Annotated in this window: 46 protein-coding genes and 6 tRNA genes (2 of these 52 cut by a window edge); 21 read left to right on the forward strand and 31 right to left on the reverse strand. The window is 43.0% G+C overall.

The annotated features are described in order from the left end of the window. On the reverse strand, nucleotides 1-69 hold the 5' portion of the coding sequence (locus NL645_RS03235; protein WP_253651182.1) for a TonB-dependent receptor. 2,103 nt of this gene lie to the left of the window's left edge; only the first 69 of its 2,172 coding nucleotides appear in the window; it begins with the start codon at nucleotides 67-69; its stop codon lies off the left edge, out of view. 89 nt (nucleotides 70-158) lie between these two features. Beyond that, a complete protein-coding gene (locus NL645_RS03240) occupies nucleotides 159-896 on the reverse strand; it encodes a siderophore ferric iron reductase (RefSeq protein WP_253651183.1) in 738 nt (245 codons plus the stop codon). A gap of 420 nt (nucleotides 897-1,316) precedes the next feature. Between NL645_RS03240 and NL645_RS03245 the strand changes: the two genes are divergently transcribed. Beyond that, nucleotides 1,317-2,648 carry an anaerobic C4-dicarboxylate transporter gene (locus tag NL645_RS03245; RefSeq protein ID WP_005394592.1) on the forward strand — a complete coding sequence of 444 codons (1,332 nt, stop codon included), beginning with the start codon at nucleotides 1,317-1,319 and terminating at the stop codon, nucleotides 2,646-2,648. A gap of 88 nt (nucleotides 2,649-2,736) precedes the next feature. On the opposite strand, the gene NL645_RS03250 is transcribed toward NL645_RS03245, so the two are convergent. Then, complete coding sequence (locus NL645_RS03250; RefSeq protein WP_167427532.1) at nucleotides 2,737-3,225, reverse strand: NYN domain-containing protein; 489 nt, start codon at nucleotides 3,223-3,225, stop codon at nucleotides 2,737-2,739. A 117-nt stretch (nucleotides 3,226-3,342) separates the two neighbouring features. On the opposite strand from NL645_RS03250, the gene NL645_RS03255 reads away from it, so the two are divergent. Continuing rightward, complete coding sequence (locus NL645_RS03255) at nucleotides 3,343-3,783, forward strand: DUF4174 domain-containing protein (protein WP_253651184.1); 441 nt, start codon at nucleotides 3,343-3,345, stop codon at nucleotides 3,781-3,783. A 16-nt stretch (nucleotides 3,784-3,799) separates the two neighbouring features. Here NL645_RS03255 and cobA read toward each other — a convergent pair whose 3' ends face one another. The 4 genes from cobA to nirB form a co-directional block, all read right to left on the reverse strand. Continuing rightward, nucleotides 3,800-4,558: a uroporphyrinogen-III C-methyltransferase gene (cobA, locus tag NL645_RS03260; RefSeq protein WP_253651185.1), complete on the reverse strand. Its 759-nt coding sequence runs from the start codon at nucleotides 4,556-4,558 to the stop codon at nucleotides 3,800-3,802. A gap of 173 nt (nucleotides 4,559-4,731) precedes the next feature. Next, on the reverse strand, nucleotides 4,732-5,580 hold the full coding sequence (locus NL645_RS03265) for a formate/nitrite transporter family protein (protein WP_253651186.1): 849 nt from the start codon (nucleotides 5,578-5,580) through the stop codon (nucleotides 4,732-4,734). Between the two features lie 202 nt (nucleotides 5,581-5,782). Then, nucleotides 5,783-6,106, reverse strand: a complete 324-nt coding sequence (nirD, locus tag NL645_RS03270; protein WP_253651187.1) for a nitrite reductase small subunit NirD — start codon at nucleotides 6,104-6,106, stop codon at nucleotides 5,783-5,785. A gap of 13 nt (nucleotides 6,107-6,119) precedes the next feature. Further along, on the reverse strand, nucleotides 6,120-8,684 hold the full coding sequence (nirB, locus tag NL645_RS03275) for a nitrite reductase large subunit NirB (protein ID WP_253651188.1): 2,565 nt from the start codon (nucleotides 8,682-8,684) through the stop codon (nucleotides 6,120-6,122). Between the two features lie 529 nt (nucleotides 8,685-9,213). Here nirB and rnk point away from each other — a divergent pair. From rnk to NL645_RS03290, 3 genes are all read left to right on the forward strand, one after another. Then, nucleotides 9,214-9,621: a nucleoside diphosphate kinase regulator gene (gene rnk / locus NL645_RS03280; RefSeq protein WP_253651189.1), complete on the forward strand. Its 408-nt coding sequence runs from the start codon at nucleotides 9,214-9,216 to the stop codon at nucleotides 9,619-9,621. 238 nt (nucleotides 9,622-9,859) lie between these two features. After that, nucleotides 9,860-10,813 (forward strand): sensor domain-containing diguanylate cyclase, encoded by a 954-nt coding sequence (locus NL645_RS03285; RefSeq protein ID WP_253651422.1) that lies wholly within the window; start codon nucleotides 9,860-9,862, stop codon nucleotides 10,811-10,813. A 482-nt stretch (nucleotides 10,814-11,295) separates the two neighbouring features. Continuing rightward, nucleotides 11,296-13,080 carry an Ig-like domain-containing protein gene (locus NL645_RS03290; protein WP_253651190.1) on the forward strand — a complete coding sequence of 595 codons (1,785 nt, stop codon included), beginning with the start codon at nucleotides 11,296-11,298 and terminating at the stop codon, nucleotides 13,078-13,080. A gap of 63 nt (nucleotides 13,081-13,143) precedes the next feature. On the opposite strand, the gene NL645_RS03295 is transcribed toward NL645_RS03290, so the two are convergent. Next, complete coding sequence (locus NL645_RS03295; RefSeq protein ID WP_046875389.1) at nucleotides 13,144-14,739, reverse strand: hypothetical protein; 1,596 nt, start codon at nucleotides 14,737-14,739, stop codon at nucleotides 13,144-13,146. A gap of 680 nt (nucleotides 14,740-15,419) precedes the next feature. Between NL645_RS03295 and NL645_RS03300 the strand changes: the two genes are divergently transcribed. Beyond that, complete coding sequence (locus tag NL645_RS03300; protein WP_041853064.1) at nucleotides 15,420-16,706, forward strand: hypothetical protein; 1,287 nt, start codon at nucleotides 15,420-15,422, stop codon at nucleotides 16,704-16,706. 72 nt (nucleotides 16,707-16,778) lie between these two features. Here the strand turns inward: NL645_RS03300 and NL645_RS03305 are convergent, their stop codons facing one another. The 3 genes from NL645_RS03305 to NL645_RS03315 form a co-directional block, all read right to left on the reverse strand. Beyond that, nucleotides 16,779-18,461, reverse strand: a complete 1,683-nt coding sequence (locus NL645_RS03305) for an Ig-like domain-containing protein (protein WP_012842218.1) — start codon at nucleotides 18,459-18,461, stop codon at nucleotides 16,779-16,781. A 981-nt stretch (nucleotides 18,462-19,442) separates the two neighbouring features. Next, nucleotides 19,443-19,516: transfer RNA gene (locus NL645_RS03310), tRNA-Cys, on the reverse strand. A 36-nt stretch (nucleotides 19,517-19,552) separates the two neighbouring features. After that, a tRNA-Leu gene (locus NL645_RS03315) sits at nucleotides 19,553-19,639 on the reverse strand. A gap of 301 nt (nucleotides 19,640-19,940) precedes the next feature. Between NL645_RS03315 and NL645_RS03320 the strand changes: the two genes are divergently transcribed. Both NL645_RS03320 and NL645_RS03325 read left to right on the forward strand, forming a co-directional pair. After that, nucleotides 19,941-20,870, forward strand: a complete 930-nt coding sequence (locus NL645_RS03320) for a CHAD domain-containing protein (protein ID WP_253651191.1) — start codon at nucleotides 19,941-19,943, stop codon at nucleotides 20,868-20,870. Between the two features lie 68 nt (nucleotides 20,871-20,938). Further along, on the forward strand, nucleotides 20,939-21,727 hold the full coding sequence (locus tag NL645_RS03325) for a lipase (protein WP_253651192.1): 789 nt from the start codon (nucleotides 20,939-20,941) through the stop codon (nucleotides 21,725-21,727). A 74-nt stretch (nucleotides 21,728-21,801) separates the two neighbouring features. On the opposite strand, the gene NL645_RS03330 is transcribed toward NL645_RS03325, so the two are convergent. The 4 genes from NL645_RS03330 to NL645_RS03345 form a co-directional block, all read right to left on the reverse strand. Beyond that, a complete protein-coding gene (locus NL645_RS03330) occupies nucleotides 21,802-22,056 on the reverse strand; it encodes a hypothetical protein (RefSeq protein ID WP_012842214.1) in 255 nt (84 codons plus the stop codon). A 130-nt stretch (nucleotides 22,057-22,186) separates the two neighbouring features. Then, entirely contained in the window at nucleotides 22,187-23,710 is a 1,524-nt protein-coding gene (gene amyS / locus NL645_RS03335) for an alpha-amylase (protein WP_253651193.1), read from the reverse strand. Between the two features lie 308 nt (nucleotides 23,711-24,018). Beyond that, nucleotides 24,019-24,092: transfer RNA gene (locus NL645_RS03340), tRNA-Cys, on the reverse strand. 37 nt (nucleotides 24,093-24,129) lie between these two features. Then, nucleotides 24,130-24,216, reverse strand: a tRNA-Leu gene (locus tag NL645_RS03345). 552 nt (nucleotides 24,217-24,768) lie between these two features. Here NL645_RS03345 and NL645_RS03350 point away from each other — a divergent pair. The 4 genes from NL645_RS03350 to NL645_RS03365 all read left to right on the forward strand — a co-directional run bounded on the left by NL645_RS03350 (nucleotide 24,769) and on the right by NL645_RS03365 (nucleotide 29,173). Then, nucleotides 24,769-26,400 carry a methyl-accepting chemotaxis protein gene (locus NL645_RS03350; RefSeq protein ID WP_012842212.1) on the forward strand — a complete coding sequence of 544 codons (1,632 nt, stop codon included), beginning with the start codon at nucleotides 24,769-24,771 and terminating at the stop codon, nucleotides 26,398-26,400. A 189-nt stretch (nucleotides 26,401-26,589) separates the two neighbouring features. Continuing rightward, nucleotides 26,590-27,819 (forward strand): alanine racemase, encoded by a 1,230-nt coding sequence (gene alr / locus NL645_RS03355; RefSeq protein WP_134645707.1) that lies wholly within the window; start codon nucleotides 26,590-26,592, stop codon nucleotides 27,817-27,819. 317 nt (nucleotides 27,820-28,136) lie between these two features. Further along, nucleotides 28,137-28,868 carry an AzlC family ABC transporter permease gene (locus tag NL645_RS03360; RefSeq protein WP_167427542.1) on the forward strand — a complete coding sequence of 244 codons (732 nt, stop codon included), beginning with the start codon at nucleotides 28,137-28,139 and terminating at the stop codon, nucleotides 28,866-28,868. Next, entirely contained in the window at nucleotides 28,865-29,173 is a 309-nt protein-coding gene (locus tag NL645_RS03365) for an AzlD family protein (protein ID WP_012842209.1), read from the forward strand. The genes NL645_RS03360 and NL645_RS03365 overlap by 4 nt, the downstream gene beginning before the upstream one ends. 81 nt (nucleotides 29,174-29,254) lie before the next feature. On the opposite strand, the gene NL645_RS03370 is transcribed toward NL645_RS03365, so the two are convergent. Further along, nucleotides 29,255-30,172 (reverse strand): LysR family transcriptional regulator, encoded by a 918-nt coding sequence (locus NL645_RS03370; protein WP_253651194.1) that lies wholly within the window; start codon nucleotides 30,170-30,172, stop codon nucleotides 29,255-29,257. 112 nt (nucleotides 30,173-30,284) lie between these two features. Between NL645_RS03370 and NL645_RS03375 the strand changes: the two genes are divergently transcribed. Genes NL645_RS03375 through NL645_RS03385 form a run of 3 tightly spaced genes read left to right on the forward strand, consistent with a single transcriptional unit; the run spans nucleotide 30,285 to nucleotide 32,828 of the window. Then, nucleotides 30,285-31,436, forward strand: a complete 1,152-nt coding sequence (locus NL645_RS03375; RefSeq protein ID WP_253651195.1) for an alanine racemase — start codon at nucleotides 30,285-30,287, stop codon at nucleotides 31,434-31,436. Between the two features lie 2 nt (nucleotides 31,437-31,438). Beyond that, complete coding sequence (locus tag NL645_RS03380; RefSeq protein ID WP_104973731.1) at nucleotides 31,439-32,362, forward strand: ornithine cyclodeaminase family protein; 924 nt, start codon at nucleotides 31,439-31,441, stop codon at nucleotides 32,360-32,362. Further along, a complete protein-coding gene (locus NL645_RS03385) occupies nucleotides 32,355-32,828 on the forward strand; it encodes a GNAT family N-acetyltransferase (protein ID WP_046875380.1) in 474 nt (157 codons plus the stop codon). The genes NL645_RS03380 and NL645_RS03385 overlap by 8 nt, the downstream gene beginning before the upstream one ends. Before the next feature lie 60 nt (nucleotides 32,829-32,888). Here the strand turns inward: NL645_RS03385 and dld are convergent, their stop codons facing one another. The 6 genes from dld to NL645_RS03415 form a co-directional block, all read right to left on the reverse strand. Further along, complete coding sequence (gene dld / locus NL645_RS03390) at nucleotides 32,889-34,595, reverse strand: D-lactate dehydrogenase (RefSeq protein WP_109169012.1); 1,707 nt, start codon at nucleotides 34,593-34,595, stop codon at nucleotides 32,889-32,891. A gap of 384 nt (nucleotides 34,596-34,979) precedes the next feature. After that, nucleotides 34,980-35,882, reverse strand: a complete 903-nt coding sequence (locus NL645_RS03395) for a LysR family transcriptional regulator (RefSeq protein WP_104970754.1) — start codon at nucleotides 35,880-35,882, stop codon at nucleotides 34,980-34,982. A gap of 236 nt (nucleotides 35,883-36,118) precedes the next feature. Continuing rightward, nucleotides 36,119-36,194: transfer RNA gene (locus NL645_RS03400), tRNA-Gly, on the reverse strand. A 36-nt stretch (nucleotides 36,195-36,230) separates the two neighbouring features. Next, nucleotides 36,231-36,304 (reverse strand) — tRNA-Cys (locus NL645_RS03405). Between the two features lie 206 nt (nucleotides 36,305-36,510). Further along, nucleotides 36,511-37,965, reverse strand: a complete 1,455-nt coding sequence (viaA, locus tag NL645_RS03410; RefSeq protein ID WP_012842207.1) for an ATPase RavA stimulator ViaA — start codon at nucleotides 37,963-37,965, stop codon at nucleotides 36,511-36,513. A gap of 9 nt (nucleotides 37,966-37,974) precedes the next feature. Then, complete coding sequence (locus NL645_RS03415) at nucleotides 37,975-39,636, reverse strand: ATPase RavA domain-containing protein (RefSeq protein WP_237308625.1); 1,662 nt, start codon at nucleotides 39,634-39,636, stop codon at nucleotides 37,975-37,977. A gap of 268 nt (nucleotides 39,637-39,904) precedes the next feature. Here NL645_RS03415 and NL645_RS03420 point away from each other — a divergent pair, with 268 nt between their 5' ends. From NL645_RS03420 to NL645_RS03440, 5 genes are all read left to right on the forward strand, one after another. Beyond that, the gene (locus tag NL645_RS03420) at nucleotides 39,905-40,420 is read left to right on the forward strand and encodes an NUDIX hydrolase (RefSeq protein WP_005396403.1); all 516 of its coding nucleotides are present in this window, start codon (nucleotides 39,905-39,907) and stop codon (nucleotides 40,418-40,420) included. A gap of 22 nt (nucleotides 40,421-40,442) precedes the next feature. After that, entirely contained in the window at nucleotides 40,443-41,447 is a 1,005-nt protein-coding gene (gene ltaE, locus NL645_RS03425) for a low-specificity L-threonine aldolase (protein WP_161446254.1), read from the forward strand. Between the two features lie 79 nt (nucleotides 41,448-41,526). After that, nucleotides 41,527-41,847 carry a cytochrome c gene (locus NL645_RS03430; RefSeq protein ID WP_005396401.1) on the forward strand — a complete coding sequence of 107 codons (321 nt, stop codon included), beginning with the start codon at nucleotides 41,527-41,529 and terminating at the stop codon, nucleotides 41,845-41,847. A gap of 203 nt (nucleotides 41,848-42,050) precedes the next feature. Further along, nucleotides 42,051-43,583, forward strand: coding sequence for a putative basic amino acid antiporter YfcC (gene yfcC, locus NL645_RS03435; protein ID WP_253651196.1), 1,533 nt, complete (start codon nucleotides 42,051-42,053; stop codon nucleotides 43,581-43,583). Between the two features lie 109 nt (nucleotides 43,584-43,692). Beyond that, nucleotides 43,693-44,688 carry a succinylglutamate desuccinylase/aspartoacylase family protein gene (locus NL645_RS03440; RefSeq protein WP_253651197.1) on the forward strand — a complete coding sequence of 332 codons (996 nt, stop codon included), beginning with the start codon at nucleotides 43,693-43,695 and terminating at the stop codon, nucleotides 44,686-44,688. Between the two features lie 198 nt (nucleotides 44,689-44,886). On the opposite strand, the gene NL645_RS03445 is transcribed toward NL645_RS03440, so the two are convergent. Beyond that, a complete protein-coding gene (locus tag NL645_RS03445) occupies nucleotides 44,887-45,420 on the reverse strand; it encodes a lipocalin family protein (protein WP_253651198.1) in 534 nt (177 codons plus the stop codon). Between the two features lie 313 nt (nucleotides 45,421-45,733). Between NL645_RS03445 and NL645_RS03450 the strand changes: the two genes are divergently transcribed. Further along, the gene (locus NL645_RS03450; protein ID WP_253651199.1) at nucleotides 45,734-46,114 is read left to right on the forward strand and encodes a cystatin domain-containing protein; all 381 of its coding nucleotides are present in this window, start codon (nucleotides 45,734-45,736) and stop codon (nucleotides 46,112-46,114) included. Nucleotides 46,115-46,170: 56 nt separating this feature from the next. Here NL645_RS03450 and NL645_RS03455 read toward each other — a convergent pair whose 3' ends face one another. The 8 genes from NL645_RS03455 to tssG all read right to left on the reverse strand — a co-directional run. Further along, complete coding sequence (locus tag NL645_RS03455; protein WP_253651200.1) at nucleotides 46,171-49,227, reverse strand: AAA family ATPase; 3,057 nt, start codon at nucleotides 49,225-49,227, stop codon at nucleotides 46,171-46,173. Nucleotides 49,228-49,236: 9 nt separating this feature from the next. Further along, entirely contained in the window at nucleotides 49,237-50,370 is a 1,134-nt protein-coding gene (locus NL645_RS03460; protein WP_012842192.1) for an exonuclease SbcCD subunit D, read from the reverse strand. 324 nt (nucleotides 50,371-50,694) lie between these two features. After that, a complete protein-coding gene (locus tag NL645_RS03465) occupies nucleotides 50,695-51,534 on the reverse strand; it encodes a hypothetical protein (RefSeq protein WP_046875363.1) in 840 nt (279 codons plus the stop codon). After that, complete coding sequence (locus NL645_RS03470; protein WP_005375969.1) at nucleotides 51,535-51,825, reverse strand: PAAR domain-containing protein; 291 nt, start codon at nucleotides 51,823-51,825, stop codon at nucleotides 51,535-51,537. An 11-nt stretch (nucleotides 51,826-51,836) separates the two neighbouring features. Next, the gene (tssI, locus tag NL645_RS03475) at nucleotides 51,837-53,672 is read right to left on the reverse strand and encodes a type VI secretion system tip protein TssI/VgrG (protein ID WP_104970760.1); all 1,836 of its coding nucleotides are present in this window, start codon (nucleotides 53,670-53,672) and stop codon (nucleotides 51,837-51,839) included. 48 nt (nucleotides 53,673-53,720) lie between these two features. Further along, a complete protein-coding gene (locus NL645_RS03480) occupies nucleotides 53,721-54,200 on the reverse strand; it encodes a type VI secretion system tube protein Hcp (RefSeq protein ID WP_005375967.1) in 480 nt (159 codons plus the stop codon). Nucleotides 54,201-54,408: 208 nt separating this feature from the next. Beyond that, nucleotides 54,409-56,976, reverse strand: a complete 2,568-nt coding sequence (gene tssH, locus NL645_RS03485) for a type VI secretion system ATPase TssH (RefSeq protein WP_253651201.1) — start codon at nucleotides 56,974-56,976, stop codon at nucleotides 54,409-54,411. A 10-nt stretch (nucleotides 56,977-56,986) separates the two neighbouring features. After that, on the reverse strand, nucleotides 56,987-57,671 hold the 3' portion of the coding sequence (tssG, locus tag NL645_RS03490; protein WP_253651202.1) for a type VI secretion system baseplate subunit TssG. 281 nt of this gene lie beyond the right edge of the window; 685 of the gene's 966 nt are visible here — the last part of the coding sequence; its start codon lies beyond the right edge, outside the window — the gene reads right to left on this strand; it ends in the stop codon at nucleotides 56,987-56,989.

Consider the following 57,671-nt stretch of genomic DNA (forward strand, 5'->3'; position numbering starts at 1 on the left):
TGAGCTAACTGCGTATCCACTGCTCATCGCAAGTACGATGAGATTAAGAGAAAACGTCCTTTTTATCATTGTATTTATCTTTTTGTTGTCAACAAGAGTATGCAATGATACTTATTCTCACTCTCAAATCGAGCACTGTTACATAAGTTAACCAAATGTTAATTAGAATTATGCTTGCTCATAAGCTGTCGATTTTTTTCTAAACGAGGACAATCTTCACAAAGCTTTCTGCCTTCACACTTATAGACCAAACAACAGCTTTTTCTGACCAATTTTAGCGGCTGATCCAGTGATGTTTCATAAAGTGAATGACTATTGTTGGCATCTAAACCCAATGCCTGTAACCACAAGATGGCATGCTCACGCAATGTCGTGTTGGTCATTTGCGGAAAACGCTGTTGAAGACGAATCAAACAAGCCATGATCCCATCCGACATCAATTGATGAGTGAAGCCTGGGCGAATGCGCGTCCATTGACTCATTTCTTGTTGGTAGAAATCGAACAACTCTCGAATTTGACGTCCGGCCTCTTTTATTAATTCTTCTGGCTTACCATGTATATGTGTTTCGTCAGCGAATCGATATCCAGATACAAAACAAGGCTTGAGTTGCTGCGCCATCTCACGAATGTTTGGCAACGTGTGGAAACCGTAAATAGAAATGAACGCAACATAAACAGGCTGCCAACACAACAAATCCCACGTTCTCGTCAACCAATACGCTTTTCCTGCTTCCGGATGAGCCTCAGACAACTGTTGGTAAAGGCCTTGAATGATCGGATTGATATCATTTTCGATATGAATAACTTCTTGCCCTATTTCGCCAATATCACCGTGCAGGTAAGGCGTAATCTCACTCGAAGTTTGAAATAGTTGCGGGAAAAATTGCTCAGACATGATGGTTTATTGTTGGTGTAGTCATTCTGACACCTTTATACCCAAGCACTAATCGCAATGCAAACTATTATCCTTTGTATTTACATAACAAGAGCCTATTCTCATCTGTGGTCTCTGCCTCTATTTTCAAGCTCTTTGCGCCCGTAAGGTCTGGTTACGTATGCGATGAATAGCAACAAACTCTTAAACCTCTTCGCATTTAGCGCTGACATGATCGCAAAAATATACAGCATAAAAACACCCTGATAAAACTGTGTTAACAGTTTCCCTGTGTAGCGTGAGTTATTGCCAATAATTGAATATTGCTGTTTCTTATCCAAAGGAGTGTGAACAACATGAAGTATTTTCTTTCTGAATATCGGGACAATGTAATTAAGTAATTTGGCTATATAGCCCCCTGTTTTGAATAAGGAAATCCACATGTTGTATCTTGAGTTTCTATTTTTGCTCGTGATGCTGTATATCGGCTCACGTTATGGTGGTATAGGCCTTGGGGTCGTATCTGGTATTGGTTTGGTGATTGAAGTCTTCATCTTTAAGATGCCGCCAACCTCCCCTCCTGTCACCGTTATGTTGATCATCTTAGCAGTGGTAACATGTGCATCCATTCTTGAAGCGGCTGGTGGTTTGAAATACATGCTGCAAGTTGCCGAACGTGTGCTTCGTAAAAACCCAAAACGCGTCACCCTCATCGCTCCTTTTGTTACTTACTTTATGACCTTCTTGCTCGGCACAGGTCACGCGGTTTACTCCATCATGCCAATCATTGGCGACGTTGCACTGAAAAACGGCATTCGTCCGGAACGTCCAATGGCAGCCGCTTCCGTCGCTTCGCAAATCGCGATTACGGCCTCTCCAATTTCAGCGGCAGTCGTTTACTACTTGGCACAACTCTCTGATATTCAGCACGAGATCACTCTGCTTTCTATTCTGCTCGTTACTGTACCTGCAACGCTATTCGGTACGTTGCTGATGTCACTTTACAGCCTAAAACGCGGTAAAGAACTGGAAGACGATGAAGAATACCAAGAGCGTTTAAAAGATCCGGTGTGGCGTGAAAAGATCCTCAACACCACTGCAACGTCTCTTGATGAAGTGCTACCAACAAGTGCTCGTAACTCTGTGTTGCTGTTCATCGCGTCTATCTTGGTTATCGTCGTTATCGCGATGTGGCCGGACATTCGTACCATCGTGGATGGCGCGAAACCAATCAGCATGGCCGTTGTGATTCAAATGATGATGCTCTGCTTCGGCGGTATCATTTTGCTTGCAACCAAAACTGACCCACGTGACGTACCAAACGGCGTAGTATTCAAATCAGGTATGGTGGCTGCCATTGCGATCTTCGGTATCGCCTGGATGTCAGATACTTACTTCCAATACGCAATGCCTCAGTTCAAATCTGGCATCGTTGAGATGGTAACCAACTACCCTTGGACGTTCGCGCTTGCGTTGTTCATTGTATCGGTTGTGGTGAACTCTCAAGCAGCAACGGCTCGTATGATGCTGCCTGTTGGTCTTGGCTTGGGTCTGGATCCTGCACTGCTTATCGGCCTAATGCCTGCGGTATACGGTTACTTCTTTATTCCGAACTACCCTTCAGATATCGCGACAGTGAACTTCGATACGTCAGGTACCACTAAGATTGGTAAGTGGTACTTCAACCACTCATTTATGTCGGTAGGTTTGATTGGTGTGATTGGTGCTTGCTGTCTGGGCTACTTGTTAGGACAAATGATCATTCCTTCATAATTAGCCAAATCAACAATAAATTAGAGGCGAGTCATTGTACGTTAGCGTACAGCCTGAATGACTCGCCTTTTCTTTGTCACGTTAGTGATTACAATAAGAAGTCATCATCAACCGCGACAAAGTTATCGGCACAATCAATCAGAGTTTGGGATGTTAGCTTAGGCACACCATAAACAGTCACCGTTTTATTGAAGCGCTGCTGAATTCGTTCCACCAGCAGACTAAAGTCCCCATCTCCAGAAACGAGAATCACTTCCTCAACTTCAGGGGCAATTTCAATCGCATCAAGAGTAATACCGACATCCCAGTCGCCTTTCGAGCTGCCGTCGCGACGCTGAATGTAGGGTTTAAGCATTACCTCGAACCCAACACCGCGTAAAATGTGATGAAACTGACGCTGTTTTGGATCGTTACTCGCGATGGCATAAGCACGAGCACTCACCACCTCTTTCCCTTGCGTCGCAACATACCAAAACTGGTTGTAATCAAAATTACTGCGATACGCTTCGCGACAGGTGTAATACACATTCTGTACATCAACCAAAATGGCGATCTTTTGTTTTCTTTCCGAATTCATCTTTTCTACGCTTGATTTATTTGCTGCCTACCCTAAGTCAGTTTTGGTAAAAGCACAATGAGCCAATTCCACTAAACTTAACGTATAAACGGTATTTGGGTTTCTAGGGGAACTGTCATGGGCGGAAAGTTACTAGTGATACTACTTTCTTGTATCTTGTCATCGACAGCATTCGGTTATCCAGCACATTCAAAGTACTGGCCGCATCGGAGTGTGCTTTACTTCGCTCCAGAAAACGATGAATACGTTAAACAATTCTTACTAGAAACACTCATGAATGAGTGCGAGTTGGAAGACAGAGATGTGGTCACATTAGTCATTACAGAACAAGGCTATACGTCTCCAGCTTGGCTCAAAGAAGAGTTTGATTTGAAAATGCTTGCCAAGCTGTATGAAATTGAAAAAGGCTCACATACCGCAATTTTACTTGGTAAAGATGGTCAAGAGAAATACCGATGGGGCGCAGAAACAGATTGGCCATTTATCAACAATTTGATTGATCAAATGCCAATGCGTAAGCAAGAAATGCAGAGGCAGCAAAGCCCCTGTAAAATATAGTCACTTCTGGGCAGTGTTACTTTGCGAACCAATCCAACTTGTTGTGAAGTTGAGTCACGCTGCCAACCACAATCAATGCTGGGCTCACGGCTTGCTCTGCCATGATCGATAGCTCGTTCAACTTTCCTTGGAACACGCGCTGCTCTGGGCGCGTACCGTTTTCAATAATGGCGCATGACATCTCAGGATCTAACCCATGAGTGATCAGCTTATCCATAATATGGCCGCTTTGCTTCAACCCCATATAGAACACAAGTGTGTTGTTGGATTGCGCTAGTGAATGCCATTCAATTTCGCGACCGTCTTTTTGCACGTGACCAGTGATAAATTGAACGCTTTGTGCATGGTCGCGGTGTGTTAATGGAATACCAGCATAAGCCGTCGCGCCCGCCGCCGCCGTAATACCCGGAACCACTTCGTATTTGATGCCGTATTCTGCAAGCTCTTCTAACTCTTCACCCCCGCGTCCAAAGATGAAAGAATCACCACCTTTTAGGCGCACAACGCGTTTACCTTCTTGTGCTTTTTGTACCAAGATTTGGTTAATTTGATCTTGAGGTACACAGTGAAAGTCCAATTTTTTGCCTACGTAGATCATCTCCGCTGATGCATGCGCCAGTTCAAGAATGTCTTTCGACACCAATCGGTCATACACCACAACTTCAGCCGCTTGAATCGCTTTCAAACCTTTGACTGTCAGCAAGTCTGGATCGCCCGGCCCCGCACCTACTAGAGAAACAAAGCCGCTGTTTAAAGATGAGTTCGCAGTAGTCATATCAACGCCTATCGAAAATTTGGATATAAAGAGTAACACTCACGTTATTAACTTAAGGTTCAAACTGCTCCAAGGAGTTATTACTTTTTATAGCCAAATCAATACAATATCTATTGAAAGTTAAATGAGTTGAGTAGCCCTACCTACCATAGGTAGGGCCAGATAAAAGCAGTTTATTTTGCGATTGCAGGCTCTGCATTTACTTCTTCTTCAGCATTAATAGAGGGCGCTGTTTTCGCATGAGTTAGGTACAGTGGCAGACAAGTCATTACGAGACCACCAACAATGTTACCTAGAATGGTTGGGATAAGGTTGAAGTTCAACCAAGTCGCGATACCAAAATCCGCACCTAGAATCATACCCAGTGGGAATAGGAACATGTTTACCACGGTGTGCTCGAATACTAGCGCGAAGAAGATGAAGATTGGGAACCACATCATCGCTACACGACCAGATACTGAACGTGCTGTCATGTTGCCGATCACGCCTAGGCACACCATTAAGTTACAGAAGATAGCGCGTACAAAACACGTGATCCATCCGTCCATACCCATGTTTTCGAAACCAAGGCTACGGGCAGTCGATACAGCGACAAACTTCTTCGCTACCGCGTTGAGCTCTAGAGAGAAGTTACCGGTTAGAGAGATTGCCACTAGGTAAGCCACAATTAGAGAACCGATAAGGTTACCCAAGCCTACAAGACCCCAACAACGGAAGATACGACCCCAAGTGATACCAGGACGGTTTGCAAACTTAGCCAAAGGAGCAAGACCAAAAACACCTGTGACAAGGTCGTAACCCATCACACTGAGAATCACAAAACCAACAGGGAAAACAAGTGCGCCCACAAGGCCAATTCCCGTTTGCACCATCGCCGTAATCGCGACAACTACCGCTAACGACAAAATAATGCCGGCCATCGTGCCACGAAGCAGAAGGTCGCGCGTGCTTGTATTGGTTTTTGCTTCACCAACGTTGATCATGGTTTGCACGAATTCAGCAGGTTTAAAGTCTGTAGACATGAATGTGTCCTTATTCAAAATTGAAAGTTAAAAGTTGAAGATTGAATAGAGAAAGGCTTCCCGCTGACATCTACTGCTGTCGACATCATCTCGCTTCCCTGTCCCCCGGAAATGATGCTTGGAAAGCCTTTGTCTATTGAATCTATGAAACGGATACCAAAAGGCGAAGAAACATCCCTCCTCCGCAGAGGAGGGATTAAACTTACGCTTGAATCTCGACTTCGCCGTTTGTCACGCGCGCTTTGTACGCTTTCACGTTAAAACGCTCGTCTTCCATACAAGCACCTGTTGTCAGGTTAAAGCGTTGCTTTTTAAGCGGGCTCGCCACCCAAAGCTCTCCTTGATGCTCACAAATCAAACCGCGAGAAAGCACGTTCGATTGGAAGAACGGGTCGGTGTTGCTGATCGCCAGCACTTCTTCTGCTTGTGTTGGGCGGAATACCGCAACTTGCTGACCATCAACCAGTGCACAAACGCCAGTGCCCGGTACGATGTCGTTGATTTGGCAAATCTTTTCAAATGACATGTTCAACCTTCCCTTATGCTTCAGTGATCGCTACGTGTAAGATGTCGCCTTTCGCTTCAGGATGTTTCTCCGTGAAGGTCGCTGGACGATGCTGTTCGCGCTCTTGAACAAACACAACATTGTCATCGCGCTTGTCAGAGTTGATGAAGTGTGCGAAACGAGTCAGTTGTGATTCGTCATTGATGGTCGCAGTCCACTCACACTCGTACTCATCTACAAGCTTCGCTACGTCTGCTTCTAGTTGAGCGTTAATGCCAAGTTTGTCTTCAACAATCACTTCGCGTAGGTAGTCAACGCCACCTTCCATGTTTTCCATCCAAACGGATGTGCGTTGTAATGGCGCAGCTGTGCGAATGTAGAACATCATGAAGCGATCGATGTACTTGATTAGCGTTTCTTTATCTAGGTCACTTGCTAGTAGGTCTGCGTGACGAGGTTTCATGCCGCCGTTACCACATACGTACATGTTCCACCCTGCGTCAGTCGCGATAATACCAAGGTCCTTACCTTGTGCTTCCGCACACTCACGAGTACAGCCAGAAACACCGAACTTCATCTTATGAGGTGTACGAATACCTTTGTAACGGTTCTCGATGTAAGAACCTAGACCAACAGAATCTTGAACGCCGTAACGACACCACGTTGAGCCAACACAGGTCTTCGCCATACGAAGTGCTTTTGCGTACGCTTGACCTGTTTCGAAACCAGCGTCGATAAGCTTGCGCCAGATCTCTGGAAGATCGTCTTTTTGAGCACCAAACAGACCAATACGTTGAGCACCGGTTACTTTGGTGTATAGGTTGTATTCTGCAGCAACGTTCGCTAGCGCACCCAGTGCTTGAGGTGTTACTTCACCACCCGCCATACGTGGGATAACAGAGTAAGTACCGTCTTTTTGGATGTTACCTAGGAAGTTATCGTTTGTGTCGTGCAGCTTAACCAGTTGTGGCTTAAGGATGTGCTCACCCCAGCAAGAAGCTAAGATAGAGCCTGCCAGTGGTTTACAAACTTCACAGCCGTAACCTTTACCGTATTTCTCTAGAAGCTCATCAAACGTTTTGATCTCTTCAATACGGATTAGGTGGAACAGCTCTTGGCGCGAGTAAGCAAAGTGCTCACACACGTCGTTCTTCACTTCGATACCCGATTTAGCAAGCTCTGCATTTAGAACAGAAGTGACTAGAGGAATGCAGCCACCACAGCCTGTGCCAGCGCCAGTCACTGCTTTGATGTCACCCAATGTGTGGTGACCATCAGCAACCGCTTGAGCGATCTTGCCTTTGGTTACGTCGAAACATGAACAGATCACTGCGCTTTCTGGTAGTGCATCCGCACCGAGTGCTGGTTTCTCACCACCTGCGTGTGCAGGAAGGATCAAGGCATCTGGATGCTCTGGTAGGTCGATTTCGTTCAACATCAGTTGAAGCAGATCGCCGTAGTCAGACGTATCACCCACTAATACCGCACCGAGCAGTTTCTTGTTGTCTTCAGAAACGATAAGACGTTTGTAAACTTCTTGCTCTTCGTTTTGATAAACGTAGCTCTTACAACCTTCAGTGCGACCATTCGCATCACCGATAGAGCCCACTTTCACACCAAGCAGTTTTAGCTTCGCAGACATATCAGCGCCTTCGAATTTGCTTTCTGTGTTACCTAGTAGGTGATCAACCGCAACGGTCGCCATCTTGTAACCAGGAGCAACAAGGCCGTAGAACATTTCATTCCAAGACGCACACTCACCAATCGCGTAGATGTTCTCATCAGAAGTCTGGCAGTGGTCGTTGATGGCAACACCGCCACGAGGGCCAAGTTCTAGCTCCATTTGGCGAGCCAGTTTGTCTTGTGGACGAATACCCGCAGAAAATACGATGAAGTCTGTCTCTAACTCAGTGCCGTCAGCAAAACGCATGACGTTACGAGCATTTTTACCTTCTGCTGCAATCTCTAGCGTGTTTTTGCTGGTATGAACGTTCACGCCCATACGCTCGATCTTTTGACGAAGTTGGTTACCACCAGCAAGGTCAAGTTGCTCAGCCATCAGCTTTGGTGCGAACTCAACAACGTGTGTTTCTACACCCAATGCTTTTAGTGCGCCTGCTGCTTCAAGACCGAGTAGACCACCACCGATAACCACGCCGGATTTACTGTTCTTCGCACACGCTTCGATCGCTTTAAGATCTTCGATAGTACGGTAAACAAAACAGTCTTTGCTTTCATGACCTTTGATAGGCGGGACAAATGGGAATGAGCCTGTAGCAAGAATCAGCTTGTCGTATTGAACTTCACGGCCAGTGCTTGAGTAAACAATGCGGTTTTCACGGTTGATGTTAATCGCGCGTTCGCCGATCAGCATATTAATACCGTGTTTCTCGTAGAAGCCTTCTTTTACTAAAGAAAGTTCATCTGCAGTATGGTGAGAAAAGTAAGAGGAAAGGTGCACACGGTCGTATGCGACACGAGGTTCTTCACAGAAAACGGTAATCTCCATATTAGAGATATCAGCTTTCTCGACTAAGTCTTCAATATAACGGTGCCCTACCATACCGTTACCGATGACTACTAGCTTCAACTTGCTCATTATAATTCCTAAGGGTTAGGTTCTTATCACTGAGCGCATTGTTAATTGTGAAAGAAAATTAATACATGATGTAAATCAATTACAATTTCAAACTACCCTAAAGGGGTAGATGAACGTTTTTATCTTGATATTGAAGAGTAAAAGGTAATTTATTAACGGATGTTGGTAGTTTTTACAAAATGAGATAACCGCAGTCATGCTCACAAAGGGCTATACAGTTTTGGCTTTTACAGAATGGCAATGATTGTCGAGTTAAACCACGCTAACGATAAACCCTGCTTTGTTTAAAAACAAAGCATTCGTTTTAACCTAGCAGTTTCAAGGCTATTAAAGGTGAACAACTGAAGTGACTGAAAGTTTTAGAAAAATCAAGTCTCACAACAAAAATCTTTTACTAGCTAAGTCGCACTATAAAGACTAGAATCTGATTTAGTTCATATGGAATAAAATCCATATGATTGATACCGTAATTGACATATAGAGTGCCGTCCCATGTTTGTGAGGCGGCCTTTTATTTGGGAGTCATAAAATGTCAGAAAACAATTCTATCTACATTTCAAGCTTAGATATGAACCGAATCACGGCTTTGTTGGATAAAATGCCAAACATCGCGGCGGAGCTTGTTGAGCTAGAAGCAGAGCTAGACCGTGCGACGGTTCTTGAGCCAGAACAAATGCCATATAATGTGGTCACGATGAACTCAACTGTAGAGTTTAAATTTGCAGGTGAAGATAGAACCATGACAAAGACACTGGTTTACCCATCTGAGCTGAAAAGCAGTGATGATATTTCCATTTTTGCGCCCGTAGGCAGCGCACTGATCGGTTTGTCTGTTGGTCAAAAACTTGAATGGCCAATGCCAAATAATCAAGTGAAGACAATTGAAATTGTCGATATCACCTACCAGCCTGAGCGTTGTGGTGCACTAAACCGCTAACCCTCAGTAGTCCCGGTGCAAAGGCCTCATTTATGACTTTGCACCAGGAGAGCCCCTCGCTTATCCCCTATTTCCTTCTTTGTTTTTCCAAGCATTTACTTTGCTGCTCTTAAGTAACATCACCGATTCTTTATTATTTACCGCATATTCAATGCTTATATCTCCAAGCTCAATCATAGAAATTGCAAAGTATTTTTCGTATATTGTCGCTCCGAAAACGACGTAAATTATGCGCAAAATGGAAGAATATCTAACTAAAATTGCCTGCTTAGAAAAAGAAAATAAAGAGCTGAAGCGGAAGAATGCGCGACTACAAGAAAAGTTGAATGCTGCACTCGACAGTAATGGACTGTGTTTGTGGGAGCAGCATATTCCTTCAGGTACTTTGACGATATTCAATATGCAGTGGGGCAAAATGCTAGGTTATCAGCCCCATGAGTTAACCGCGACGGTTGAAACGTGGAAAAACAATCTCCACCCTGAAGATTATGATCTTGCGGTGGGTGCATTTGAAGATCACCTAGCTGGCAAAACCGACCTTTATGAGGTAGTTCATCGCATGATTCATAAAGACGGCAGTGATAGTTGGGTCTACGATCGAGGGCGCATCGTCGAGTATGGTTCTGATGGCGAACCACTACGCATGATGGGCACTCATATCGATATTACAAAAGAAAAGCGATATGAGCAGCAACTGGCTAAGTTAGCTTCGAATGATCCATTGACCGGACTGTTAAATAGAAAAGCAATAGAGGAAAACTTTAATCATCAACCTCAAACCAAGCCGTCTCAGCAGTCTGCCTTAGTGTTTGTTGATATAGATAATTTTAAAGCAGTTAACGACCAGCTAGGCCATCATACTGGTGATACTCTCCTCATCAATATCGCCAATAGCTTAACAGAGCTTGCGCCAAGCAAGTCTCAAGTCGGACGCATAGGAGGAGATGAGTTTGTCGTTTTAAGCTCTTATTCAAATCAAGAAGAAATATCTCAACTTTGTGATCGACTCTTAAGTTCCATCATTCCTGCGATAAATCAGGACTTAAATAAAGTAACGATTGGAATGAGCATCGGTGTTTGTCTATTTGATAAAGGAAAACAACAGTTTAATGAAGTTTATCAAAAAGCCGATCATGCAATGTATGAGATAAAGAAAAATGGCAAAAATGGCGTTGCCTATATCCAGATATAATAATTCTCTTGTTTTTTTTGAAATTAATATTTCTTTAATTTGACAATTTTCTCTACGGAATTGATAGCGTCTTATTTTTTAATAAGTCATTTATATAGGAAACAAAAGAAATAAAAAACAATTAAGAGTGTTGCATACTACACGGTGTAATATTATTACTGTCTTTGTGACTGCTTTTGTTGCACACAATATTATTTCTTATTATTTTTATAAAAACCACTAGTAAAAAGTAGTTAAACATTATAATTCATAAACTTATAAAAACCGAAATGCATGGTTGAATTTTAACCACCCCTTCTGCTAATATCTCGCCTCGTGTTTAAAAGTAATAAACACACACAAATATAAAACAAACTTTATAAAACATAATGCACACTTGATAATTACTGGTTCTATTTGGGTAGAGCTCGGTATTTATTTTATTTAAAACATTATGAATTTGTAATTTCATTTAATATCAAAATATTAAGTAGGTATATAAATTGAAGAAGGTCATCCTCCCTCAATTGGGCTTTGTTGCGTCAAATTTACGCTTGCTAGCTCTTGGCTTTGTAACCCTCGTGTCAGCATATTCTTTTTCATCAGAGGTTTATGCTGAGCAAGTGGCTAGTGGTGAACAAAAAACATTAGTTGTACTCGTCAATTTCCAAGAAAACCCTCAAGAGATCCCGATCTCTAAAGAAGACGCCCATCATGTTGTTTTTAATACCGTTAGCGACTTCTATTCGCAAATGTCCCAGGGGCAACTTTGGCTATCTGGTGATGTTGCTGGAACATTCACCTTACCGATATCAAACCAAATTTGCGATGATGATGCTGTAGCAGCGGAAGCCGACAAAATGGCTGAAACTGCGGGATATCAACTATCAAACTATGACCGTTTTATCTACTTAACAACCAAAACTGGATGTGCATCAGAAGGCTCTGGTAGCCAAGGAGTAACTCCCTCTAGAGCGTCAATAAATGCGGTTTTCGAGCCTCGAGTTATCGCCCATGAATTAGGACATAATTTTGGATTGCATCACGCTTCCGCACTCGACTGTAAAGACGGTACGTTAGCTGGTGATTGCCGTGTCATAGAGTACGGTGATAGCTACGATACAATGGGTAACTACGATATGGGTTACTTTAGCGCCTTCCAATTGGAAAACTTAGGGTGGCAGACCTCCCCTGCTCAAATCATTTCTAGTGATGGTGTTTACTCTATTGATGCCTATGAAGACTTTGAAAGTACTTCATCAAAAGTTTTAAAAATCCCAAGAGGTACCGATCTAATTACAGGTCAGCGCCAATGGTTTTACGTTGAATATCGACAAGCTCTTGGCTACGACAGCTTTTTACGTGACCGTTCGTACATCGTATACCGCCAAGATGTGACAGAAGGTGTGGTTGTGCGCCTAGCGACAGACGGTGATCTTAAAAGTAGCCGCTTGCTACACATGAAGCCTGACTCCACTTTCAAACAATTATTTGGGAGTAATGACTGGGAAGACCCTGCTCTTCCGATTGGTGGAACGTTCACCGATCCAAAAACAGGCGTGTCGATTACTTTGGAAAGTGCTAATGGTCAAAACGCACAGGTCAGTGTCATATTTGGTGGTGAATCCGGGCAATGCGTTGCGACATCGCCTCTACTCTCTCTAACCCCACTATCAGGTTCTGATGCTAATGCCGGAGAAACGTTAGCGTATAATCTTAAAGTGACGAACCAGAACAATACAGAATGTGCAGACGCGACTTATACAACGGCTTTAAGCGTTCCTGACGGATGGAATTATGACGCAAGCGCCTTGACGGTTCCTTCCGGCATGAGTGCAGAAACGACGGTCATGGTTACGTCAAACAGCGATGCTCAGCCGAACTCTTACAGCATAACCGTTGACATTATAGATGCTGAAAATGAACAATCAGCCAAAACCGAGCTATCTTACACAGTGTTGTCTGAGTCAACGTCACCACTTGAGGCGGTGAATGATAGCGTAACGATCAGTGATAAATCCGTCGTTCGCATCGAGCAGTTAAATAATGACTCGTTTGAACAATCGACCTCTCTTGCGATTACGGTCGCTAAGCCAAACAAAGGCAGCGCCCGTGTACTGAGCGATGGCTCCATTGAATACACACCATCGAAGAAGTTCAAGAATAATGATTCATTTACTTATACGATCAGTGACGGTCAATCTTCTTCAACCGCGACGATTAGCATCACCTTACAATCGACTTCTGGTGGGAATGGTGGTGGAAACGGTAAAGGGAAACCGAACTAAATCACGAAATTCATATGAAAAAGCCTGGAGAATACTCCAGGCTTTTTATTCAAAAGACGTCAATTAGTTGCTTGGTGCAGGACAAATATCACAGTCTGCAGAAGCTTCATTCGTCGCTTGAGTATTATCGATTTTTAAGAAACCAACCGCTGTCACTGTATCACGGAAAGATTGCGTTTCTGCATTGCTAAATGCCGTTGGGATATAACTACCAGTATAAGACTGACATTGATCCGAAGCGAGTTCGATATTATCTACCACTTTCACGTCATCAGAAGTATCCTCAGGCGTACCTGAGTCATCCACAACAGAAACATTCACTAAAGTAAGTCCAGGCGTTGTGTTACATACCATTCCCGAGAAGCTCACTTCTGCAATGATACCGTTTTCAGTAAGTTTGAAGCCGCTTTCACATGATTTCGTTACACTAATCATTGGAGACAAGCTCAATGACTCACATGGATCACTTGCGGTATCAGTAATGGTCGCTTGACCACCCGGAGTCGCAGCTGCTGTGACTCTTACCGTATTAGTTAGACCGTTATTTGTACTTTCAAAACTGCCGCTGTATGAAGCACTGTCACCTGAAGCAATAGCACCTAAGCTATGTGTAGTACCTGCTTCTAAATCCTCTACAACAACATCGTATAGCGTACCAACACCATCATTAATCACGTCGCCGCTGTATGAGTAAACGTAACCATCTTCTGTATCATTCACGACCGCTTGATTACATGTTTTGGTGATATCAACACTACACAACTCAAAGTCACCAACCACAAAGTCTTTCAACTGAGCGGTAATACTGCTTGATGCTCTTGTTTCGGCTGCAAACGAGCTAAAACAGGTGTCTGTTTGTAGAAGTTCAGTAAGATTTACACCACCTTCAAAGAAGGTTTCTGGAGGGAAGACATTTTCGACACCACTTTTTGGCGTATACGCCCATGGTGCAGGTGAGTCAGTTGTATTGGTTGAAGCACACACATCTTGCGCGCCTGGTGAACACAGTGCATTTGTCTTAACTTTCAAACGTAAGTTTGTCGCAGCACACTGACCATCTTGTGGATTATTGTTATCAGCTTTCGCACAAGTTGTGTCCCATTCAAGAACCAAAATTTCTGGCCCCTCATTTGCCCCTTGCAAATAATTCACCTGAATCAAAAGGTCGCCAGCAATATGTTGACCAGTGAATGTACCGTCTGGGTTTGTACTGACTGAGTCTTGATAAAACCAAAAACCTAAGAAGGCATCACCGCTGTTACCAAAACGGTCTGCACCAAAGGTGAGTACAAGGTCATTATTAATGTTGTATGCCGCTGCATACGCATGAAGAATGTCCCCTTTATCAAGTACCGTACCAGTCTTCCAACCAAGTTCCGGTATGTCTTTGATGTCTTTATTACCACCAGTAAAGATTGTATCCGGTGTTGCCGTGTCATTCTCAAAGCTAAATACTAATGCTCCACCACTGTTTGGCGGCGTTGACCAATCATCTGGAGCACCTACTCCAGAGTCATCTATCGCATTAGCATTTGCTTCTAACTCAAATACGCCATCTGTTGGTGTTGCAAATGCAGAGCTACCTATTAGCAAGCTTGTAAATATTGCATAAAGAAAGCTCTTCATCGTATGCCAGATACCTGACTTACAAGAATTCATAACCTACTCCTTAGAACGCTTCTAAAGCTAGACGAAGGTCCCTATGTCATTAATTGCCTTTTAAGAAAGAGTGAAAGCGAGATACAACTTTCGTTTCGAGCTCCTATAACGCATAGAGCATGCCACTACTTAAGGTTATGATTTTATTAAACTAAATATTTTCAACAGCGAAGAGAATGAACAGAGTGTTCAATTTTAAAGAAAGAGAAAGAAAACAAAAGAGACAAAAAAACCTACGATAACAAAGATATATACGTGTTCTAGGATAATGTTACAGATTGACACTTTATTGTTTACACCTGTGACAGGTGCACAAAAACGACGGTATTGAAACTGTCCACTATGAATATGAAATAGACGCTTACTCACCTGCTCCAACTAATGTGAAGGTGATGTGTAACACCTGTTTGCATAGTGTTACATCCTTTACACATCTAATTGAATACTCATTTAACTAAAACATATTCAGTCGTTTAGCGAATAAGTTTTAGCTCAACCATTTATGAAAATATAAACAAACTGTTCACCCCTCTGTACAAAAATAAAAAATAATCAACAAATACAAAAGGTTAAATATGGAACACTCTATGCTAGTCAACTGGCGCAGTTTAACTCTGTGAGAAAACTATCACGTATGTGGGCTCAAGGACGTAGCGAGCCCACTTACACAAGGAGGTTTTATGAAAACCATATTTAACTCTTGGTGGGGCAATAAGAGTTACCGTTGTTCCACTTTATGTAGCCAGAATATACTTACAGCGATCAATATCAGCAGCATGTTTAAGCTGTTTACTTGGGTCATAGCGGTTAGCTTAGTGCTGAGCTCTCAAATTGTTTACGCATCCGCTGGCGACCCTTCAAGCCGAGGCGTGCAACCAATATTTGTTGAAGGGAATAACACCTGTCAACAATTACTTCCAGGGATCGATGGTTTGATAGAATACAAGCTTGAGCCAGTTACAGACGGCACTTTCGGTGATGGCATGCTTGAAGTGGTTATTGATCAACAACCTGGGGCAAAAACCTTCAGTTGGGATCAAGGTGATAGCCCTGTGATTATGCAAGCTATCTTCGTAAAAGGTGGTCCTGACGGAAACCTATATAACTACTTTACAGATGGATTATTGTATCAAGATGATGCCTTACTACATGCACCTGTGGGTAACAATGGTAGATACTATGGCTTAAGTCATATTTCATTCTGTTACACACCAGGCGTACCAGACATTAAAATCACTAAAACTTGTACATTTGGTGATGTTGTCAATGGTAACACTTTGAAATACAACTATAAACTCACTGTAGAAAACACCGGTGACTTTGCATTGTATGATGTTGTGGCAACAGACACTACAGCCGTTGACAACGATATGGCTGCTGGTGACCATGTGTTCAATTTAGCTATGCTCGCCGTTGGACAAACGCAAGAGTTTAATGGTTCGTTTATTATTGACCAAAACGGTATCACTAACTACGCAGAAGTAAGCGCAGCACTTGAAACTGGTGGTGGTGTTGCGGTTTCTGACAACGCAGATTGGGAATGCCCAAGCCAAAACATCCCTGGTTCATTGTCTCTAGAGAAAGACTGTAGTGTCGTCGTCGTGAATCGATTTGAAGATACTGGTATTAATGAATACGGTCTTCAAGTCAATTACAGTGGTAGTGTATGTAATACCTCCAATGTCACCATTGACGGCATTGTCGTAATCGACAACAAAGACTCGAATCCAATCCAGGTTGGTATGCTTGCGCCTGCTGAGTGTTACGACTTTACTGGTAACTACGAGCCAATCCCAGGAGATGGTGAAGGCCTTCCATTACCGGGTGAAGAAGTCAGAGCGTTTACAGATACTGTGGATGCGAGTGGTGAAACTATCTTCGGTAATGTTGTCGTAGAAGCGATAACAGCGTCTGCAGAATGTACGCTATGTCCAACTTGTCCAGAGCCTGTTAGCTGCCCTGAATAAGGTCTACTTACAACTTAATAAAACAACGCCTGACGTTAACTCGTCAGGCGTTTTCTTTCGAACTATATCGTTCTATTTATTCTTACCTTTCCCATTGTTACCAGAGTTGCCAGAATCTCCACCAGATGAAGACTCTAACTTCACTGAGACCTGAGCGGTCGAGCTGCTTTGACCATCACCTATGGTATAGGTAAAGCTGTCGTTATTTTTGAATTTCTTCTCAGGTGTGTAACGCAGGGTGCCATCTGATAACAGCTCTAGTCGCCCCTTGCTTGGTCTAGTAAAAGAAACCACGCTTGCAGAGTTTTGCTCTCCAACAACATCGTTTGCCATCACATCGATAATCACCGACTGTTTCGAAGACATAGTCACCTGATCATCAACAGCAACGAGCTCTGGTGATGGCGAGATTTCAGTGGTTACAGAGTAATTTACGGATGCTGCGGTTTGCAGACTTGAGTCCTCGCCGTGCGTCACGATCATATTCAAAGCATAGTCTTTATCACTAGCGTCCACCGAAGATACGACTGATATCATTACTTGTCCGGTTTCACCTGCTGCTAGCGTGATTGCATTGCTGCTTGCTTTCCAACCAGTTGGCACTGACGCGTTTACAGAAAAACTGCTCGCAGAACAATCTGCACTATCTTTGTTAGTAATAGTGACCTGATATTGAACCTCATCGCCGGCTGCAACCGAGTTGTTTGTTGCAGCTTTCGCAGTTACTGATGGAGCATTAACAGTACAAGTCCCGATATTACCGTTGTCAGAGCCGTCAAAGACAACGCTTACTTCGGCGATGCCGTTCGCTGCACTCACCAAACTCAATGTTACACCTGAGTCTGGGTCAGTATAGCTACCACCGACCGGCATAGATGGGTCAAACCAGTCATTTCGGCCAAAAACCGCACGATATTCAGAATCAGTTTTAAAGTGAAGCAGATTACTGCTGCGCCCATCGCCTTCTACAGCGCTTCGAATGATGATGCCATCCGTAACGTCCCCACGATAGAACGAGTAAGAACGAGCATCTAAAAAGTCGTCAAACCCAATAGACTGGCGGTATTCAATGTAAAACCATTTTTTTGCACCTGTAGAAGGATCAGTACCACGAGGTACTTTTATCGTAACTGGCTGATCACTAGTCGTCTCGTAATTCGCGATGGAGTAAGTACCATTTTGAGTAACTTCCAGTGTCTTTGAAGCGTGCTCTCCCTCTAGCCATCCTAGTCGCTCGCGCTGGAAAGTATTCAAATAGCCGATGTCTGGACCACCCATTACATCATAGGTATCACCGTATTCACGCAACGTACAGTTGTCTGAAAGCGTATGTTCGCCACAATCAAGTGCACGAGAGTGATGCAAACCAAAGTTATGTCCAAGCTCATGAGCGATATTCATCGGAGAAAAATCACCATTGATGTGCGCGCGTGAAGGCATGCCATCAATAGTTGCCGATCCAGCGACACCACATGCCGTTTTTGTCATCAAGTAAACAATACGATCGTACTCTTCAAGCTTCACTCCCGCAGCGATGGCTTCTTGATCCGCTGCATCTTGAACAGCGGTAAAATCACAAACCTGATTAGACAACGGTAGATTAAACCAACCCACGACTTTCCCAGACAGCCACATTTGATCAAAAGAGCTTTCACGGTAGAAGTCATTCACTGTGCCAAAGATTAGATTATTTGCCTCTGACAAAGTTAATGGCTGCTCATTTGGGTTTTCTTTGAAGTTCAGCAGGATAACCAATGTATTTTGCTGTCCCGTCGTACTTCCTGCTGCACTGGCGTAATGGATGCTCTGTAAACAAGCGAATATTACTAATAAAAATGACAACCCTTTATTTAGGATTGTTCTATTTATTTTAATATTTTTTATCACTGCTTCACCTAATTTTAAATTAATAACTAGTTCACCTTCCCGCCAATATAAGCAGAAATGGTAGGGTAAAATAATATAAATTTTAGGCAATAAAATGCCCTAGCCTATAAAGCCAAATATGTTCCTATATACATCAACATGGTTATAAAAGGATAACCACCAAAAATATAAGAGCCGGAATCATAGCAAAGCAACCGGTCAAAATTCAACCAGAGCGATAAGTAATTTAGGTTAAGTTTGTGTAATAATAAATTTGTCCATTTTTGTCAGTTACTTAAAATAACCTTATGATTGTTTTATATGAACAAACTTTGTATTCAACAATGACTTTAATAAATCACTTGCACTACAGCCAATTTAAATCATTAAAAATCAAAAAAGTAGAAATTGAACTAAAACAACCTCAATTTCATCGCATGAAATTATAACCTTTAAATTCATTAACTTAATAACGAGTCATTCGAATAATATACCTCAACAACTCTTGAGTAATATTATCCATCTTTAATTGTTAAATTTACGTTAAATTAAAGTGGTGAAAAGTTTTTTGCTCACCTAGTTTTATACTCGATTAAAAGACAGACTGAGCGATACAGTGCAATATCAACTAAAGACATATAGAGAAACAAGCAGGATATATGCGCAACTTTATTTTCAGTATTGAACTAAAATCACATGACAATATGACGCTATAGATAGCAATTCAGGAAAACCAGTTAAAGGGTGATTAGCTGATAATTGAGGTTGGTATTTGTACAAAAATTAATTATTCAATAAAAAATGTGTATTAGAATAGTTTGACAATACCAGATAGTAAAAAACCGGCACTAGGCCGGTTTTTAGAAATAGTGGAGGCGCCTCCCGGAGTCGAACCGAGGTCCACGGATTTGCAATCCGCTGCATAGCCACTCTGCCAAGGCGCCTTTCTGATTTTGTATCTCTGTCACCAAAGATTTTGATGGTGCCCCGGGCCGGACTTGAACCGGCACAGCGCGAACGCCGAGGGATTTTAAATCCCTTGTGTCTACCAATTCCACCACCAGGGCAACGCAATCATGCGATGGGTTAGACACCATCTGTCTCAGCGGCCTTTGCCGTGAGAACGAGGCGTACTTTAACGGATTAATTTATCTGGTCAACAAAAAATTAGTCTTTTTTATTCAAATGGTTAAAAAGCCAACTCAAACGAACAAAGGGCGATCATTTTGCTCACAAGAACATCAGCTTGTGTTGCTCTCGTTTACTTTGCTTCATCACTTCATATCAACGAGGAATCGACAAGTCGCACAAATTGACAGTATGGGTATAAACTTAACTCGTACCGCAGGGGATAAATAAGCGCTCATCATGTTTCGAAAGTCATCATTTCAATTACCGCTACACACTGATTCCGAACTCGACTTCGTAGTACCCCACTTCTTACTTACTGAATTTGATTATGCACGCTCTCTGGAACAGGGGATCGTCCATGACTTGGGTCCTGAATATACACACCAATATCGCGTCACACTGAGGCGCATACGCTCACTATGCTTGCTACTTCGCGAATTGATACCTCCTTTTGAACAGCGTATTTTGAAACCTCATTTAAAAATAATGATGAAGAAAACAAATAAGCTGCGTGATTTGGACGTATTTATCTTGGACAAAAGCCAATACATTGAAATGCTCCCAAACCACAAACCCTCTCTTGAGCAGCTTTTTGGCTTTATAGAATCCGAACGTGCTTACGAACAGACAAAAGTTGCGCGTTGGCTAGCGACACAAGAATACACTATGCACTGCACTTTGGTCAGGAATAGTCTGCTGCGAAGTACACAACACGAACGAGTGGATAACAACGTACCTGCGTTACTCTTCGCAAGCCAAAAAGTCTCCGAACAATTTAAAAAGGTCGACAAAGCACGGCGCAAGATCTCGGACAAAAGTTGTGACAACGTGATTCACTCGATGAGGATAAAGTGCAAAGCGCTGCGTTATTTGTTAGAAGGGTTTTCCGCACTCTACCCTTCCCCACAGCACAAAAACAACGTGAAACAATTAAAACTATTACAAGACAAGCTCGGTGATTTTAACGACACTTCAAGTCAAATTGAATTTTTCACACCGCTCAAAGAGGCAGTAAACCTCAATAAAAAAAATCGTAAGACCCTGAAAAAGCTGCTTAACGTGCTTAGTGAACATCACGATATCTCGCGCCAGACCATCTTAACGCACTTAGACCAATTTGAGGCTTTCATCCACGATACCAACACACAATGCCTCTACCAGCACTAACCTAGGTTCACGTATTTTTAATATTCATTAATTACAGTCAGTCGTTAGGCTCCATAAAGAAAGATAACGTGAAACCATTAAAACGATACCAATATGAGCGCTATGCCGTACTCTGTAATCTCGCCTATCCTCGCGTCTTCAGACAAACTCAATACGGATTCGATCCTAATGGGCAACGAGTCATTAGAAATGAACACGGTAAGATTATGATTCGTGTGCTCTGGAGTAAAAAACAGAGTGAAGTGGTCGTAGTGATTAAAGGCTCACACAGTATCAGTGATTGGTTGTTAAACTTCGCGATGTGGACGAGAAGCTGTCGAAGGTTGGGACTGAATTACCGCATTCACGCGGGTTTCTATCATCTTCTGTTTCAAGAAAGTTTACCGAGCCGAAATGAAGATCGGTTGGGGTTGACCGTGATCGAGCGCCTCGAAGGTATCGTTGTACCGCTCATTCTTAGGGGAAAAAGAATCACCATTACTGGTCACTCTTCAGGTGGCGCGATTGGCAGTGTTTTTGCCGACTATATTGAGAAAAAATACCCAAAGAGCATTAAACGCGTTGTGACTTTCGGTCAGCCCGCGGTTGGAGATTGGACCTTCAAAAAACGCTACCGTTTGGGGCACAAAACTTACCGGATTTGTTGCGATATCGACATCGTGACATTTATGCCGCCAGTGCCTTTTCTCTATTGGCATGTAGGCAAAATGTTATGGTTGTATAACGGGAGAATATACGAGAATACGCCAACGTTCATTCGACTTGGCTGTTCTCTATTTAGTTGGTTGATGCGACCATTCTCTTATCACTTTATGAGTAAATACATCCGCGATAAAGACTTCTTTGACGAACGCTGAGCTAAGTACCCTAAAACTATGATGTACAGGCACTAAAAAACCGGACTTAGCCGGCTTTACGTTTTTGTGGTGAATTACAGAGAGGCAATTTCTTTTTCAAGTTGATATTTGCTATCTGTGACTATGCGCTCTAACACTTCAACGCGTCGCTTCAAGTCACCAATTTGCTTGTTAAGGTTATCTTGTTCTTCTTGGCTCATCGTATTACGTTCAGATATTTCCAAGGCTCTTACTTCTTTACGATGATTCAAGATTAACTTAATTATCCCGCCCCCAAATATGGCACCGAACACAATAGCCACAACCAATACATCAGCAATAGATTCCATTCTTCATCTTCCTCTAGATAATGCTCAAATATAAGTTACTCATTTGTTATGTGAATATCAAATAACGTATTGATTCACTGCAAAGTTTCATCAAAATTTGCCTGTTCTGTATCAAAATCACAAGAATGGATTACTCAACGCTAACCCAAACCGAGACAGATCCACCATTTACAGGGAACTCAGCCCACCCGTTCGCATCTGTCCAAATGTCTTCAGTTCGGATGCCCAACTTGTCGACATAGCGTGTACTTGGCTTGCCCGTATACATCCACTTCGAGCCACCTGGTCCATCGCTCATGATCACTGCCATTGAATGTGGATGTTCTGCATCGCCCTCGCGAGTCCAGCCAATTACATCCCAATGGTCGAGATAAGAATGTTGTTTGCCATACGCATGGTCTTTACGCAGTGTTACGAGCTCTTCGATGTAAGGCACTTTGACCATATTGATGTCATGCCCTTTATCACTGTACTGCGCGCCGTAGTAATCTGCATAAAACACAGATGGATAACCTTCTTCACGCAATAAGATAAACGCGTAAGCGAGCGGCTTAAACCACCAATCGACCGTCGACTCCAACGCCTGCAAAGGTTGAGTATCATGGTTTTCTACTAAGGTTACCGCTTTGACTGGATTGTCCTTCATCAGCGTACCATCCATGATTTTACGCATATCGTAACTACCACCCAATTTAGACGCATTGTAGAAGTTCATATGTAGCGGTGCGTCGAACAGAGACATGCTGCCAGAAGTTTTGGTGATAAAGTTATGCAGCTGATTCACATCGTAGTTCCAGTACTCTCCGACCGTGAAGAGTTCTTTCCCTGTTTTCCAACGTAGGTGATCAATCCATTCTTGAAGATATTGGTATTTGATGTGCTTCACCGCATCCATTCTAAAACCATCAACACCAGTCATGTTGATGTACCACTCACCCCAATCTTTCAGTTCTTGTTTAACTTCAGGATGATCCATGTCTAAGTCAGCATACATAAGGTAGTCGTAATTCCCCTTTTCAGAACTGACTTCCCAATCCCATGCCTTACCTTCACCTTTGAACTTAAAGATGGCTTTTTCTTTACCTGCATCGTCCCAGTCCACGCCATCAAAATGGTACCAAGTCCAATGGAAGTTAGAGTACTTGTCGTTGCGTCCAGGGAAATCAAACTCCACCCACGCTTCAATCCATTTATCGCCAAGTTCAATGTTGCGGTTGTTCCAATCTACCCGCTTAGTATCAACCCAAGATTTTCCATCCGCACCACCACGGTGGTTAAACACCACGTCACCATAAACCTGGATATTGTTGTTGTGAGCGGCATTGATAGCGCTAAGATACTGATCTTTCGTGCCGTATTTGGTGCGCACTGATCCTTTTTGATCAAACTCTCCCAAGTCGTACATGTCATAAACGCCGTAGCCGACATCATTACTGCCACCCGCTCCTTTGTATGCAGGTGGTAGCCAGAGCGCTGTGAATCCGTTTTCTGCTAGCGTTGGAGCGTTATTTTCCACTTGAGTCCACAGTGTGCCATCGTTAGGCACATACCAATGGAAATACTGCATCATTGTGCCATTCCCAGCAGCCAATGCAGATGAACTTAGCAACAAGGTTAAAGGTAAAATAGTGCGTTTTAATTTAAATGTTTTCATTATTTTTCTCTCACGTTAAGGACTAAAATCCTCCTTTCTGCTCATACACACCAAGCATTGCCAACGGTCACGCTAGCCAAGTTGCTGCCTGTGATACAAAAAGTTCGGATTACAATCGAAGAGAAATTAGCACCAATCACCCTATACAATTATTGAGTTATTTAACATTTATAAAATCAATGACTAGCGCATTGAAAATATTGAATGGTGATCAAAACATGGGAGGAATTTAGAGAAGCGTGAACGAGTATAGAATGATGGATTTAAAACGAAGAAAGCCAGTCATTTAAGACTGGCTTTCGAAATAGTGGAGGCGCCTCCCGGAGTCGAACCGAGGTCCACGGATTTGCAATCCGCTGCATAGCCACTCTGCCAAGGCGCCTTTCTGATTTTTATATCTCTGTTACCAAAGATTTTGATGGTGCCCCGGGCCGGACTTGAACCGGCACAGCGCGAACGCCGAGGGATTTTAAATCCCTTGTGTCTACCAATTCCACCACCAGGGCAACGCAATCATGCGATGGGTTAGACACCATCTGTCTCAGCGACCTTTGCCGTGAGAACGAGGCGTACTTTAACGGATTAATTTATCTGGTCAACAATAAATTTTATCTTTTTGATTTAAGTGCTTAAAAAGCGACCCAGACGGTACAATTGGCATTCAATTAGGCCAAGAAACACTCGTTAGCTTTCATCAACTCTAAGTCACACACATGTTGATGCCCGTAACGGCTTAGCTTGTAAACGCCTGACTAACGCGGATCGTAGTCACCACTCTCTTCAGCTCTGTAACATCTGTAACAATTGGAGCCCCTACTCTTGGCACTGTTTCACACGAAATATCATATTTTGTTACCGATAACTTTGCATCGAATGTGGTCGTACCTTTATAAAATCATTGACATTTTTTATTTTCAAAAAAAGCTCAATTCATTATCGAAAATATCAATAAATAATGATAGCTTACACTCGTTGCAGTAATTTAATGGACATATATCACATATAAGGACGTGGTTTACTTTGGCGACACACCATAAGAAAAACAAGGTATATCACTAATGTCTATCAAGAATCTTTCTATAGCGAAAAAGATATCGCTATCGTTTTTACTCATTGCCATCGTCAACATTGCGTTTGGCGTATTTTTATCTACAGAGCTCAAAAGCATTAAATCTGAGCTTTTAAACTATACCGATGATACGCTTCCTGCTATGGAAAGAGTAGATTCGATCCGAGATCACTTGTCTCGCTGGCGCCGTGCTCAGTTTGCGACATACACTTATGAAGACGCAGACCAAATCAGAAACAAAATTGCCAGCAACATTCGCGAACGTGAAAAGATCAGCAAAGAGCTCGATTCTTACGGTGAAACGATTTGGCCTGGTGAAGAGCAACAAACTTACCAGCGCCTTATGCGTCAGTGGAAAAAGTACTTGGTCACTATGGATCAGTACAACGAAGCGATGCTAGCCAACGACAAAAGCAAGGCCCACCCTATTTTGGCGAACTCTTTACCTGCTTTCGAAGCGGTTGACTCTGAGCTCGGTGAACTGATCCGTCTACTTAAAAATGCTATGGACAGTAACAAAACTCATATTCTTTCTTCTGTAAATGGATTGAGTAACTCGTCAATTGCAAGCAACGTGATTATTCTGCTTATCATGGTAGGCATGACGTACGTGCTGACACGCCTTATTTGTGGCCCACTAAAACTTGTTGTCGAGCAAGCAAATGCCATCGCAACAGGTGACCTATCAAACGACATCGATCGTAAAGCCATCGGCAATGACGAGCTAGGTGAGCTGGCAGATGCGACCACTAAGATGCAAGATGACTTGCGCCAAGTTATCGACAACGTGATTGCTGCGGTCACACAGTTAAGCAGTGCAGTAGAAGAGATGAATCAAATCTCCGACATTTCTGCATCTGGTATGAAGGATCAACAACTGCAAATTACACACATTGCTACGGCAATGACAGAAATGAAAGCAGCAGTAGCCGATGTTGCACGTAATACTGAAGATTCAGCGAACCAAGCTAACGAAGCAAACCGTCGTACACAACACGGTGTTCGTGAAACGCAAGGCATGGTTGACGCGATTCATGAAGTTTCAAACGTAATTGGTGCTGCGGGCGATACTGTGGCAGAGCTTGAACAGCAATCGAATAAAATTAACGTTATTGTTGATGTTATCCGTGACATTGCCGATCAAACCAACCTACTTGCGCTTAATGCAGCCATTGAAGCTGCGCGTGCTGGTGAGTCTGGTCGCGGTTTTGCCGTGGTTGCGGACGAGGTTCGAACGCTTGCAGGCCGTACGCAAGATTCAACCAGCGAAATTACGTCGATCATTGAACAGCTACAATCGCTTGCAAAAGACGCGAAATCTGCGACAGAACTTTCTAGAACCAGTATCTCAGAATGTGCAGAGCAAGGCATTCAATCAAAACAGCTGATGAGCGACATTGAACACTCGATTTCTGATATCTCAGACATGGGCACCCAAATCGCCACGGCTTGTAACCAGCAAGACTCTGTTGCAGAAGAGCTTAACCGCAGCATTGAAAACATACACTTGGCATCTCAAGAAGTATCACAGGGCTCAGAGCAAACCGCACAGGCTTGTCGTGAGCTAAGCCAGCTGTCAATTTCTCTTAAAGATGTAATGAGCCGCTTTAAACTGAGTTAAACTCAGTGGATACCTTAGTTGATATTGAATCAACCTCGATTTGCACAAATTGAGTGCAATCACTGAGGTATATTGAATCATGATCTTCAAAAACGCTCCAAAGCACTACTTGGAGCGTTTTACTTCGTCAGGTACTTTCCCCAAGTACTCAATAACATAACCAATACAAAAAACGCGTACGGAGACTTTATGCGCTTAAATAAAACCTTACTATCACTGACTATCGCTGCTGCAACCGTTGCTCCTGCGATGCAAGCTACTGCAGCCCCTCTTCAAATTAGCAACACTGTAGTAAAAGCAGAGCAAGTTCAAGGCGCTAACGCTTGGCTGGAAATAAACTTAGGTCAATTCCGCGATAATATTGAGCAGTTCAAGTCGCACATGGATGGCAAAACGAAAATCTGCGCCGTGATGAAAGCCGACGCATACGGTAATGGCATCGCGGGCCTGATGCCGACTATTATCGAACAACAAATCCCTTGCGTTGCCGTTGCAAGTAACGCCGAAGCACAGACCGTTCGCGACAGTGGCTTTAAAGGTCAACTTATGCGTGTACGCTCGGCGGATATTGGCGAGATCGAAGCTGCAATCGACTTAAATATTGAAGAGCTGATTGGCACTGCAGAGCAAGCCAAAGTACTGTCTAAGCTAGCAGAGAAAGCGGGTAAAGAAATCAAAGTTCACCTTGCTCTTAACGACGGTGGTATGGGACGTAATGGCGTTGATATGACGACAAAAGCGGGCAAGCAAGAAGCGCTAGAAATCGCTCAACAAGCTGGCGTTAATATTGTTGGCATCATGACTCATTTCCCTAACTACAATGCAGACGAAGTTCGTCAAAAGTTATCTTCGTTCAAAGACAGCTCTGCATGGCTGATTAAAGAAGCGGGCCTAAAACGCGAAGATATTTTGCTGCACGTGGCCAACTCTTACACTGCACTTAATGTTCCTGAAGCACAGCTTGATATGGTTCGTCCTGGTGGCGTTTTATACGGTGATCTGCCAACCAACCCTGAGTACCCTTCTATCGTGTCTTTCAAAACACGCGTGGCATCCGTTCACCATCTGCCAAAAAATAGCACTGTCGGTTACGACAGCAGCTACAAAACGAGCAAAGAAAGCCTAATGGCGAACATTCCTGTTGGTTACTCTGATGGCTACCCACGAAAAATGGGCAATACGGCAGAAGTACTGATCAATGGCCAACGAGCAAAAGTTGCAGGTGTGGCTTCAATGAACACCACCATGGTTGATATTACAGGTATCAAAGATGTTGAGCCTGGTTCTGAAGTTGTACTGTTTGGCTCTCAGCAAGGCAAAACGATTTCGGCAGCAGAAATGGAAAAACATGCAGAGGTCATCTTCCCAGAACTATACACGGTTTGGGGTGCTGCGAACCCTCGTGTCTACGTAAAATAAACCCTTTCAGTTGTTCGTAACAGAACGAAAAAGCGAGCCTCGTGCTCGCTTTCCTACTTATATACTAATCTGTAACAATCCGTGCTCTTCTCAATTGAACAGAGTTTGCTATTTGCGTTGCGTTACTTTCCTTGAGCCCTAGCAAGTGACAAATCCTCTAACCCCTTCATCTTAAAGTCGTTCAGGTATACTTGTTTTTTTATATAGCACTTAGTGTTTGAAAGCCATTTCAATTGATGTTAAACATGAAGTTTACAAAAGAATAACAAACGCATTCATATGGCACTGCCCTTTTTGCCTGCTGGCTAGGTATCTCTATGACAGAAAATACTCAACATCTTCAGCGCTCCTCATCAGAGTTGCACGAATTTACCCGGATCGACGTGTGGAACGGTTTCACCCAACTTTTACCTCTGTCCATGTTTGTGGTCATATTTGGCCTCGCATTCGGTGTTGCCGCCGTACAAACTGGACTAGATGTATTTCCCACTATGTTGATGAGCACACTGGTCTTCGCCGGTGCTTCACAATTTGCCACGCTAGAAATGTGGGGAGCAGAAGTACCTCTGATTCCAGTGCTTATTACTGTATTTGCTATTAATGCTCGTCACCTCTTGATGGGCGCTACGCTTTATCCATGGTTACGACAACTCCCACCGACAAAACGTTACGGTGTAATGCTAGTAGCATCAGACGCGAACTGGGCAATGGCACTCAATGCATTTGGTAGAAAAGAACCAGGTTTTGGTTTGCTTGTTGGTGGCGGCTTAGCGATGTGGTCGTTTTGGATTGTTGGCACCTGGATCGGCATTTATTTTGGTAACGCAATCAAAGATCCGGTGAGCCTCGGACTCGATATGGTTATGGGATGCTTCCTGCTGTCTATGGTAGTGGCTGGGCCGAAAGACTTAAGAATCTTTGCAATTTGGGCCACAGCAGCAGCCTCTTCTATGTTGGCGTACTGGTATTTACCAGAGAATAGCCACGTAGTGGTTGGCGCCATTACTGGTGGAGTCTTAGGTGCTTGTTGGAAGGAGAAAAAAGCATGAACATCGAAACGAGCGTAGGTGGCACACTGCTTATCATCATCGCTATGGCGTTAGTCACGCTCATAACCCGCTGGGGCGGAGTGTATGTTATGTCATTTATTCCAATTAGCGAACGGGTTCAACGTTTCATCACTGCGATGTCAGGTTCCGTATTAGTTGCCCTTTTAGCCCCACTAGCGGTTGAAGGTGATAACGGTGCTAGAGCAGCACTTTTTTCTACTGCCGTCGTTATGTTCATCGTGAAAAAGCCTCTGCCCGCAATTGCAGCTGGCATCATCGCAGCCGCCGCGGTACGTGCTCTTTAACCGTCCTCAGCTAGATAATTACTTAAGCTCACATTCTTCGATTGTGAGCTTAACCGAGCCTTATAAACTAACCACGACAACTTAGTCTCGACTTAACCACGGCGCTTTTTGGCATTGCTCTTTTAGGAGAGATAAAAAGCCAGTGACTCGCGCTGACCTCTCATGCGCAGCAGAACTCACGAGGGCAACAATATCGGCATTTGGAAGCTCGTAATCTGGTAATAATCGCACTAATTTACCACTATCAACCTGTGACTGAATATCCCATTCAGATCGCATGATGATCCCTAAGTCTCTTAAGGCCCAGTCTTTAATCACTCTGCCCTCATTACTTGCAAGTGAAGGACGAATTCGAACATTTTCTATGGCTCCTGAGACTGTATGAGTAAAGCTCCACAACGTGACATCTTCATTATTTTCTCTCAACGCAATACATTGATGCATCTTAAGATCTTGCGGAGTTTCAGGCTGTCCATAACGTGATAAATACTCCGGCGAAGCGCAAACAAAGCGCTTGTTTGGGGCTAAACTCACCATCTTAAGGCTGGAATCCGCCAGGTGACCAATGTAGATGATAATGTCCCATTTATGATGGTTGGCCCAGTTTGGCTTATCTGATAACTCTAGCTCCACTTCTAGGCGCGGATGAGCTTTTTTATACTCACCTAATAAAGGTGCTATCACATCGTTGCCAAAGCCAAGGGGCGCCAATACTCTTAGACGACCACTGACATCCCCTCTGCTTTCATTGAGTTTATCGGTGAGTTCATCCAAATCCTCAAGGATAGAACTACCTGTATCGACTAAAACGCGCCCTTCTTCTGTTAAGCTAACTATGCGCGAAGGCCGTTGAAGTAACTTAAGCGATAGCTTCTTTTCGATATGTTGAATACGCTGAGTGACTGATGGAGGCGTTATATTGAGCGCACGAGCCGCATCTGCCAATGTCCTATGGTTAGAAACTACCACAAGAAATCGAATATCTTCTGTCGTTAACATTAACTTCCAACCTAATGTATAAGTAGATTTTTGTTAATATAATTCAACTTCTTCCTACTTCATAATCATTTCATCAATAGTTAATTTCACTTTGCAAGCTTAGGTAAATGAAATGATTAAGCATACAGAACACCCTAATTTAGAAAAACAATACAATGCTATTGGCACACCATTTCTCTATTTGGACAAACAAAAATTTTTGAGCAACCTTACTCAAATGCGCAGCCATATGTCGAAACTAGGCACACCACTTAGGCCCCACTTTAAGACAGTAAAATCGTTAGATGCGCTTCCGTACTTAATTGACTCTATAGAGGATCCAATCACTGTATCCACCCTTGAAGAAGCAGAACAGCTTGCCAGTTATGGTTGTAAAGACATTCTCTATGCTGTTGGCATATCAAAAGAAAAGCTATTGCGAGTCGAACTGCTACTGAAACGTGGTATGAGTATTGTGGTTTTACTTGATAGCATGGAACAAGTCGATTTCGTTAACAGCTACTGTCAAGAACGTGGGTGTGTTATTAGCTGTCTGATAGAGATTGATTGCGACGGACACCGAGGTGGTGTAAGTGCAGATTCCGAAGCCCTAATTGCAATGGCTAATAGCTTAGATAAGGGTTTGGCCGATTTTAAAGGGGTGATGCTCCACGCAGGTGAGTCTTACCACTGTAAGTCTCGAGAAGCGTTAAACCAATCCGCCAGTAATGAAGTAGCGACTGCACAACTTGCAGCGAAACGCCTCGAGTCGGTTGGGATTTACTGCGATATAGTCAGCGTGGGGTCTACCCCGACGGCATGCTCATACACAAACACAAGTGGAATCACAGAAGTCAGAGCTGGCGTCTATTCGTTGTTTGACTTAGTGATGCATCGGCTTGGAGTGTGTACCTTAAACGATATCGCAATCTCAGTAGTAAGTAGTGTTATTGGACACAACAAATCGAGGGGGCAAATATTTGTTGATGCTGGTTGGATGGCTCTTTCTTTAGATAAAGGCCATGACGAACAATGTTATGGCGTGGTTCTCCAACCGAACGGCCAAGAGAATCAAATACTGAAAGTCGTGCAGGTAAATCAAGAGCACGGCATACTCGAAGCGGCTTCTGGAAGCGAGATCGACTTCGAATGTTTTCCCATTGGTTCTAGAGTACACATCGTCCCAAATCATGCATGTTCTACAAGCGCTATGCACAGTAAATACTATGTCTTTGACTTGGTCGAGGGTCAAATTGAGCAATGGCAACGTGTTTCAGGGTGGTAAACATGATTTATCTAGATGAAAAAACGACAGCAGCGTTAATTTCTCACGAACTGGCATACAAAGCGGTCAAAGCGGCATTTTCTTCAGTACAAGATCAGCACTCATCAATATTTCCGGTCGTTAACGCATCAGGCCAGATCGAAGGCTCAATGTTTTCACTCAAATCAGCATGCACAAATCAATTACTTGGTTGGAAAATGGGAAGCTATTGGCCTTGCAATAATCAGTTTGGGCGACCAAACCATGGTACTCATATCTTTCTTCTTTCACCGGATACGGGGGAAATGAAAGCCATTTTGTCAGCAAGTTTGGTCAATGCCTACCGAACTGCAGCAGCTGATGCCATCGCTGTTGATCTACTGGCGAGACAAGATTCATCTGTACTCGCGTTATTTGGCACAGGTCATCAAGCTAAATACGAAGCGCTTGCCATTTCAAAAGTTAGGAATCTATCTAAAGTCCTGATTGTTGGTAGAAATCAGACTAACGCCAACCAATTAGCGCAAGAGCTAAGCAAAGAAGGGTTAACAACAGACATCAAATCCGCTCAAGAAGCCTGTGAAAGCGCTGATATTATTGTTACCGTTACAGCGTCCACCGCTCCTTTGTTTGAATCTTCATGGGTAAAACCTGGAACTCATATTTCTGCAATGGGAGCAGATAAAATAGGAAAACAGGAACTTCCACCATCGCTATTTGAGAACGCCACCCTCTACTGTGATTATTTATCTCAGTCCAAAACGATTGGTGAGTTCCAGCATGCGCCAGATAAAGAGATCTATCAGATCGGTGACAAGCTTCAATTAAAAGAAAGGAACAAAAACGACACTACTATTTTTGATAGCTCAGGAATTGCCTATCAAGATCTTTATGTTGCGCAAATGGTTTTAGATAAATACCTATCCAAGGAAGATTACCATGAATAACGTTAGCTTTTTAAAAATAAACGGTAACACCATCGATGACATTATCGACCTCTCCGTGGAAGAGTCCCAAAAACATCTCATTGCTAATAACGCAGAATGGCTTGCAGAGGCGAGTTTCAACGACGATAGCGTCAGTTATGGCATTTATTTAGACGACAAGCCAGCTGGGCTCATCTCTCTTATCGATCCAAGACTACTCGACAAGTTCGATGATCACTTTCAAAAGGATCATTTGTACGTGTGGCGCGTCATGATTGACCATCGTTTTCAAGGAAAGGGATTGGGAAATCAAGCGATTAACTTTAGCAAGCGATACGCTTCCATTATCGGTTTACAAGGCGTGTCCCTGACCACAATGGATAAAGAGGAAGGGAATGCTCTCCATATTTACCAAAAGCTTGGTTTTACCCCAACAGGAAGAAGACTTGATGATGAAATTGAGTTGATTTTTAGCGTCAAAGAGTAAAAAGCCAACCTGGTCGGCCATATAGTGTTCCACCAGGTTGACTTGATGAATATTCAATGCTTATGCACAGCAGTTACAATTGCGCTTATATTTGTCCATTTTGCCAATACCAGGGTTAAAGGTGTTGGTTGGATCTAGCTCGTGGTAAAACTTCTGCAGCGAATTTTCAGCTTCGTACAAGTGACCCACATTATGTTCTGCTGGGTATTTAGCACCACGGCTATTGAGGTGTTCTAACATCAGCTTTTTCATCAACTTCGTGTCGGTCCCTTTTTTGAAAATGTAATCTTGATGGAATACATAACACATAAAGTGACCATAATAGAGCGCTTGAACAAGGTTCTTACTCACCTCTTCTGGTAAAGTTTCTAGCCACTCTTCATCATTACGTCGCAAAGCGATATCAAGTGCAACGATGTCTTCTACGTCTTTTCGGTGAATCGTCTCGTAACGAATTGCTGCACCTGCTGCTGCAAAGCGATGTAAATAAGCTTTTTTACCCTCTTCCGGCGTACACTCGAAGAAATCACAGTCATCTTCAACAGCCCAAACTTCTTTGAGGTATTTTTGCGCTTCAGCAATACCACCATCACTCATTTTCAATACCAGGTGATGCTCATACTTGTCACGGAAATCCAGCATTCGTTCTGGTAAATGTTGTGGGAACAACTTACTCGCGTAGTACAAAATGGTATCCGGCAGGTATTTACTAACAAACGGGACGCGCTCTAAGAAATTTTCTACTTTAGCTTTAAGTGCAAACATTTTTGGCAGCTTATCTGTGCCTAATAAGTCGATGGATAAGAAGACATCTTTGCCGTACTTCTCTGCCATGTTGAAGATATCTCGATGCAAGTATTCTCCCATCTCAGGCAAGTTCTCAAATGTAGATAAGAAATCTTTTCGCAGCTTCGTCAGTTTCGCAGGATCATTGGTGCCAAGGTAAAAAACCTGCTCTTTTTCGGGTACTGGGTAGCTATCAACTCGAACGGCGAAAACACCCAATTTGCCAGCGCAGCCACTGGCTTCAAATAATCGACGTTCATCGGCATTAAAGCGAGAAGGAATGTCAGAAGTCACGTCTCGAACACGTTCATCGTATTCTTTGTCTGATGCCATTCGCTCGTCATGAATGATCTTCGCTGGGTCAAAGTTTCCTTCTTGCAGGTTTGTCAGAATTTCTTCTGGCGTTTCACCTAACCCTTCAATACCAAGGTGGTTAACCAGGTGTAATTGGCCTTGCTTATCGACCTGCGCATAGATCGCCAGTTCGGTGTAAGCAGGACCACGCTTGACTAACGCACCGCCTGAGTTATTGGCGATACCACCAACCACAGTGGCACCTAATGATGAAGAACCGATGATAGAGTGCGGCGCTCGGTTCACCGCCTTCAATTCTTTTTCCAATGAGTGCAAACTTGCACCAGGCAAGCATACCGCCTGCTTACCGCCATCTAATAAGTGAATCTTCTTGATTTTGGTAATATTGATCACAACCACATCACGGTCATAATCATTACCACTTGGAGCTGAGCCTTCTGTTAAACCTGTTTTGGCAGCCTGCATAATAATAATGCAGTTTGCTTCAACGCACTGTTTAATGATCTTCCATTGTTCTACAAGAGTATTAGGAAACACGATAGCAAGCGCAGTGCCACTACCTGAGCGAAAACCCGAGCGGTAGTATTTTGTTTTAACCTCGTCGGTTAGGACATTTTCTTCCCCAACGATAGTTTTAAATTCGTCAATCAGCTGCTTTTGTTTCATATCCGTATCTCTAGTTATTGTACTTCGCTCACATCACCGTTTAGTGACGGTAATGGGCGTTTGAGCCACTATAAGCAGTCCATTTCTCGGCGTCTATGTCAGGCAGGCGAGCAACACTTAACCAATAGACAACAAACAAAATAATTCTTTTATTTTTCTGTCACTTATCTTTCACATTCGGAAAATTTAACGCAAGAAACAGACCGTTTCTTAAAAGAAACAATAGCAAAACCATTTGTTAACAGTTGTGCGCAGCATCTTGTTATCAATATTAGTGATAAAACAAGGAGAAAGCTTAAGCTTCTAAATTTATAAGAATTATTAGAAATGAAGATGGAAACAATAACTCAACACCAACATAACGATTAGTGTTGAGTTATTGTCTTAAAATCGATGATTTTGACTTTGAAAGCTGGTGTATAGATGATCAATGAAGATCTTAATTTTTTCTGGCTGTTGACGAGTGTAAGGATACACTGCATAAATACCCAAACATTTGGCGGTTTCGTCTTTGAACAATTGAATCAGGCGGCCTTGCTTTAAGTCTTCATAAACCAAGACACGTGGCACATAGATGATTCCCTGCCCCAACAGTGCGACGTTTCTCAATACCGAAGAGTTGTTGGTACAGAGGTTACCGTCGACGGTGATTTGATACACCTCGTCTCCGTCTTTAAACGCCCACTCACGCGCCCCGGTTTCTTGGTAGGAATAAACCAAACAATTGTGCTTATCCAAGGCTTGAGGTTGCTTAGGAATGCCATGTTTAGCAAGGTATTGAGGTGACGCACAAACAATCCAATTCGCATCCACCAGCTTTCTTGCAATCAGACTAGAATCTGGCAACACACCCGTTCTAATTGCCAGATCAAAACGTTCATTCACGATATCGACGAAACGATTATCTAGATCCATATCGATATTGATGTCAGGATATTTCTGATTAAACTCATTGATCACTTGAGGAAGAATTAACTCACCAGAGATAGTGGGTACAGAAACTTTAATGTTTCCAGATAAATTCTTACCTAACCCCACAATGGATTCTTCTGCCGTTGCCACCGCTTGATAAACGGCTTTTGCATGAGTAAAGAACGCTCGCCCTGCCTCCGTCAACGTTAACGTTCGCGTTGTTCGGTAAAGAAGCTGTACACCAAGCTCTTGCTCAAGCTTCGCGATGCGTTTACTGACAACCGATTTGGTCAATGACATGTGTCTTGCTGCAGCGCTAAATGAGCCTTGCTCGATCAGGTGATAGAAAATGATGTAATCGTCGGTATTTCTCATGCGTCTTCGTCAAATCCTTTGGAGACCGACATTTTAAACTGATATTGGTCAATCTGCGAAATATCGGGTCACACTTAACAGCATAACTGGTGACAGAAACAAGTGTTATACCCACAGTTCAAGAAATTGGGATGGCGTAAATTTATCAATATTCAGATACAAAAAAACCAGCTTTCGCTGGTTTTAAGTTGATGCACTTGGCATCGAGATACCGCAATTGCCATATCTGAATAATTTGGAGCGACACACGAGGTTCGAACTCGTGACCTCAACCTTGGCAAGGTTGCGCTCTACCAACTGAGCTAGTGTCGCATTGATTCTCGAAAGCCATTCACTCTCAAAGAATAATGGAGGCGCCTCCCGGAGTCGAACCGAGGTCCACGGATTTGCAATCCGCTGCATAGCCACTCTGCCAAGGCGCCTTTTTTACTTCGCTTCAGGGCTCTTCCCCGTTGCGTTGGTGGCTACTTTACGGATTGAGAGAAGATAGTCAAACAAAAATCTTTCATTTTCTGTTTGTTTGATTTCTTTTAAGCCAATTAGACCAAAGTTCGATCTTATCGGCTTAAAACGAAGCAATATAAATCTAGCTTTCTGTACGTTTTACTCAATAGAATTTCAATGTCACTTAGTAATTACCGACCCGTTTAAGCAACCTGCCCACAACATTAGGATGATAAGACCACGTGTGATCAAACATCGACATCAATGCCGGGTTTCCGTATTTAGATAGGCTGATCGCGTGAAAACGGTTTTTCTTCGCTTTAAGCGCATCCACTTTGGCAAGCAACTCGTCTTGTTGTTTTGGCGCGATAAAGTCGGAAATGACCACCATATCGGCATTTTTGTACTTATCACCGCTCATCAAGTCGATAGATTTGATCAAAGTTGGCTCTAAGTCTGTACCACCATGGAAGCTATAAGTTAAAAAGTCCGCCGCCTCGCGCAGACCATCTTGTTTGGTTAGCTCGTACGTAATGTGTTCCGTCGAAAAAATAATGACATAGCAATCACGTTGCTCCGCTAATGCAATTTGCATCAGCGCATAAGCCATGGCTTTGGCGCATTGCTCAGGAAACCCGCTCATTGAGCCGGACGCGTCCACACACACAATAAACGGTCCTTTTTCGATATCTACCGCTTTGTTGTCAGGTCGGTGAGCTTTAACTTTACGTAACGTGCGCGATTTGCCCTGTGTACGGTAGTTCATAAGTCGTTTATCGACTAAGTGTTTATAGAACACGACCTCGAGTTCAGGATACGCCAAAAACATCGTTTCGTTGGGAAGTAGCTTATTTAAATCATCGCTTTCGTGAATGCCGACAATATCATCTGTCGCTTCATCACTCTTCTCTTCGATCATTTGTAGCTCTTCGGTAGGCGCGCGGTTAAGTTCGGGATCATTCACTTGCCCCGCCATACGACCAAGTTGCTCGGCTATTTCTTGCAAGCCTTGGTGCTTCTTCAGAAACTCCGCATGGCGTTTCATCACTGTTAAGTCAGTTTTGCTCAACTTGGCAGATGCCATATCCCATAAGCGCCCTACACTTTCAGCATCACCCGACTCCGTGACCTTATCCATATTACGCATGGTCTCCATACGCTGATACAGGTCATTCAGCACTTTCTCTTTATTGGCCTCAAGCTCGCTTACTTGCGCTTGCTTAATCGCATCGGCCAGGCTTTGGTACCATTGATCACAGAAGTAATGTGGGAACATGGGATTATTCATCCCCTTGTTCTTCTCCATCATTCGGCGAGCCTGCATATAAAAAGCGGAGTGCCACTCAAGCTTTTTAATCACATCTTCGATGTTTTCGAAAAACGCCTCTTCATCCCAGTGAATGACCTCTTGATATAAAGACAGCTCTTGTTGGAAACGCTCTGTCTCACATACCTTGGTAATCCGTTTTTTAACACTGCCTCGCCACTTTAATAAGTGGCCTTTGACCGAAGATTTAACGCCTCGGTTTTCTGCCATCATCATGACTTGTGAACGCGCCATTAAATCATTAACTGCGCTATCGATGATGCCAGAGTCGGCTACCATCAGCGCAAGGTTAAGTCCGTCTGCACCTAGCATGTCGTCTCCTTATGAGAAAAACTGATGTAAGTTTTTAAAGCGTTGGATAACTTTCTCGCTTTCAGCTTGGATAGACTCAAGTCTCTGACTGACCTGCTGAAGACTCGACTCCATTAGGCGTGGTAGTTCAGGATCAACAAAGCTATGCGGAAGCGCATCATGGAAATTCGCTTTTACCTTGCGCATATGGTGCTCTGCTTCACTGAGTTGATTTACGGCTTTTTCACTCTGCGTTAACCACTTTTGGTAAAGCTCTACATCCAAACCCTCTTGAGTCACTAAGCTCACCAGAATGCCTCGGTTTGCGATATCACGAATAACTAGGTTATTTGCGGCATCAACATCAAATCGTAAACGACACATGTTGGTGTTTTGATTGACGTAGCCATACACATCACCGTGTCCTTCTTTGATGACTCGGTCTAGTTCATCTTTTGGCACGTAAACCCAGCGGCTATCGCCTTTCTCTGATTCTGAAACCGACATGTTGCTTTGCAAGACAACCAATTTAACTAAGTTAACGGCTGCGCCAACTTTGTACATCTTGGCTTTAGAGGTATCAAAGCGCATGGTTTCTTTGCGCAAAATACCCGTTGCCGCTTCAGACGTTAACGTCATGCGGTAGGCATCTTCAAGTTCATGCTGAACATCGACCAAAGACTCACGGCAATACTCGATTTCCTGCTCCGCGTCTTGTTGATCAAATGCATGTTTTAAGGCGAACTCTTGAACCACTTCACGTACCACATCTCGCGATTCAGGACTGTTCCATAAGCAATCTTGCAACAGTAGAAGGTCAAGCGGATTGATTTCATCGCGACCATTAAAAAACGCGCTCGCTTTTAACAACTTCACGGCTTTCTTCCAGCGGCGGTCAGACACATACATGTCGGTATTAGCGACATCGCCAAACTGAGCTTCGACTTTGCTTTCTAACATCGTTTTAAGCTGGAAAAGCTTCTCGAATGCATTATCGGTTAACGTCAGCTTGTCGAGCTGCTGTTGCCATTGATGATATTCTTCATCTGTTATTGCTAGCCCTTCTGGCACTTGTGCCTCTTGTGACGTGCCTACCGTCAACATCGACTTAAAGTTTTGTTTATTCTGAATTCGATTCACAAACACGCGCACCAACATGCGGTCATAGAGTGCATCCAAACCACTGTCTTCATCTGGCAGTTCATTGGACGCCGATACCAACAAACGCATTGGCACACGCTCAATATCGCTGCCATTTTTGAACGTTTTCTCATTGACCACTGTCAGCAATGTATTCAGAATGGCGGGGCCCGCCTTCCAGATTTCATCTAAAAATACGACTTGTGCGGTTGGCAAATACCCTTTAGTTAAGCGAACATAACGACCGTTATCTTTGAGTTCTTGAATACTCAGTGGCCCAAAAACTTCTTCAGGTGTTGAGAATCGCGTCATCAGGTATTCAAAGTAACTGCTATTATCGAACGCTTGGATAAGTCGCTTGGCAATTAAGCTTTTTGCAATGCCAGGTGGGCCTAAAAGAAAAACACTTTCACCAGCAAGTGCCGCAAGGAGGCAGAGCTTGATGGTATGTTCGCGTTCATAAACGCCATCCGTTAACGCTTTAGCCAACTTGTTGATGCGTTCTGAGAGAAGCGCTTTTTCGGCATTTGAGGCAAATAAGGTTTGTGTCATACGTTCTCCGGCTGCTGAACTGGTATTGCGTTAACATTTTTATACACTTGTTATAACTTTGTTACAAATGTATTTTGTTGAATTCCCCTTATAGCAGATGCTTACCCCCTTCTTTAGCCAGCAATCAAAGTTTCCATTTATGAGATACAGCTCACTGAAAGTGCAAACGCTTTCGTTGTGTTGCAACATTTTTTGCTTTTGTTTCCCACCATTTGTGGTTAATGTCGAAAAACGTCAAAATGCGGTAACAGCTAGGGTTAATAACTGCATGAGCAAAATAATTCATAAATGGAAGCAAATTTCTCTGATTGAAGAAGAGGTTATGCTTCCTACAGGACAGGCAATTACGCACACCACAATCCATCATCCGGGCGCTGCGGTGATTCTCCCGATTACAACGGAAGGAGAGATAGTCCTTGTCCATCAATTTCGCCCTTCACTTAATAAATGGCTTTTGGAGCTTCCTGCTGGTACAAGAGAAGGCAATGAAGACCCTCTCTGCTGCGCGAAAAGAGAGCTAGAAGAAGAAACGGGCTATAGTGCAGAAAAATTCACCTCTCTCGGCCAAGTCACTCCCCTTGCCGGATTTTGTGATGAGATACAGTACCTATTTGTTGCTGAGAAGCTCAGCCAAACCAACCGTTACGAATGTGATGAAGATGAAGTGATTGAGGTTGTTACCTTGTCACTCCAACAACTCGAAGACAAGATTATTGATGGCACAATTACCGATGCCAAAACGATCGCTTGTTTAAGCAAAGCGCGCCTTTGCGGATATATTTAGGACTTTGACCAAGGAGACATTCATGGATTTTCGATCAGATACCGTTACACAGCCTACCCAAGCCATGCGAGAGGCCATGTTTAAGGCCCCCGTTGGGGATGATGTTTATGGTGATGACCCTACGGTCAATGAGCTTGAGGAGTTTGCCGCAGAGCTTGCAGGATTCGAAGCGGCTTTGTTTACCACTTCAGGCACGCAAGCCAATCTGCTCGGCCTAATGGCGCATTGTGAACGCGGAGATGAATATCTGTGTGGGCAGCAAGCACATAACTACAAGTACGAAGCTGGCGGCGCAGCAGTACTTGGGTCAATTCAACCTCAACCAGTCGAAAATAACCCAGATGGCACACTCCCATTTGATAAACTGGCAGCGGCGATTAAGCCAGATGATTGTCACTTTGCTCGTACCAAGCTGCTCAGCTTAGAAAACACGATTAATGGCAAAGTGCTGCCTCTGTCTTACTTAGCAGAAGCTCGTGACTTCGTGAATAAACATAACTTGCAGATGCATCTCGACGGCGCAAGAGTATTCAATGCAGCGGTTGCTTTAGATGTTCCGGTAAAAGAAATCGGTCAGTATTTTGATTCAATGACGATTTGTCTGTCGAAAGGTTTGGCTGCCCCTGTTGGTTCGTTACTGCTTGGTAGCAAAGAGTACATCGCAAAAGCACGTCGCTTAAGAAAGATGGTCGGCGGTGGTATGCGTCAAGCGGGTATTCTTGCCGCAGCTGGCAAACTTGCCCTTACCGAACAAGTGGAACAGCTAAAACAAGATCATGTCAACGCAAAAAATTTAGCAGAAGGTTTAGCAGAACTGCCTGGCTTTTCAGTCAACCCTGATTTTGTTCAAACGAACATCGTGTTCGCGAAGCTTGATCCTCAAGTGGACATAGTAAGTATCGCTGCGAAACTAAAGGAACAAAATATCACGATAACACCTGGAAACCCCATTCGTTTCGTGACTCATAAAGACATTTCAGCGCAAGATATCGACAATTTCTTATCAAGCATTAAATCTCTGCTTTAGTTTGATTTTGATCATTGAGCTTCCCCTAAGGGGAAGCTTTATTGTATCGATATGACTTTTTAGCGAATAGACAATCTTCATGTTCAGATTTGTACTTCTAACCTCTCTTATTTTCTCTTCCGCTAGCCATGCCGCGCCTTTTGGTGATGCTGATAAAGGTAAAATCAAATCCCCTAGCTGCGTCTATTGTCATGGTGCAACAGGCGTCGCAGGTAATGATGCCTATCCAAATCTTGCAGGTCAAAATGCCCAGTATCTATACGATGCGATGAAGTCTTACCAAGCAGGCGAACGTAAAGGGCCGCTTGCCGAAATGATGGGCGCACAATTAAGAATGTTAAATGATGAGGATCTTCGTGATGTCGCTGCATTTTATGCAGAACAGACGCAAGACAAATGATTTGTTTATCTCGGCTCACAACAAGAGCTTGTGAGCCCTCGACCCGAGCCAAAATATTTAACCAAACTTTGCTTGTAAAATAATCATAATGACTTCACTTCAAATATTTGATGAATTTATAGTTCAATATTTTCATTAATATTGACTTTTTATTCTGGTTTATTGATATTTCATGCTTCATTGAATTTAACGTGAAGTAAGTTATGTCTCACACACATGCGCAACCAGCAGACTCGGTTGCTACACCCAAATCATGGCAGATGCCAGATACCCTCATTTTGATCTTCATTGTTGGTATTCTCGCTGCGATTCTTACCTACTTAATTCCTGCTGGCCATTTTGACAGTCAGCAAGTGACTTATATGGTCGATGGTGCGGAAAAAACACGCACGGTTATTGATCCATCTTCATTCTCTTATGCAACCGATGAAAACGGTGAATTGGTTTACAACAAGGTTGGCCTGTTTGCTTCTGGTGGTGGCATTGGTTTAATGAACTTCCCTTTCGAAGGGCTAGTTTCTGGCTCTAAATGGGGCAGCGCGATCGGCGTGATTATGTTCATGTTGGTTATCGGCGGTGCTTTCGGCGTTGTAATGCGCACAGGCACCATCGACAACGGTATCCTGCGCCTTATCGATAAGACCAAAGGCAACGAAGCGCTATTCATTCCAGTGCTATTTTTGCTGTTCTCGCTAGGCGGTGCGGTATTTGGTATGGGTGAAGAAGCCGTAGCATTTGCGATTATTATCGCTCCGCTTATGGTTCGCCTTGGTTATGATGGTATCACTACGGTAATGGTTACCTATGTTGCGACTCAAATTGGCTTCGCTACTTCTTGGATGAACCCTTTCTCTGTTGCTATTGCACAAGGCATTGCGGGTGTACCTGTTTTATCCGGCATGACTGTGCGCATGGGGTTATGGGCTGGCTTTACGTTAATCGGTATCGCCTTCACCATGATCTACGCCGCTCGCGTGAAGTCAAACCCAGAACTTTCTTACAGTCACCGCACAGATAAATACTTCCGTCAGCAAGAGCTTGGCAATCAAGAGTCTCGTTGGAATATCGGCGATACACTCGTCATTCTTACGGTCATCGCGACCACAGTATGGGTTGTTTGGGGCGTGGTCGCTAACGCATGGTACATCCCAGAAATCGCTTCTCAATTCTTCACTATGGGCTTTGTTGTCGCGATCATCGGTACGATTTTTCGCTTAAACGGTATGACGCTCAACTGCGCAGCCGATGCGTTTAAGGAGGGGGCGGCTATTATGCTTGCTCCTGCTCTATTGGTTGGTTGTGCGAAAGGTGTGTTACTTATCCTAGGTGGCGGTACGACTGATGAAGCGAGTGTACTGAATTCTATTCTGAACAGTGCTGGCGGCGTGATCAGTGGGCTTCCTGACGTAGCTGCGGCATGGTTAATGTATGTATTCCAATCTATCTTCAACTTCTTCGTTACTTCCGGATCTGGACAAGCGGCACTGACGATGCCTTTATTAGCACCATTGGCGGATATTGCAGGTGTCACGCGCCAAGTTGCCGTTTTGTCATTCCAACTTGGAGATGGCTTTACCAACGTTATCGTCCCTACTTCAGCATCCTTGATGGCAACACTTGGTGTCTGCCGCATCGACTGGGGTGACTGGGCAAAATTCTGCTGGCGATTTATCCTATTACTCTTTACCCTGTCGAGTGTCGTCGTTATCGCAGCTCATATGATGGGGTTTGCGTAAAACGAAATCAATTGGCACTAAGGCGAGACACGTTCTCGCCTTATTAATGCTCTTCGTATGGCGACGTTAAGGTTTTAGATTGGCTTATGGTTTTGGAGTGGTAACTTTAATGGCAACACAACTTCTCGATGACATGATTCAAGGTCATCAAGTGATTCAATCTCTCAATGTAGCAGACCTAGGTCCGGGTGAGCATAAGTTTTGGTTCCGCATCGCGACCAACGCGCTCTCTCAGTGGCAACATCTTCCTGTTTTGGTATTCAAAGGTGAAAAACCTGGCAAGAAAATCATGATCACCGCAGGGGTTCATGGTGATGAATATAATGGTGTGTTAGCAGCGCAGAAGACCGCTAGAGAACTCATTGGCACTGAAGTCGCTGGTACTGTCACTATTATTCCAACCATTAACATGCCAGGTATGCTAAACCACAGCCGCGATTTCTATTCCGCAGACCCGGATGCGTCTCCTGCAAACTTAAACCGCTTTTTCCCTGGTGACCAAAACGGCAATGAGGCACAACGCTACTTATATGCATTGTGGAATGATCTGCTCAAACCAAATGCTGATTTAGCCATTGACCTTCACACTCAAACCAGTGGTGCGGCCTATCCACTATACGTGTTTGCAGACTTCCGAATTGAGCAATCATTAGAAATGGCTCGTCTCATTAATCCTGATGCGATTTTAAATGATCCCGGAGATGCAGGCGTCCTTGAAACAGTTTGGAATAACCATGGTGTCCCAAGCATTACGGTTGAAGTGGGTATGGGGCGCTACACAGAGCAAAAACTCATTAGTCGAACCGTATCAGGCATTTTTAATGTGTTGAAGCAGCATAACGTCGTAGAAGGTGAGATAGAGCCTATCACTTCATGCTTGGAAGGAAACGAGATCGTCAGTGTGAAAGCGACACATGGCGGCTTTGTACTACCTCATGTTGGTTTGATGGATTTTGTCGAGCAAGGCCAAATGGTTGCTATTCAATACGACAGCTTTGGCACTGAAGTTGAGCACTACACTGCCCCAACAAGTGGTACAGTGCTCAGCCACAATGTGGAATCTATTCGGGCGCCTGGCTCTCTGATCGTTCGTTTGATTAAGTAAACCATAACCGTTTGTCGATAGATCCACCTTTCGACGCTCACTCAAATTTATATAAGCCCCATCACGAGTAATCACAAATGATGGGGCTATATTTTTGATTACATGAGGTTACAAGGTAACAAAAACATTCCAAGCAAAACTCAAAACCGCTAGACAGAAACTTCGCTTCTGTTGATTTTAGAAGTCACATTGATGAACTTAAAACTGTCGTCCACTCTCTTGATCAACGAGAATTAGCTCATCTAACGCGAAACCTTTCTCTTTAGCAACCTGCTTAAAACGCTCCAGGATTTTCTCATCAACGTTGGGTGTTCTAGACAATAGCCACAAGTAGTCGTGGTTGTAACCGGAGACAAACGCATAGTCGTAGTTTTCACCTAGCTCAAACACAATGTAAGAAGAATAGATTGGCCCCAAAAAGGAGACTTTTAAGTGCCCAACCGTTTCGTCTTCAACAAAATAAGCTTTACCTTCAGCTTCGGACCACTGTTGATCTTCTTCTGAATATCCACGGTTTGTCACCTTAACCCCACCATCCTCGCGAAGCCGATACTCGGCCGTAACGTTGGATAGACCACTCTCAAACGAATGATCGAGCCGTGCGATTTCGTACCACTTGCCTAGATAAGGCTCTAAATCAAAATTGTTAACTGGCTCCACCCCATCAGGTTTAGAGGTACAGCCAAATAAAGTAACAAGTGATAAAAGTAATAATGTTTTTAGCGATTTCATACAACACCTAAATTTGATTTAGTGATTGATTTTACTGTAGAAGGTAGCAAATCGATCACTAAGTCGCACCACTGTCCAAAAGGTACGTAGCTACACATCACAGTTCTTCATTATCAATAGCATGCTGAACACCAAAACCTCGTTATGTCAGCAATTCCCTAACAATATTGTTCATGTTTTACTTACAAGTTGGTCATACTTGTATATTTTGTCAGCATTTAACCGTATGCATATTGAAACTTTGCACAATATAGACATACGCTGTCATATCACCCTCCTATAATACGTCGCGATATAGACAGAGGTTATTGTTATGAAATTAAAAACAGTGTCAGTTTGTGCACTTTTGGTATTGCTTGCAGGTTGCCAGCAGGAAAACCCAAGCCAAGCGACACAATTAACAACCTCGGCAGATGTATGTAATACACAAGGAAACATGCCAGGTGGGTGGAATGAGTTTAATGCTACCCCTGATGCACAAAAGGCAATGGCTTTTGTTTTGAAAAGAATGGACACAATAGCGTCGTTCAAACAAATACTGAACGTTCGCGCGCAAATCGTTAGCGGCGTCAACTATGCCATTGAGTTTGAATTGGATGATGGCTCTATTTGGAATACAGTTGTTTATCGCAACCTAGATGGTGAGTATGCGATTACCCAGTCGCCAAAAGAAGGCCACTTTTGCGAACAGTAGAGATTAAGTAAGAAAGCCCCTAGATAGGGGCTTTGGGTTTTGTGATAGCAACTGAATTAGACAGCGAAGCTACATTGAGATTTGACCAATACTGTCGAACCGACTCTTGATGGTTCAACATCAATCCTCTGCGCCATTTGTTCTTTTAACTCAGAAACGTGAGAAATAACACCGATCATGCGTCCAGTCTGTTGTAAATCCACTAGCGTTTGAATCGCGAGATCCAAAGATTCTGGGTCTAAACTACCGAACCCCTCATCAATGAATAAAGTGTCTAAACGGATACCACCACTATAGGATTGCACAACATCCGACAAGCCAAGCGCCAAAGCGAGCGCTGCCATAAACGATTCACCACCGGAAAGTGTCGCAACATCACGTGTTTTTCCTGTGTAGCCATCTTCAACCATTAAATCTAAGCCGCGACCCGCAGCGCCTTTGAAGCCCTCTGTTTTTCGAGCAAGAATATAGCGCCCTTTACTCATGAGGCTTAAACGTTGAGAGGCCTGAATCAATACATCATCCAACAGTACACCAAGAACAAAGCGATGCAGGCTAACCCTGCTGCCTGTTTTACCGCTGGCAACGTCGTATAACGTACCAAACACTTTGTACTCTTCTTCTAACTTGCTATTTTTCTCATGCAGCGTAGCAATATCTTTACGAACTTTTTCAATTCGCTCAAAGGTTGAGCGCGTGGTATCGAGCTGATTCCTTACTTCAATATACTGCGCCTGCAGAGTGGTTAAGCTGTCGTTAAGCGAATCCAAGTCCGGTCTTTCAAGCGCTTTCAATGCATGGTTTAAATCATGTAGTGTTTGTTCAAGCTTGGTTTGTGCCTGTTTGAAGTTGTCTATTTCTTTCTGCCACACTTGAAGCTCATCATCTGTCACTCTGCTATTTAGATAACTGCTTTCATCCTCAAATTTACTCGCCTGTAACGCCTCATTCCACGCTAATTCTGCTTGGCTAAGCTTTTGTTCTGACTCAGATAGCCACTGCTTGTTCGTCACTAACTGACTTTCAGCATTCGATTGCGCTAATACCGCTTGCTGCAAAGCGTTTTGTGCCTTTTCTAAACCTGTATTCAAGGTAAGAATTTGCTCTTTTGTGAGCGAAATCTCACGCTCAAGCGCATCAACGGAACTGTATTTCGGATCAATGGAAGCTTGTAATTGAGTCAATTGTTCTTGGTTTGCTTGAACGGTTGATTCATTTGCCGCCATTTGATTCTGCAGCTCATGAATTTTATTTTCACCCACTAAGCAGCGTTGATTAAGCTGTTCAACGTTCTTTTCTAGCTTTTCAATATCAATAGATTGTAGACGTAGAAGTTGATCATTAAGCGCCTGCAACTCAGTTTGAACCGTCGAGATCTCAGATGCTGCATGCTCACCAAGCTCTTCTTTCAACTGGTCGATTTGATTCTGATGCTGAATAATGACAACGTTATGTTGTTCTTGCTGATTACTTAGCTGGTTCAGTGAGGTTTGAGCTTCTCTTTCTTTCACTCTGGCAGCCTGAACTTGCTCTTTTGTAACGACTTCTTCAACAAACGTCGCAGGGTTAGGATGCGCTTGGCTGCCACATACCGGACATGCTTCACCTGCCTTTAGTCGCTGCGCTAATACTGCCGCTTGAGCGTTGTGCCACTTAAGCTCTATCGTATCAGCGGCTTGTTGACACTGCATATAGCGCTGACTGGCCTCCTGTAATGACTGCTGCTTGCTTACGGTTAACGCCGTGAGTTTAGAGAGCTCCAAAGTAAGACCATGCAGCTTTTGTAGATCCTGTAGTAGTCGTTGTTTTTGTTTTATTTCCGCATCGATGCTGCCAACAAGCGCAACATCTACTCGGGCTTGCTCTAGATCTTTCTGGCCCTGTTGCGCCTGAAACGCCAACTTGTCTCTCAGCTCTATGTACTGTTTTAACGTTGCTTCAAATTGTTGCTTTTGTTGATGACCTGCCGTTATTTTTCTTTCCAAGTTGGCTTTTTCAACCAACTTGTCTTTCATGCTTTCAAGTTGATACTGCAGTTGCGTTAACTGTGGGACTTTTGCCGCGGCTTCTTTTGCACTTTGCTGCAAGTTTTCTTTTTCTTTCGTAACAGCATTGGCTTTATCAAGGCTCTCTTTCAAAGCTACGATTTTTTGTCTGAGCTCTTGAGTTTGAGTTTTTGCATTTTGTAATGAGACGTAGGGTAATTCTATCTTATTGGCATTTTTAGCATTTTCTAATTGCTGTTGACGAACTTTTATCGAGTCTGAGTGTTCTAGATGCAGCTTGAGTGCGTTTTCTGCTTGCTCTCGTTTCGAAAACTCTCCATTAATAGTTTCCGCTTTTTGCAATTCAGATTTAGCAACATTTAGCTTATCTAACGAAGCTTGTTCTTTCTTTCTATCGACCTCTAGCTGCTCAGCTGCTTGTTCAAGCTGGTGTAATAATTCCTGCTCTGAACTCACTCCTGCAACTTGTAAAGCGCCTCGAATTTGATTATCAAATTCATCTTTCGCTTTACTGATTGCGCTCGCTTTATCTTTGAGCGCGTACTCAATTTTTTTATATATGTCCGTTTGAAAGAGCTGACCAAAAATTTCTTCGCGCTCTTTAGAACTAGCAAGCAACAGCTCCCGGAATTTTCCTTGAGGCAATACCATTACTTGGCGAAATTGCGTTTCATTCAAACCAATAATATTGCTCACTTCTGTTTTAACTTGAGTCGTCTTGCTAGTGATGAGCTTTTCGGTCTCGCCGAGTTCATAAAGAGCCGCAGTGTGCTTTTTTACCGTCATCCCTTCACCACGCGCTTTGGGCGCTTCCTGCTCTGGAGATCGCACAACTCGGTATTGTTTGCCATGTAACGAAAATTCTAGAACGACTTCGGTTGGTAAGTCTTGCGCCGATAAGTCACATCGCATCTGGATGCCTTGCCGCTCATTACCGGTAGTTTCACCGTAAAGGGCAAAGCAAATGGCATCTAAGATCGACGTTTTACCTGAGCCTGTAGGACCATTAATCAAAAACAGAGGGTTACGGCCAAGCTTTTCAAAGTCAATGACTTCGGTTTTTGCAAACGGACCAAAGGCTTGCATGGTAAGTTTAATTGGTTTCATCTTTGGTCCCTATTGCTGTGATAATTGCTTAATAATGTCAGTAACGGCTTGTTCTTGCTCTTGGGATAATTGACTATCTTGTGCCTCAATAAAAAAGTCTCGGAACATATCAATTTCGCTTCGGGCCAACTTTGCTTGCGCCATTTCCTGCTCTACCCCAATTAACATACCCGGTTTCTCAAGATGTAAAACGTTTGGATACACCGAACGAAGCTTTTCCATTGGATTTAAAATCGCATGTTTATCCATCAAACGAACTAACAAATAATCTTCATTTTTAGGGTCAGTCTTGCCCTGCTCTATGACTTTATCTAGCTCTCCCTCAACAATGCGCATTTCATGAGGGGCAATTAGCTCAATATGTTTAGCAGAGACAAATCCTTTCTTGTCTAGTTCGACTAACGTGAAGCCTTTCTTCTGGTTCTGTTCACCAAAACTATACTTCATAAGTGAACCAGAATAACGGATATGCTCTGCGCCTTTCTTCTGAGGCTGATGTAAATGACCAAGTGCGACGTAGTCGAAATCTAAGAAATGCTCATGACTTACGCGATCAGAGCCACCAATAGATAGTGGTCGTTCAGAGTCAGACTCAATAGCACCATCAACAAAACAGTGACTAACGAGAACACGCCTTTGCTCTGAAATGAAATGCTCTCTTATTTGCTCTACAAGCAGTTGATGTGCCTCATCATGAGTTGATACCGAGGTTTTGTAGGCAAATCTGACCTGTTCAGGGTCGTTATAAGGCATGCCATAAAACGCTACCTCACCCGCAGAGTCCGTTTTTATGATGATGGGAGTTAGCATATCTTCAAAGTTACTAACAATATGAAGGCCTGCATTTTTCATTTGCTCTGAGCCAAAACCTAATCGTTCTGCACCATCATGGTTGCCAGATATCAATATCATCGGTGTTTTCAGTTCAGTACAAATACGCTTCACGACTCGATTTAGCAGTTCTATTGCAACCGTTGGTGGCACCGAACGATCATAAATATCTCCCGCCACTACAACGGCATCGACGGGGTTGTGTTCAATATAGTTAATCAGTTGTTCGAGTACTGCTTGTTGATCTTCGAGTAGTGATACATTGTGGAATTGTCGACCAAGATGCCAATCTGAGGTGTGGATAAACTTCATTCGAATTCACTTTCCGCCAAATCTTTAAGCAAGGTTTGCTCCTGCAAGAATCCGAATTTCAGCCGTGTAAACATCAGAGTATTACGTGACTGGCTGAATCTGGCACAAACCAAAGCTCAATTTATTTAATTTGGGTTAGGATATCTTGAGTCGAACAGCTTTTCATGTAGTTTATGTTCTATGGTTCACTATTTCACCGGAAAGCGAGAAGAACGTTGTATAAACACCTTTTAAGCAACATTAAGTGATGGTCTCGAGTAAACATAACCGTCACATTTAAACCATTAAAAGCCAACGTTTAGAAGGGACAAACTAGATCCAGAACTACTCGTTATGCCAATTGTATAGAACTCCCACCGTATAACCATCTGGCTCGATATCAGCTTGCAAAACGTGGAAGTCTGAGTTGAGGCTACTTCTTTGATGCTCCTCAATCATTAACACTTTTAAAACACCTCCGCATGCGCCCAGCCCTCCTAGTTTAACATCAATAAATTGATACTGAGTTTGATCGGTCACCCAGGGAGACAAGAGTTGCATAGCATTTAACCATCGAGGCTCATCTCCATCAATGGATAAATGCAACTCACTAAGTGAGTGATCACACCCTACTCCAAGTTGTTTGAACACTTTATCGACAGCAATGCTTTGTTGTTTGGTATCTAAATCAATTCGAACATCATCAGTAACAAGGCCGGACTGTTGAAAAAAGCACTTCGTCAAAATGATCGAGTTTTGAGATTTGGCATGCTCTTCTGCATCGCGAGCAATTTCTATAGCCAGTATCCAAGTTGCTTGTGTTTCGTTAACTTCACGGTTTATCCGATTTAGCGCCATCAAGAACGCCGCTTGACCATAAGGATAAAAATAAATTTCTCTATTGGCAGAGTTACCAAGGATAAGAGAAAACTCGTTTATCAATGCCTTAAGCAAGCTTTTATCTACCGAAGACGGTAAAAGAACACAGATATTCCCTTTGATATCACTTTGCTCCAGTATCTCGCGCTTAGAGCGCACAAGATTTAATATCTGCTCATACAGTGATTGATCAGGATAGGATCTTGGTGTTTCTGCGGGCAATCTAAAACATTCGTTAGCTATCTCACGAACAGTGTATGGCCTGCCATTAATAGCAAGAAGATGAGTTTGAAATGCGAGTGGCATCTAGCCTCCGATTAAAACCGTAGGCATGCCAGACAGAATTTTACCACCATGAGACGTTGAATCCCCGACCCTTGCCGCTGGCTTACCGTTGATTGTAACGCTAGAAGAGCCTGCTGAGATGCTATCCGGAGGACCTATACATATAAGCTTATCTCCCTGCCTAGCCGCTGGAATGCCGCCAATTGTCACGTTTGGCGAGCCAACTACGACGGGGCCACCTACATGAGGAATTTTTCCTGTTTTTTTAGGACAAAGATGAAAGCTGCCCAATATCGCGGCTGGTTTACCCACTTTAAATCACCTTAGTTCAATGAAATTTGCCCAGCTTTAAGAGCGATAGCAGAGCCGTTAATAGATATTTTATTGCCTTTGATGTTGATTTCTCCGGAACTAGACATCTGAATCGAAGCGCCACCGACTTTGATCTCGATACTCTTTCCTGCATTAAAAGACAACACTTCACCCGTTTCATTAGAAAAGTTTTTACCTACTTTCAAGGTCGCATTCTTGCCAATCTCTTGATTGACATCATTCGTCACTTTTTCGGTTTTACTGTTTTCAACGGCAATATCAACACAGTCTTCAACTAGCATTTGGAAAAGTTTTTCGGCATGAAGATAGATGTGTTCTTCACCGGGTTTGTCATCAAAGCGCAACTCATTAAAATTAGATGTGCCTTTTTGTACAGAACGCGATTTATAACCACTTTGAGAGCTTTGCTCTGGTAACGTGTAGGGAGGGAGTTGACTACCATTGTACAGTGACCCCGTAACAATTGGCTGGTCAGGATCGCCATTGACAAACTCGACGATGACCTCTTGTCCTACTCTAGGATGAAACACCGAGCCCCATCCGTTACCCGCGATATTTTGCGCAACACGAATCCAACATGAGCTGTTTACATCGTATTTACCAACACGATCCCAGTGAAACTGAACTTTAATACGACCGTGTTTGTCTATGTAAATTTCGCCATCTTTGTTTCCCGTTACCACTGCGGTTTGCAAACCTTTCATCTGAGGTTTCGGATAGTTCACTGAAGGGCGAAGGATTGTTTTTGAGTCAACACAACTAAATGATACTTTAACACCTTGCGCAGCAGTGCCACCTTGACCAGTCTGATTATAAACAGCCGCAGATAAAAAAACGGAGGACAGTACGTATTCTTTGCCGACTCGAGACTTATCTTCATGCTTTTTAAACTTAAAGCACTTTCCCACACTGAACGTTCGACACGTTGCCTCGCCACGGCACAGATATGCGTTTTGCTGTAGTGCTTCTATAGCGTGCGTGTTTCTAAGTGCGTATTGGTCATCACTTTCCGTTTCACCCATGTATTCAAAATACTCGCTTTCAGGCACGGTAAAAAAATCACTTTCACCCTTGGCAGTATTTTTAGGATTAGACGAAGGCTTAAGCATGTTATAGCCAGACTTTTGGCTTGCTTTAGTCGTCAAAACTTGGGTTTCATGCCAAGAAGAAATATGGCTAGACTTAGCTGTACCTGTATCAAAATCGACTAAAAACTCTGTACCCGGCTTATAGAAACTGATGTCGTCAAAAATCTTAAGCGTGTGGACAGACTTAGTGTGTGTGAAACAGAACGATAGCCCTTCTTCTGACAATAAGCGTCGGACAAATTCAAGGTCTGACTCTTCATATTGCACTTTGTATGTGTATTTAGGGTACGACTTAGTTAACTCAAAACTAAAGGCAACACTATGCTCCGAGAGTACTTCGGAGATAATTTCTTTTATATCTTTATGCTGAAATATTCTGCAATTTTTTCTATAATCGGCGAAACGTAATTTAGGCTCTATTAATAACTCTATATTTTTATAATTCTCACCATTATGAGTATTAGAAACTCGTTGCCCTTCTAATCTTGCAGCAGATACATAACCATGTATATAACGAGGTTTTGAAGAAACATCCTCACTATTTTCAAGGGTAATTGTTACTTCTTTACCAATTATTTCGTTTAACTCACTTCGTTGATCATTAAAGTAAGCTTTAGCACGCAATGAAAAAAGTTCTGAGATCTCTTCTCTATACTCAAATGAGTTTAGTATGATGGCATCTTTTCCGAATGGAGAGGAAATTCGGATGAAATTGTTATCTTGAGTTGCTCTTTTCATTAAATACTTCTTTCAAAAAATGCGGGGGAATATTCCCCCGCATAAAAATTACATTTGTTGACCTTTAACACCGCTGTAGCCGTATACCAATGGCGCAGAAGTGTTGTTTTTATCGTCAGTAGGAGTCACTGTCATCATCATTTCAGTGTAAGAAATAGTGATGGTTTCAACTGGACGATCATCCTGGATAGAAACTGAGTAGTTAGAAATCATCGCATCAGTCAGTTCGATCTTCATGATTTCTTCAACTTTCTCACCCTGCTTAGTAATATGGAAAACCGCAGGTTTACCTTTACCAATTGTCGCTTCTTTAAATAAGTCAGGAGAAGAACGGTCTTGAAGTTTAGTGATAGTCAAATCATATAGACGAGTAGCGCTCGCTTCACGGTCCATCGCTGTACCAGTGTATGATGAGATCTCACGACCTACACTCCAATCTACAGATAGTAGTGTAATCAAATCTTTATATTGCTCGGCAGTTGCCTCACCCTTAATATCTGCGTATTTAAGATACGTATTAGACTGCATGCTAATCTCCTATAGCATTATTAATTGACATATATCGTAGTAATTTAATTATCTGACGTTTGATGATAATTAGTGATTAATGTATCAAAAACTTCATTTTAAATACGCCCTGTTATATCTTTAAATAAGACTTAATTTAAGCGTTTTTTATAAAAAATAATAGTTAATATGAACCAACTCCCAATTATTATTGAGAGTGTAAAGGATGTTAAACTATTGAGACATCAAGTCCACTAGTTGTACCTTTAACAATAATTTCATCAAACGTCTTATCATTAAGAATTGCATGCAATATTTCATGAGAAATCTTAGGAAGTAATGTGTTTTCTATGGTTGTCTGTACCACACGTGCACCGCTCCCCGACTCATCACTATTGTCTACAATATCATTAATTAGTTCTTCATCAAAAAATAGGTCAGCGCCGTAGTTTTTACGAATTCGATTCGTAACTTTGGCTAATTTTAATTTTGTTATTTCTATCAATACTTCTCTTGATAGAGGCAAATAAGGTAATACATTAACACGTCCTAAAAATGCAGGTTTAAAGTCAACCAACAAATCGTCACGCAAAGCATCTTTTAGTGCTGAAGGTTCTGGAGATAAATCAGGATCAGAATACAAAGACATCGTCGTTTCTGTCCCTGTATTCGCGGTCATAATAATAATAGTGTTTTTAAAATCTATATCGCGACCTTCACCATCTTTAATTGAGCCTTTATCGAATACCTGATAAAAAATATCTTGAACTCCAGGGTGCGCTTTTTCCATTTCATCCAAGAGAATCACACTATAAGGTTTGCGTCTGACGGCTTCAGTAAGTACACCACCTTCGCCATACCCAACATAACCTGGAGGAGAGCCTAATAATAAGGAAACTTTGTGCTCTTCTTTAAACTCGGACATATTGATAGTTGTGACATTCTCTTCACTGCCGTACACTTTCTCTGCAATAGCTAAAGCAGATTCAGTTTTACCCACTCCACTTGGTCCCGTGAGAAGAAATACACCATTTGGTCGTGTCTCATCCGTGAGCTGTGCACTGGCGGTTTTTATCACTTCAGACATGACTTCTAAAGCGTGCTCCTGTCCGACAACTCGTTTACACAAACTCTCTTTCAAACTCAGTACAGCTTGGATTTCATCATCCTGAAGTTTACCCAGTGGTATCCCGGTCCAATCTGAAATTACTTCTGCAATAAGCGCTTCATTGACATGCGAAAATACTAATGGCTGCGAGTTAGCGGAGAGGCTACTTTCGAGCTCCTGTAACTTGTCCCTAGCAGTCTCAGAACCCTCCTTGATTATTTGAGCTCTAAGTGACTTAGCTTCACTTACCCACTCTTTTTCTTTCTCCCACAGCATCTCTAGTTCAACTATTTCACTAGATAGAACATCAATCTCTTTTCTGACCTCTTGCAATTGCATATCAAGAGGTGCACCTAGCTGACTTTCTTGGCTTAGGTGCTCATACTCAGCTTGCTTAGCTTTTAGTTTATTCCTTTTCGCATCTAGACCTCCCGGTGTAGACGATTGACTTAACGCGACTCGCGAGCAGGCTGTGTCTAAAACAGACACAGCCTTATCTGGCAGTTGTCGGCCATTAATGTATCGAGCTGAGAGTTGAACGGCAGCATTGAGGGCCTGGCTAGTGATGTGGACGTCATGGTGTTGTGCCATTACGTCAAGTAAACCACGTAACATCTCGATCGCTAGCTCCGGCGCTGGCTCGTCGACCTTCACTACTTGAAAGCGCCTGGTAAGAGCCGCGTCTTTTTCAAAATACTTTTTATATTCTGCCCAAGTTGTTGCTGCGATCGTTCTAAGTTCACCTCTCGCTAACGCTGGCTTTAGAATATTCGCTGCATCACCTTGTCCTGCTTGTCCCCCACCACCAATCAGACCATGTGCTTCATCGATAAACAAAATAATGGGTTGTGGTGCGTCGTTAACTTCTTTCACAAGGTTTTTAAGTCTGTTTTCAAACTCACCTTTCATGCCAGCACCAGCTTGCAATAACGCCAGATCCAAAGACTTAATCGCTACATTTTGTAGAGCAGGAGGTACATCGCCATCAATAATCTTTTGCGCCAAACCTTCAACAACGGCTGTTTTTCCAACGCCAGCTTCACCAGTTAGAATCGGGTTGTTTTGTCGACGTCTTAATAAGATGTCGATCATTAAACGGATTTCATTGTCTCTACCAATAACCGGATCTATCTTACCTTCCCTAGCCTGCTCAGTAAGATCTGTTGTAAATTGATTCAGCGCAGAATTCGCGTTTGATTTCCCTAGGTCATTCGATCCTGATTGACGCGTATTACTTTCTTTAAAGTTCAATAACCGAGATGGTTCTATCTTGTTTAACTCAGGGCTAATCGAACCAGCCATGTTGACTAACGTATCATCAGACAAGTAGGCAAATAAAAGATGAATGCAATCCAACTGCTCCTGATTGAACTCAATCGTTGCCGATAGCAAAGCATTTTGCATCACAGTCACTGTGTGAGCTGAAAGACCTGGGACCGATTGACATCCCGTTTTGTATTTTTCAAGTGTCTTTTGAAGATCAGTTTCAACCTTGATTTTATCGACATCAAATTCGTCGAAAACTTCTGAATAAATATCGGCAGGATGTTGAATAATCGTCATTAACCAGTGAGACATTTCAATACTGTGATGGGTTCGAGAGCTTGCCATCGCAGCTGCTTGTTCAAGTGTTTCCTTAGCCTGAGGAGACAATCTTTCGACCAACGCTGAAAGTGAGAGTGAAGCCATTATGTTTCCTTTAAAGAGTAATTGTTATGGTTCGATCTTTTGTGCGTTTATGTTTTTTAAGTACAGAACCAACACCTAACTGACCATGTTTTTTTGATAAACAAACTTGAGGTAATAAACTATGTTTGGTGGTGAGCTGCCATTTCACTTGCTTATGCTTACCAATAAATTCATAAGCCGCACGTTTAATAATTTCTACATTTGGATGGTTAGGCAGTAATTTACTAACCAGATCTTTGTGCTTTGGCAGAAACTCGATCGTTGTTCCTGCGTTTATATTCCAAGCTTTCGAGCCTAAGGATGCTCCGGAACCAAGTTGAGCAAACTGCCCTTCTGGCATAGTTCGAGATGAAAGACGTGTTTGCTCTTCTTTTGCAAGATGTAGCCACTGCCCTTGAAACTCATGAATCTTTACTTGGCATCCAGATAAACATTCAAGAACACTTTTTAGTCCAGCTTTGCTTCTCGTCGGTGAAGCAAAAACACCACCATAATGCAGGGACAACGAACTACCCTGGCCAGTTAATGCCGACTTACAATCTTCTAAAGGTGAACGTAATCCCTGTGCATGAGCACGAGACTGAACGGTCAATTGACTCAGTTGCCAGCATCGATAGTAAAGAGACAGTAAACGATGGTTAAAAATATCGTAGAAGTCCACCATTGCCGTATCGCCTTCTTTTTGACGATGTAAA

This window comes from Vibrio sp. Y51_MX_L26 (genome assembly GCF_024181935.1).
Classification (GTDB): domain Bacteria; phylum Pseudomonadota; class Gammaproteobacteria; order Enterobacterales; family Vibrionaceae; genus Vibrio; species Vibrio diabolicus.

Excerpts from the sequence above, each read along its gene's own strand:
- NL645_RS03240 (WP_253651183.1), bottom strand. The coding sequence starts at position 896 with ATGTCTGAGCAATTTTTCCCGCAACTATTTCAAACTTCGAGTGAGATT.
- NL645_RS03245 (WP_005394592.1), top strand. The coding sequence starts at position 1,317 with ATGTTGTATCTTGAGTTTCTATTTTTGCTCGTGATGCTGTATATCGGC.
- NL645_RS03250 (WP_167427532.1), bottom strand. The coding sequence starts at position 3,225 with ATGAATTCGGAAAGAAAACAAAAGATCGCCATTTTGGTTGATGTACAG.
- NL645_RS03255 (WP_253651184.1), top strand. The coding sequence starts at position 3,343 with ATGGGCGGAAAGTTACTAGTGATACTACTTTCTTGTATCTTGTCATCG.
- cobA (WP_253651185.1), bottom strand. The coding sequence starts at position 4,558 with ATGACTACTGCGAACTCATCTTTAAACAGCGGCTTTGTTTCTCTAGTA.
- NL645_RS03265 (WP_253651186.1), bottom strand. The coding sequence starts at position 5,580 with ATGTCTACAGACTTTAAACCTGCTGAATTCGTGCAAACCATGATCAAC.
- nirD (WP_253651187.1), bottom strand. The coding sequence starts at position 6,106 with ATGTCATTTGAAAAGATTTGCCAAATCAACGACATCGTACCGGGCACT.
- nirB (WP_253651188.1), bottom strand. The coding sequence starts at position 8,684 with ATGAGCAAGTTGAAGCTAGTAGTCATCGGTAACGGTATGGTAGGGCAC.
- rnk (WP_253651189.1), top strand. The coding sequence starts at position 9,214 with ATGTCAGAAAACAATTCTATCTACATTTCAAGCTTAGATATGAACCGA.
- NL645_RS03285 (WP_253651422.1), top strand. The coding sequence starts at position 9,860 with ATGGAAGAATATCTAACTAAAATTGCCTGCTTAGAAAAAGAAAATAAA.
- NL645_RS03295 (WP_046875389.1), bottom strand. The coding sequence starts at position 14,739 with ATGAATTCTTGTAAGTCAGGTATCTGGCATACGATGAAGAGCTTTCTT.
- NL645_RS03300 (WP_041853064.1), top strand. The coding sequence starts at position 15,420 with ATGAAAACCATATTTAACTCTTGGTGGGGCAATAAGAGTTACCGTTGT.
- NL645_RS03320 (WP_253651191.1), top strand. The coding sequence starts at position 19,941 with ATGTTTCGAAAGTCATCATTTCAATTACCGCTACACACTGATTCCGAA.
- NL645_RS03330 (WP_012842214.1), bottom strand. The coding sequence starts at position 22,056 with ATGGAATCTATTGCTGATGTATTGGTTGTGGCTATTGTGTTCGGTGCC.
- amyS (WP_253651193.1), bottom strand. The coding sequence starts at position 23,710 with ATGAAAACATTTAAATTAAAACGCACTATTTTACCTTTAACCTTGTTG.
- NL645_RS03350 (WP_012842212.1), top strand. The coding sequence starts at position 24,769 with ATGTCTATCAAGAATCTTTCTATAGCGAAAAAGATATCGCTATCGTTT.
- alr (WP_134645707.1), top strand. The coding sequence starts at position 26,590 with ATGCGCTTAAATAAAACCTTACTATCACTGACTATCGCTGCTGCAACC.
- NL645_RS03360 (WP_167427542.1), top strand. The coding sequence starts at position 28,137 with ATGACAGAAAATACTCAACATCTTCAGCGCTCCTCATCAGAGTTGCAC.
- NL645_RS03365 (WP_012842209.1), top strand. The coding sequence starts at position 28,865 with ATGAACATCGAAACGAGCGTAGGTGGCACACTGCTTATCATCATCGCT.
- NL645_RS03370 (WP_253651194.1), bottom strand. The coding sequence starts at position 30,172 with ATGTTAACGACAGAAGATATTCGATTTCTTGTGGTAGTTTCTAACCAT.
- NL645_RS03375 (WP_253651195.1), top strand. The coding sequence starts at position 30,285 with ATGATTAAGCATACAGAACACCCTAATTTAGAAAAACAATACAATGCT.
- NL645_RS03380 (WP_104973731.1), top strand. The coding sequence starts at position 31,439 with ATGATTTATCTAGATGAAAAAACGACAGCAGCGTTAATTTCTCACGAA.
- NL645_RS03385 (WP_046875380.1), top strand. The coding sequence starts at position 32,355 with ATGAATAACGTTAGCTTTTTAAAAATAAACGGTAACACCATCGATGAC.
- dld (WP_109169012.1), bottom strand. The coding sequence starts at position 34,595 with ATGAAACAAAAGCAGCTGATTGACGAATTTAAAACTATCGTTGGGGAA.
- NL645_RS03395 (WP_104970754.1), bottom strand. The coding sequence starts at position 35,882 with ATGAGAAATACCGACGATTACATCATTTTCTATCACCTGATCGAGCAA.
- viaA (WP_012842207.1), bottom strand. The coding sequence starts at position 37,965 with ATGCTAGGTGCAGACGGACTTAACCTTGCGCTGATGGTAGCCGACTCT.
- NL645_RS03415 (WP_237308625.1), bottom strand. The coding sequence starts at position 39,636 with ATGACACAAACCTTATTTGCCTCAAATGCCGAAAAAGCGCTTCTCTCA.
- NL645_RS03420 (WP_005396403.1), top strand. The coding sequence starts at position 39,905 with ATGAGCAAAATAATTCATAAATGGAAGCAAATTTCTCTGATTGAAGAA.
- ltaE (WP_161446254.1), top strand. The coding sequence starts at position 40,443 with ATGGATTTTCGATCAGATACCGTTACACAGCCTACCCAAGCCATGCGA.
- NL645_RS03430 (WP_005396401.1), top strand. The coding sequence starts at position 41,527 with ATGTTCAGATTTGTACTTCTAACCTCTCTTATTTTCTCTTCCGCTAGC.
- yfcC (WP_253651196.1), top strand. The coding sequence starts at position 42,051 with ATGTCTCACACACATGCGCAACCAGCAGACTCGGTTGCTACACCCAAA.
- NL645_RS03440 (WP_253651197.1), top strand. The coding sequence starts at position 43,693 with ATGGCAACACAACTTCTCGATGACATGATTCAAGGTCATCAAGTGATT.
- NL645_RS03445 (WP_253651198.1), bottom strand. The coding sequence starts at position 45,420 with ATGAAATCGCTAAAAACATTATTACTTTTATCACTTGTTACTTTATTT.
- NL645_RS03450 (WP_253651199.1), top strand. The coding sequence starts at position 45,734 with ATGAAATTAAAAACAGTGTCAGTTTGTGCACTTTTGGTATTGCTTGCA.
- NL645_RS03455 (WP_253651200.1), bottom strand. The coding sequence starts at position 49,227 with ATGAAACCAATTAAACTTACCATGCAAGCCTTTGGTCCGTTTGCAAAA.
- NL645_RS03460 (WP_012842192.1), bottom strand. The coding sequence starts at position 50,370 with ATGAAGTTTATCCACACCTCAGATTGGCATCTTGGTCGACAATTCCAC.
- NL645_RS03465 (WP_046875363.1), bottom strand. The coding sequence starts at position 51,534 with ATGCCACTCGCATTTCAAACTCATCTTCTTGCTATTAATGGCAGGCCA.
- tssI (WP_104970760.1), bottom strand. The coding sequence starts at position 53,672 with ATGAAAAGAGCAACTCAAGATAACAATTTCATCCGAATTTCCTCTCCA.
- NL645_RS03480 (WP_005375967.1), bottom strand. The coding sequence starts at position 54,200 with ATGCAGTCTAATACGTATCTTAAATACGCAGATATTAAGGGTGAGGCA.
- tssH (WP_253651201.1), bottom strand. The coding sequence starts at position 56,976 with ATGGCTTCACTCTCACTTTCAGCGTTGGTCGAAAGATTGTCTCCTCAG.